Source organism: Vibrio sp. MOR3 (assembly GCF_001557775.1).
Taxonomy (GTDB): domain Bacteria; phylum Pseudomonadota; class Gammaproteobacteria; order Enterobacterales; family Vibrionaceae; genus Vibrio; species Vibrio jasicida.
Window position 1 is genome coordinate 1 of record NZ_LNRD01000024.1, and the last position, 53,488, is coordinate 53,488.

Annotated in this window: 50 protein-coding genes and 11 tRNA genes; 14 read left to right on the top strand and 47 right to left on the bottom strand. The window is 46.3% G+C overall.

All coding sequences use genetic code 11. The features are described 5' to 3' along the window. The 9 genes from ATB76_RS27810 to fkpA form a co-directional block, all read right to left on the bottom strand. Positions 1-154, bottom strand: a 154-nt coding sequence (locus ATB76_RS27810; protein ID WP_240538059.1) for a GTP-binding protein, incomplete at its 3' end; no start/stop codon positions are given. Positions 155-305: 151 nt separating this feature from the next. After that, the gene (gene fusA / locus ATB76_RS25400) at positions 306-2,405 is read right to left on the bottom strand and encodes an elongation factor G (RefSeq protein WP_038871960.1); all 2,100 of its coding nucleotides are present in this window, start codon (positions 2,403-2,405) and stop codon (positions 306-308) included. A 137-nt stretch (positions 2,406-2,542) separates the two neighbouring features. After that, the gene (gene rpsG, locus ATB76_RS25405; protein WP_005438390.1) at positions 2,543-3,013 is read right to left on the bottom strand and encodes a 30S ribosomal protein S7; all 471 of its coding nucleotides are present in this window, start codon (positions 3,011-3,013) and stop codon (positions 2,543-2,545) included. A 100-nt stretch (positions 3,014-3,113) separates the two neighbouring features. Then, entirely contained in the window at positions 3,114-3,488 is a 375-nt protein-coding gene (gene rpsL / locus ATB76_RS25410; protein ID WP_004399892.1) for a 30S ribosomal protein S12, read from the bottom strand. A 178-nt stretch (positions 3,489-3,666) separates the two neighbouring features. Continuing rightward, entirely contained in the window at positions 3,667-3,942 is a 276-nt protein-coding gene (tusB, locus tag ATB76_RS25415) for a sulfurtransferase complex subunit TusB (RefSeq protein WP_038877285.1), read from the bottom strand. Positions 3,943-3,949: 7 nt separating this feature from the next. Then, the gene (gene tusC / locus ATB76_RS25420; RefSeq protein WP_038877282.1) at positions 3,950-4,306 is read right to left on the bottom strand and encodes a sulfurtransferase complex subunit TusC; all 357 of its coding nucleotides are present in this window, start codon (positions 4,304-4,306) and stop codon (positions 3,950-3,952) included. After that, a complete protein-coding gene (gene tusD, locus ATB76_RS25425; RefSeq protein ID WP_038877279.1) occupies positions 4,303-4,698 on the bottom strand; it encodes a sulfurtransferase complex subunit TusD in 396 nt (131 codons plus the stop codon). The genes tusC and tusD overlap by 4 nt, the downstream gene beginning before the upstream one ends. Before the next feature lie 2 nt (positions 4,699-4,700). Then, on the bottom strand, positions 4,701-5,417 hold the full coding sequence (locus ATB76_RS25430; protein WP_038871970.1) for a transcriptional regulator: 717 nt from the start codon (positions 5,415-5,417) through the stop codon (positions 4,701-4,703). A 144-nt stretch (positions 5,418-5,561) separates the two neighbouring features. Beyond that, complete coding sequence (gene fkpA, locus ATB76_RS25435; protein WP_038871973.1) at positions 5,562-6,344, bottom strand: FKBP-type peptidyl-prolyl cis-trans isomerase; 783 nt, start codon at positions 6,342-6,344, stop codon at positions 5,562-5,564. Between the two features lie 128 nt (positions 6,345-6,472). Here fkpA and ATB76_RS25440 point away from each other — a divergent pair, with 128 nt between their 5' ends. Beyond that, the gene (locus ATB76_RS25440; protein ID WP_038871975.1) at positions 6,473-7,459 is read left to right on the top strand and encodes a PQQ-binding-like beta-propeller repeat protein; all 987 of its coding nucleotides are present in this window, start codon (positions 6,473-6,475) and stop codon (positions 7,457-7,459) included. Continuing rightward, positions 7,456-7,683, top strand: coding sequence for a SlyX family protein (locus ATB76_RS25445; RefSeq protein WP_005438375.1), 228 nt, complete (start codon positions 7,456-7,458; stop codon positions 7,681-7,683). Before ATB76_RS25440 ends, ATB76_RS25445 begins: the two co-directional genes overlap by 4 nt. Before the next feature lie 80 nt (positions 7,684-7,763). Here ATB76_RS25445 and ATB76_RS25450 read toward each other — a convergent pair whose 3' ends face one another. The 5 genes from ATB76_RS25450 to kefG form a co-directional block, all read right to left on the bottom strand. Further along, entirely contained in the window at positions 7,764-8,705 is a 942-nt protein-coding gene (locus tag ATB76_RS25450) for an isoaspartyl peptidase/L-asparaginase (RefSeq protein WP_038872047.1), read from the bottom strand. A 132-nt stretch (positions 8,706-8,837) separates the two neighbouring features. Further along, entirely contained in the window at positions 8,838-9,413 is a 576-nt protein-coding gene (slyD, locus tag ATB76_RS25455) for a peptidylprolyl isomerase (RefSeq protein WP_038871977.1), read from the bottom strand. An 88-nt stretch (positions 9,414-9,501) separates the two neighbouring features. Further along, positions 9,502-9,702: a YheV family putative zinc ribbon protein gene (locus tag ATB76_RS25460; RefSeq protein WP_010443959.1), complete on the bottom strand. Its 201-nt coding sequence runs from the start codon at positions 9,700-9,702 to the stop codon at positions 9,502-9,504. A gap of 35 nt (positions 9,703-9,737) precedes the next feature. Then, entirely contained in the window at positions 9,738-11,534 is a 1,797-nt protein-coding gene (gene kefB, locus ATB76_RS25465; RefSeq protein ID WP_038871979.1) for a glutathione-regulated potassium-efflux system protein KefB, read from the bottom strand. Beyond that, entirely contained in the window at positions 11,518-12,105 is a 588-nt protein-coding gene (gene kefG / locus ATB76_RS25470; RefSeq protein ID WP_038877278.1) for a glutathione-regulated potassium-efflux system ancillary protein KefG, read from the bottom strand. The genes kefB and kefG overlap by 17 nt, the downstream gene beginning before the upstream one ends. 177 nt (positions 12,106-12,282) lie before the next feature. Between kefG and ATB76_RS25475 the strand changes: the two genes are divergently transcribed. From ATB76_RS25475 to crp, 6 genes are all read left to right on the top strand, one after another. Beyond that, positions 12,283-14,202: an ABC transporter ATP-binding protein gene (locus ATB76_RS25475; RefSeq protein ID WP_038871983.1), complete on the top strand. Its 1,920-nt coding sequence runs from the start codon at positions 12,283-12,285 to the stop codon at positions 14,200-14,202. Next, the gene (locus tag ATB76_RS25480) at positions 14,199-14,678 is read left to right on the top strand and encodes a TIGR02444 family protein (protein WP_038871985.1); all 480 of its coding nucleotides are present in this window, start codon (positions 14,199-14,201) and stop codon (positions 14,676-14,678) included. The genes ATB76_RS25475 and ATB76_RS25480 overlap by 4 nt, the downstream gene beginning before the upstream one ends. Before the next feature lie 100 nt (positions 14,679-14,778). Then, positions 14,779-15,786 carry a hydrolase gene (locus tag ATB76_RS25485; RefSeq protein ID WP_038871988.1) on the top strand — a complete coding sequence of 336 codons (1,008 nt, stop codon included), beginning with the start codon at positions 14,779-14,781 and terminating at the stop codon, positions 15,784-15,786. 65 nt (positions 15,787-15,851) lie between these two features. Next, positions 15,852-16,064 carry a YheU family protein gene (locus ATB76_RS25490; protein WP_038877274.1) on the top strand — a complete coding sequence of 71 codons (213 nt, stop codon included), beginning with the start codon at positions 15,852-15,854 and terminating at the stop codon, positions 16,062-16,064. A 124-nt stretch (positions 16,065-16,188) separates the two neighbouring features. Continuing rightward, entirely contained in the window at positions 16,189-17,058 is an 870-nt protein-coding gene (locus tag ATB76_RS25495) for a phosphoribulokinase (protein WP_005432770.1), read from the top strand. 239 nt (positions 17,059-17,297) lie between these two features. After that, complete coding sequence (gene crp, locus ATB76_RS25500) at positions 17,298-17,930, top strand: cAMP-activated global transcriptional regulator CRP (RefSeq protein ID WP_005381432.1); 633 nt, start codon at positions 17,298-17,300, stop codon at positions 17,928-17,930. A 227-nt stretch (positions 17,931-18,157) separates the two neighbouring features. On the opposite strand, the gene ATB76_RS25505 is transcribed toward crp, so the two are convergent. The 6 genes from ATB76_RS25505 to ATB76_RS25530 form a co-directional block, all read right to left on the bottom strand. Continuing rightward, entirely contained in the window at positions 18,158-18,949 is a 792-nt protein-coding gene (locus ATB76_RS25505; RefSeq protein ID WP_038877272.1) for a DUF1338 domain-containing protein, read from the bottom strand. A 263-nt stretch (positions 18,950-19,212) separates the two neighbouring features. Continuing rightward, positions 19,213-20,670: a succinylglutamate-semialdehyde dehydrogenase gene (astD, locus tag ATB76_RS25510; RefSeq protein ID WP_038871996.1), complete on the bottom strand. Its 1,458-nt coding sequence runs from the start codon at positions 20,668-20,670 to the stop codon at positions 19,213-19,215. Between the two features lie 28 nt (positions 20,671-20,698). Further along, on the bottom strand, positions 20,699-21,718 hold the full coding sequence (astA, locus tag ATB76_RS25515) for an arginine N-succinyltransferase (protein ID WP_038871998.1): 1,020 nt from the start codon (positions 21,716-21,718) through the stop codon (positions 20,699-20,701). 108 nt (positions 21,719-21,826) lie between these two features. Further along, complete coding sequence (locus ATB76_RS25520; protein WP_038872001.1) at positions 21,827-23,038, bottom strand: aspartate aminotransferase family protein; 1,212 nt, start codon at positions 23,036-23,038, stop codon at positions 21,827-21,829. 361 nt (positions 23,039-23,399) lie between these two features. Further along, entirely contained in the window at positions 23,400-23,987 is a 588-nt protein-coding gene (locus ATB76_RS25525; protein WP_038872003.1) for an aminodeoxychorismate/anthranilate synthase component II, read from the bottom strand. Positions 23,988-24,175: 188 nt separating this feature from the next. Next, positions 24,176-27,124 (bottom strand): ExeM/NucH family extracellular endonuclease, encoded by a 2,949-nt coding sequence (locus tag ATB76_RS25530; RefSeq protein WP_061036319.1) that lies wholly within the window; start codon positions 27,122-27,124, stop codon positions 24,176-24,178. Between the two features lie 525 nt (positions 27,125-27,649). Between ATB76_RS25530 and ATB76_RS25535 the strand changes: the two genes are divergently transcribed. Continuing rightward, complete coding sequence (locus tag ATB76_RS25535; protein ID WP_061036320.1) at positions 27,650-28,024, top strand: hypothetical protein; 375 nt, start codon at positions 27,650-27,652, stop codon at positions 28,022-28,024. Between the two features lie 61 nt (positions 28,025-28,085). Here ATB76_RS25535 and trpS read toward each other — a convergent pair whose 3' ends face one another. From trpS to nsrR, 5 genes are all read right to left on the bottom strand, one after another. Next, the gene (gene trpS / locus ATB76_RS25540) at positions 28,086-29,123 is read right to left on the bottom strand and encodes a tryptophan--tRNA ligase (RefSeq protein WP_010648934.1); all 1,038 of its coding nucleotides are present in this window, start codon (positions 29,121-29,123) and stop codon (positions 28,086-28,088) included. A gap of 116 nt (positions 29,124-29,239) precedes the next feature. Further along, complete coding sequence (locus ATB76_RS25545) at positions 29,240-29,926, bottom strand: phosphoglycolate phosphatase (protein WP_038872010.1); 687 nt, start codon at positions 29,924-29,926, stop codon at positions 29,240-29,242. Positions 29,927-30,049: 123 nt separating this feature from the next. Continuing rightward, a complete protein-coding gene (rlmB, locus tag ATB76_RS25550; RefSeq protein WP_010443989.1) occupies positions 30,050-30,793 on the bottom strand; it encodes a 23S rRNA (guanosine(2251)-2'-O)-methyltransferase RlmB in 744 nt (247 codons plus the stop codon). 72 nt (positions 30,794-30,865) lie between these two features. Further along, on the bottom strand, positions 30,866-33,352 hold the full coding sequence (rnr, locus tag ATB76_RS25555; protein WP_038872013.1) for a ribonuclease R: 2,487 nt from the start codon (positions 33,350-33,352) through the stop codon (positions 30,866-30,868). A 116-nt stretch (positions 33,353-33,468) separates the two neighbouring features. Further along, positions 33,469-33,894, bottom strand: a complete 426-nt coding sequence (gene nsrR, locus ATB76_RS25560) for a nitric oxide-sensing transcriptional repressor NsrR (protein WP_038872016.1) — start codon at positions 33,892-33,894, stop codon at positions 33,469-33,471. A 111-nt stretch (positions 33,895-34,005) separates the two neighbouring features. Here nsrR and hmpA point away from each other — a divergent pair, with 111 nt between their 5' ends. Next, positions 34,006-35,190, top strand: a complete 1,185-nt coding sequence (hmpA, locus tag ATB76_RS25565) for an NO-inducible flavohemoprotein (protein WP_038872020.1) — start codon at positions 34,006-34,008, stop codon at positions 35,188-35,190. Positions 35,191-35,296: 106 nt separating this feature from the next. On the opposite strand, the gene ATB76_RS25570 is transcribed toward hmpA, so the two are convergent. Continuing rightward, positions 35,297-35,932, bottom strand: coding sequence for a tetratricopeptide repeat protein (locus ATB76_RS25570; RefSeq protein ID WP_038872022.1), 636 nt, complete (start codon positions 35,930-35,932; stop codon positions 35,297-35,299). Between the two features lie 229 nt (positions 35,933-36,161). Then, positions 36,162-37,478 carry an adenylosuccinate synthase gene (locus ATB76_RS25575; protein ID WP_038877261.1) on the bottom strand — a complete coding sequence of 439 codons (1,317 nt, stop codon included), beginning with the start codon at positions 37,476-37,478 and terminating at the stop codon, positions 36,162-36,164. Positions 37,479-37,651: 173 nt separating this feature from the next. Between ATB76_RS25575 and ATB76_RS25580 the strand changes: the two genes are divergently transcribed. After that, positions 37,652-37,837, top strand: a complete 186-nt coding sequence (locus ATB76_RS25580) for a DUF2065 domain-containing protein (protein WP_038872028.1) — start codon at positions 37,652-37,654, stop codon at positions 37,835-37,837. Positions 37,838-37,910: 73 nt separating this feature from the next. On the opposite strand, the gene hflC is transcribed toward ATB76_RS25580, so the two are convergent. The 8 genes from hflC to tsaE all read right to left on the bottom strand — a co-directional run bounded on the left by hflC (position 37,911) and on the right by tsaE (position 47,075). Next, positions 37,911-38,891 carry a protease modulator HflC gene (hflC, locus tag ATB76_RS25585; RefSeq protein WP_038872031.1) on the bottom strand — a complete coding sequence of 327 codons (981 nt, stop codon included), beginning with the start codon at positions 38,889-38,891 and terminating at the stop codon, positions 37,911-37,913. Between the two features lie 2 nt (positions 38,892-38,893). Next, positions 38,894-40,099 (bottom strand): FtsH protease activity modulator HflK, encoded by a 1,206-nt coding sequence (hflK, locus tag ATB76_RS25590; protein ID WP_038872033.1) that lies wholly within the window; start codon positions 40,097-40,099, stop codon positions 38,894-38,896. Between the two features lie 45 nt (positions 40,100-40,144). Continuing rightward, the gene (gene hflX / locus ATB76_RS25595; RefSeq protein WP_038872035.1) at positions 40,145-41,434 is read right to left on the bottom strand and encodes a ribosome rescue GTPase HflX; all 1,290 of its coding nucleotides are present in this window, start codon (positions 41,432-41,434) and stop codon (positions 40,145-40,147) included. Positions 41,435-41,472: 38 nt separating this feature from the next. Further along, positions 41,473-41,736 (bottom strand): RNA chaperone Hfq, encoded by a 264-nt coding sequence (gene hfq / locus ATB76_RS25600; RefSeq protein ID WP_005438329.1) that lies wholly within the window; start codon positions 41,734-41,736, stop codon positions 41,473-41,475. A gap of 193 nt (positions 41,737-41,929) precedes the next feature. Further along, positions 41,930-42,862 (bottom strand): tRNA (adenosine(37)-N6)-dimethylallyltransferase MiaA, encoded by a 933-nt coding sequence (miaA, locus tag ATB76_RS25605; protein ID WP_038872037.1) that lies wholly within the window; start codon positions 42,860-42,862, stop codon positions 41,930-41,932. Further along, a complete protein-coding gene (mutL, locus tag ATB76_RS25610) occupies positions 42,859-44,877 on the bottom strand; it encodes a DNA mismatch repair endonuclease MutL (protein ID WP_061036321.1) in 2,019 nt (672 codons plus the stop codon). The genes miaA and mutL overlap by 4 nt, the downstream gene beginning before the upstream one ends. Before the next feature lie 18 nt (positions 44,878-44,895). Continuing rightward, a complete protein-coding gene (locus ATB76_RS25615; RefSeq protein WP_038877258.1) occupies positions 44,896-46,617 on the bottom strand; it encodes a LysM peptidoglycan-binding domain-containing protein in 1,722 nt (573 codons plus the stop codon). After that, positions 46,611-47,075, bottom strand: a complete 465-nt coding sequence (gene tsaE / locus ATB76_RS25620) for a tRNA (adenosine(37)-N6)-threonylcarbamoyltransferase complex ATPase subunit type 1 TsaE (protein ID WP_038872042.1) — start codon at positions 47,073-47,075, stop codon at positions 46,611-46,613. The genes ATB76_RS25615 and tsaE overlap by 7 nt, the downstream gene beginning before the upstream one ends. Positions 47,076-47,372: 297 nt before the next feature. Here tsaE and queG point away from each other — a divergent pair, with 297 nt between their 5' ends. Then, the gene (gene queG / locus ATB76_RS25625; RefSeq protein WP_042602754.1) at positions 47,373-48,500 is read left to right on the top strand and encodes a tRNA epoxyqueuosine(34) reductase QueG; all 1,128 of its coding nucleotides are present in this window, start codon (positions 47,373-47,375) and stop codon (positions 48,498-48,500) included. Positions 48,501-49,106: 606 nt separating this feature from the next. Here queG and ATB76_RS25630 read toward each other — a convergent pair. The 12 genes from ATB76_RS25630 to orn form a co-directional block, all read right to left on the bottom strand. Beyond that, positions 49,107-49,183, bottom strand: a tRNA-Met gene (locus ATB76_RS25630). 34 nt (positions 49,184-49,217) lie between these two features. Beyond that, positions 49,218-49,293: transfer RNA gene (locus ATB76_RS25635), tRNA-Gly, on the bottom strand. Between the two features lie 51 nt (positions 49,294-49,344). Beyond that, a tRNA-Gly gene (locus ATB76_RS25640) sits at positions 49,345-49,420 on the bottom strand. Positions 49,421-49,473: 53 nt separating this feature from the next. Continuing rightward, positions 49,474-49,550: transfer RNA gene (locus ATB76_RS25645), tRNA-Met, on the bottom strand. A gap of 39 nt (positions 49,551-49,589) precedes the next feature. Further along, a tRNA-Gly gene (locus ATB76_RS25650) sits at positions 49,590-49,665 on the bottom strand. Between the two features lie 53 nt (positions 49,666-49,718). Then, positions 49,719-49,795, bottom strand: a tRNA-Met gene (locus ATB76_RS25655). Positions 49,796-49,834: 39 nt separating this feature from the next. Next, positions 49,835-49,910, bottom strand: a tRNA-Gly gene (locus ATB76_RS25660). A gap of 105 nt (positions 49,911-50,015) precedes the next feature. Next, a tRNA-Met gene (locus tag ATB76_RS25665) sits at positions 50,016-50,092 on the bottom strand. Positions 50,093-50,131: 39 nt separating this feature from the next. Beyond that, positions 50,132-50,207 (bottom strand) — tRNA-Gly (locus tag ATB76_RS25670). A 53-nt stretch (positions 50,208-50,260) separates the two neighbouring features. Continuing rightward, a tRNA-Met gene (locus tag ATB76_RS25675) sits at positions 50,261-50,337 on the bottom strand. A 39-nt stretch (positions 50,338-50,376) separates the two neighbouring features. Further along, positions 50,377-50,452: transfer RNA gene (locus tag ATB76_RS25680), tRNA-Gly, on the bottom strand. Positions 50,453-50,608: 156 nt separating this feature from the next. Then, complete coding sequence (orn, locus tag ATB76_RS25685; RefSeq protein ID WP_038874099.1) at positions 50,609-51,154, bottom strand: oligoribonuclease; 546 nt, start codon at positions 51,152-51,154, stop codon at positions 50,609-50,611. A 129-nt stretch (positions 51,155-51,283) separates the two neighbouring features. On the opposite strand from orn, the gene rsgA reads away from it, so the two are divergent. Both rsgA and asd read left to right on the top strand, forming a co-directional pair. Then, positions 51,284-52,348 carry a small ribosomal subunit biogenesis GTPase RsgA gene (gene rsgA / locus ATB76_RS25690; RefSeq protein WP_061036322.1) on the top strand — a complete coding sequence of 355 codons (1,065 nt, stop codon included), beginning with the start codon at positions 51,284-51,286 and terminating at the stop codon, positions 52,346-52,348. 116 nt (positions 52,349-52,464) lie between these two features. Beyond that, entirely contained in the window at positions 52,465-53,322 is an 858-nt protein-coding gene (gene asd, locus ATB76_RS25695; RefSeq protein ID WP_061036323.1) for an archaetidylserine decarboxylase, read from the top strand. Positions 53,323-53,488: the final 166 nt, after the last annotated feature.

A 53,488-nucleotide genomic window follows, 5' to 3' on the forward strand; every position in this document is an offset into this window, starting at 1 on the left:
TATCGATAGATGCGAAGTCTTTAGCTACACCGCCGTAAACTTTAGCAAGAGTAGTACAGATAGCTGCAGTTAGAGTTGTTTTACCGTGGTCAACGTGGCCGATAGTACCAACGTTAACGTGCGGTTTAGTACGTTCAAATTTTTCTTTAGACACAATCGTGTTCCTTCCTAGTTATGATTCGCCGTGATCATTATTGATCTCGACGCGCCAGAAATTGTTATTTTATGCGCCAACGTCTGTTAGCGCAATATTTCGACGGCTTGATCTAGCAAAAAGTCGTAAACTTTTTTAGCTCAATCGTCTATTAGTAACCACGGTCTGCAATGATTTTATCTGCGAAGTTTTTCGGTACTTCAGCGTACTCGTTAAACTCCATAGAGTAAGACGCACGGCCTTGAGTTGCAGAACGTAGGTCCGTTGCGTAACCAAACATCTCAGATAGTGGTACTTGAGCGCGGATGATCTTAATACCAGCCACACCATCGTCCATACCTTCGATCATACCGCGACGGCGGTTAAGGTCACCAACAACATCACCCATCCAATCTTCAGGAGTAGTTACTTCAACATTCATCATTGGCTCAAGAAGAACAGGCTGTGCTTCTAATGAACCCTTCTTGAATGCCATCGAGCCAGCGATTTTAAACGCCATCTCGTTAGAGTCAACATCGTGGTAAGAACCATCAAACAGAGTGGCTTTAATATCTAATACAGGATAACCCGCTAGAACACCGCTGTTCATTTGCTCTTCGATACCTTTCGCTACCGAGTTGATGTATTCCTTAGGAACAACACCACCCACAATTTCGTCAACAAAGACAAAACCTTCGCCAGGTTCAGATGGCTCCAGTTTGATCCATACGTGACCATACTGACCACGACCACCAGATTGACGTACAAATTTACCTTCAACTTCCGCGTTGCCACGGATTGTTTCACGGTACGCAACCTGAGGTTTACCAACATTACAGTCAACGCTGAATTCACGTTTCATACGATCAACGATAATATCTAGGTGAAGCTCACCCATACCAGAGATCAGTGTCTGACCTGTTTCGTCGTCCGTTTCTACGCGGAATGATGGATCTTCTGCCGCTAGTTTACCTAGTGCAATACCCATCTTCTCTTGATCGGCAACAGAGCGAGGCTCTACCGCGATCTGAATTACCGGATCAGGGAACTCCATGCGCTCTAGAATCACTTTGTGGTTCTGGTCACATAGCGTGTCACCTGTTGTAACGTCTTTCAGACCGATAGCAGCTGCGATATCACCAGCGCGAACTTCTTTAACTTCTTCACGCTTGTTCGCATGCATCTGTACGATACGACCGAAACGCTCTTTCTTGTCTTTTACTGAGTTGTAAACTGCATCACCTGAGTTCACAACACCTGAGTAAACGCGCATGAAAGTTAGCGTGCCCACGAATGGGTCAGTCGCGATCTTGAATGCTAGTGCTGAGAACGGTTCGTTGTCGTCTGCGTGACGCTCAACTTCGTTCTCTCTTTCGTCGATGCCTTTAATTGCAGGAACATCAACTGGCGACGGCAAGAATTCGATCACTGCGTCTAGTACTGCTTGAACACCTTTGTTTTTGAACGCACTACCACAAGTAGCCAGTACGATTTCGTTGTTTAGTGTACGAGTACGTAGAGCTTGTTTGATCTCAGCTTCAGACAGTTCACCCTCTTCAAGGTACTTGTCCATTAGCTCTTCAGTTGCTTCCGCTGCCGCTTCAACTAGGTTGTTGCGCCATTCTTCAGCAAGCTCTTGCATGTCTGCTGGAATTTCGTCGTATGTGAACGACATGCCTTGGTCGGCTTCATTCCAGTTGATCATTTTCATCTTGATAAGGTCGATAACACCACGGAAATCATCTTCTGCACCAACGTTCAGTTGGATTGGAACAGGATTCGCACCAAGACGGTTTTTAATTTGGTCCACAACGCGTAGGAAGTCTGCACCTGCACGGTCCATCTTGTTTACAAATACCATACGTGGAACGTGGTACTTGTCAGCTTGACGCCATACAGTTTCAGACTGAGGTTCAACACCAGATGAACCACAGAACACAACAACTGCACCATCAAGTACGCGCAGAGAACGCTCTACTTCGATAGTAAAGTCAACGTGTCCAGGGGTATCAATGATATTTACGCGGTGCTCTTGGAATTGTGCTTCCATACCACGCCAGAAAGTAGTAGTTGCAGCTGAAGTGATAGTGATACCACGTTCCTGCTCCTGCTCCATCCAGTCCATGGTTGCTGCGCCATCGTGAACTTCACCGATTTTATGAGACAGACCAGTGTAGAACAAAATACGTTCAGTAGTGGTTGTTTTACCAGCATCTACGTGAGCACAGATACCGATATTACGGTAGCGCTCAATAGGAGTTTTGCGAGCCACGATTGAATCCTCTTAACTTAGAGATAGGGACTATTGCTATAGCTAAAAATGCTATCCCCTAGATATAGCAATAGTTCCTAGCATAGGCATAGGAACTAAAGAAGTGCTGCAAGGAACCTTGCAGCACTGAAAAGGTATTACCAACGGTAATGTGCGAACGCTTTGTTTGCGTCAGCCATGCGGTGAACGTCTTCACGTTTCTTAACCGCAGTACCTTTGTTCTCAGACGCGTCTAGCATTTCAGCAGCTAGGCGTTGAGCCATAGATTTTTCACCACGCTTACGCGCAGCTTCAACCAACCAACGCATAGCAAGTGCGTTACGGCGAACCGGACGAACTTCTACAGGTACTTGGTAAGTTGAACCACCTACACGGCGAGATTTAACTTCTACCGCTGGGCGAACATTTTCAAGAGCTTCTTCAAAAATAGCTAAGTGGTCTTTACCAGACTTTTCAGCCATAGAATCTAGTGCAGTGTAAACAATTTTCTCTGCAGTAGATTTTTTACCGTCAACCATTAGGATGTTAACGAATTTTGCCAGCAGTTCAGATTTGAACTTTGGATCTGGAAGGATCTTACGCTGACCAATGACGCGACGACGTGGCATGGATTTTCTCCGTTGTCTTCTTCAGGTTTTATCCAAAACTTTTCAGTTTTTTCAAAAAATTAAAAATAATTTAGTGTTTGGCCTTACTTAACGGAATCCATTAAGACTTAGGACGCTTCACACCGTACTTAGAACGACCTTGTTTACGGTCGTTAACGCCAGCACAGTCAAGTGCACCGCGAACAGTGTGGTAACGTACACCCGGAAGGTCTTTTACACGACCGCCACGGATTAGTACAACACTGTGCTCTTGAAGGTTGTGCCCTTCACCGCCGATGTACGATGTAACTTCGAAGCCGTTTGTCAGACGTACACGACAAACTTTACGAAGTGCTGAGTTAGGTTTTTTAGGTGTAGTTGTGTAAACACGAGTACATACACCACGTTTTTGTGGGCACGCTTCTAGTGCAGGCACGTTGCTTTTAACAACTTGCTTTGCACGTGGCTTACGTACCAACTGGTTAATAGTTGCCATTAACTAGCTCCTGATTTACTTGAAAGTAAGCTTTGTGAAAAATCTATCCCTAACGACTCTTGGCAGTTAGGGACGCAAAATTCTATGCAGCAGTGAGAGGTGTGTCAAGAAATATACGGATCTTTTTTGTTCAATTAGGGTAATTCGTCCGTAAAGCTCAATCGACAGGAATAAAGGGCTAATCCCAAGTCAGAGATTTCGCCTGTTTTGTCGTGAGTTCGACAAAACCTGAATAGTTTATAACGGTAATAGACGGGCTTATACGATTGGTGATTCCGCGAGCTTCGATATCACTCTGTAAAGCAAACACAGCGGGGCCTTTTACCTTTGCAAATGCTTTATGTTGAGGGTTAGCGGCATAAACCGCCTCTTCAATCAGCAAGACATCATCTTGCTCACTGTACAGTGCCATTGCATCGTCTAATGCTGCTACGGATTTGATGATATGTAACATGGCTTCCTCAGAATGACAGCAGTTTGCTAGCTTGTTGCAGTTTAGCTTTGAGTTGCTCGGTATTTAGAGACTCGGCATCAATGACTAAATCGGCTTGAGCCAAGCCACGCTCGGCAAGCGAACCAGCACAAACAAACACTTGCTCAATATCGTACAAGTCGAACAGCTTTAGCATTGGTGCGTAGTCTTTGCTTAAGATGCCATTTGGCTCCTGTCCAAGCAGTAACTGGTAGACACCATCACCAACAAATAAGACGGTGATGTCTTCACAGTACGCCGACGCCGCTAGCAGCGCATCCACACCTTCACGCCCCGCATTACTACCATGAGGTGCGCTACGAAATAGGTAAGTTAACTGACTCAAAACTGCACCACTCTATCTTGCGTTAACATAGCTTCGGCTAAGCTGCCCAAACCAGCTTGTTCGAACCCTGTCGCTAGGTTGTTCTGCTCAAGACCATGTTGATTGGCTTCATCTTCGCTGATGATACCGCGACGTAAAGCCGCTGCCACACACGTTTCCAAACGAACATCGTGTTGCTGTGCGAGTGATTGCCATGCTTTAGCTAGGTCAAACTCATCATTGGCGGGCACGCTCAGAGCTGTACCATTGGTGACGCCGTCTTGATAAAAGAACACACTCACTAGAGTGTGTTCTTGTTCAATGACTGCTTTAGCAAATTGGTATGCACTGCGTGCCGATTGGCTGCCGTAAACCGGACCGTTCACCACTAGCGTGTAAGTTAATCCACTCACGCTTATTCGTCCTCAGTTTTACGCTGACGAATATAAAGGTAAACCGTATGCTTAGAAATGTTTAGACGATCGGCAACGCGGTTGATGGCGTCTTTAATATCGAAGATACCTTTATCGTACAATTCCATGACGATCTGACGGTTTTTCGTATTGTTCGATACCGATTTGTCTGCATTGATTTCTTCAATCGTGCGCTCAACGGTTTGATCGACAAGTTCTTCAACATCGCTGGCGAAGTTTACTGAAGACGCCGCCTCTTTTGCTTCTTGTGTCGGCATAAAAGATTGCAGCACTTGGGAGAACGGCGCATCAAGGTTGACGTTAATACAAAGCAGGCCAATCACTCGGTTTTCACCATTGCGGATAGCAACGGTGATCGACTTCATGAGTACACCACCTTTTGCACGGGTGAAGTACGAACGTGAGAAGTTACGTTCAGAGCCTTCAATGTCTTTCAACATCTTTAGCGCTAAGTCGGTAATCGGAGAACCGACCTGACGGCCAGTGTTTTCACCATTGGCGATTTTGATTGCAGAAGTATTGAGATCTTCAAGAGAGTGAAGAACGATCTCACAAAAGGGACCAATCAAACTGGCGATGCCGTCCACGACCGCTTCGTAAGATCTCAAGATGATTTTATCGTGCTCAGAAAATGGCATCACGTTGACAGATTCCATTTCGAGCAACATCTCCGCATTTATTGTTTCTGTAGTTGTCATAAGCCTTCGAGCGAAAAATCAACAAATTGGTGTAAGTTTATCAGAAAATTTGAAAGGCAACCTAGCAAACTCATCAACTAGTGACCTAGAACAAAAAAGGCCCGTAAAACGGGCCTTTTTTCATCGAGTTATCGCTGTCTGTTATTACTTAGCAGCTTGATCGTTCTCAACTTTTAGTAGTTCAACTTCGAATACAAGCGTTGAGTTAGCTGGGATGCTTGGTGTGTCTTGATCACCGTATGCTAGCTCTGGCGGGATAACAAATTTGAACTTAGAGCCTACAGGCATTAGCTGAACACCTTCAGTCCAACCAGGGATAACGCGGTTTAGTGGGAACGTTGCTGGCTCACCACGATCGTAAGAACTGTCGAACTGAGTACCGTCGATCAGAGTACCTTTGTAGTGTACTTGAACCGTATCAGTGTCTTTTGGCTTCTCACCTTCAGCAGGCGTGATTACTTGGTAAAGTAGGCCAGAATCTGTCTTAACTACGCCTTCTTGCTTTTCGAACTCAGCACGGAAGTCATCACCTGCTTTCTTCGCTTCAGCCGCTTTTTCAGCGGCTTGCTTTTGCATCTTCTCAGCAACACGCTTATCTAGAGACTCTAGAGCAGCACGAGTTTCTTCCTCGTTTAGCGCAGCTTTGTCTTTGAATACGTCTTCGATACCTTTAAGAACTAGGTCTTTGTTTAGGTCGATACCGATTTCGCTTGGCTTATCGATACTCGTGCTCAGGTAGTTAGCAAATGAAACACCGATCGCGTACGCCGCTTTGTCATCGTCGGTTTTAAAGTGAACTGCTTTACCAGTTTCTGCTTGAACTTGTTCTGCTTGAGGTGCTGCTTCTGGTTTTGTTTCTTCTTTTTGACAACCTACCGCTAGCATTACTGTTGCAGCAAGTAGCGACACTTTTAAAACTGATTTCATTAAATTCTCCCAATAATGGCTTAGCCACTGGTTGTTGTGCACAAATCTTCGATGAGACTAGTGAAGACAATCGTTATACCAATATACTAGCTATATGTCTTAAGACACAAACCGGATTATTAGATGTGATGCAAAGAATTTCTCATTTATTCCTATATTTAATTGTCATCACCACGTTAAATGGATGCTTTTTTACCGATCATGACGTTCAACGTTGGTCACTCGAACCACAAGGTTCCACCAGCTTTGCGCTCAGTCGAGATGGCCGATTTGCACTGCTGTACTCCAAAGAGCACCAGTTGGTTCTTTGGGATTTGGAGCAAAACAAACAACTCGCAAAGCTGGGTGAACTCGATCAAGCTGCGAATGTGGTCTCCCATATTCGCATTTCGGACAATGGCCGCTATGCCGTCACTGCAAGCCAAATGAACTTCGCTGTGTGGGATCTCGGATGGACTCAAGCCGAAGGACTTTGGTCTATCGATGACGCGCTGATTCGAGACGTTGATATCACCAGTAACGGAGAACAAGTGTTGCTTGGCTTGTCCAACGGTAAAGCGATTCACGTCAACTTAGTCACTGGTCGCAGGCTAGAGTTCCTTGCACACCAAGAAAAAGTCAATTCCGTGGCGATATCTCCCAATGGCCGCTTCGCCTTAACGGGCGGTAATGACTACAAAGCGTATCTGTGGGATACCGAAACCGGGCTAGTATTGCGCAGCTTTGAACACGAACAACGCGTGGTCAGAGTCGCGCTTCAACGGGATGGGAAACTGGCCATGACGTCCGATGGCGGTAATCAAGCCATCATCTGGGACTTAGAAACTGGAGAAGAAGTGACACAGCTAAGCAGTTGGTCTCGTCAGTTGATCTTCTCGACGGCTCGATTCTCAGACGATGGCAGCTTGTTAGTTACAGGAACGCCTTCAGGGCGCGTGATGGTATGGGATACTCACACGGGAAAACGAGTCGATAGATTTGAAGTCGAGCCGAAAAAAGATACTCGCCCTCCTCGTGCGGTCGTGTATGATGCAGCCTTTGATTCCAAGCAACGTATAATTACTGCCACTTCTGCGGGCATTGCCCAAGCTTGGCAGCTAGAGAACGGATCATGACAGAAAAACTTATTCAGCAATTGGAAGCTCGCATTAATGACTTAGAGTGTCAGCTTGCGTTCCAAGAACAGACGATTGAAGATCTGAACGGTGCCTTGTCACAGCAGCAACTGCAAATCACCAAGATGCTCGATCAGATGAAATACGTGGTAGGTAAAGTGAAGAATATGGATTCGTCGAATTTGGCCGATCCATCAGAAGAAACACCACCACCGCACTACTGATTCATCCGAATCCTAGTGCAGTAAATAACACAAAGCCCAGACTCTTATCTGGGCTTTGTTGTCTTTGAGAAAGCGAATCGCTACTCGTCAGAGTAAATGTTTACGCTCAACTCACCTTGAGTGTTGATCCCAGCTCGATACATACCAGAACTGTTCATCGCAAAGTGCAACTCACCTTGTGCATCGATGGCAATTAGACCGCCCTCTCCGCCCATCTCTTTAAGTTCACCTTGGATGATATGTTCACAAGCCGTGTGGACGTTTTCTTGCAAATAACGCATGCGCGCTGCGACATCTTCCGCCACTCGTTTACGGATAAAGAACTCGCCGACACCTGTAGTGGAAACCGCTACAACACCATTCTCTGCCACCGTGCCGCACCCAATCAGAGCGGAATCGCCCACGCGACCGTATTTCTTGTTGGTCACACCGCCAGTGCTGGTTGCTGCCGCTAAGTTGCCTTGTTGGTCCAATGCAACCGCACCAACCGTACCGTGTTTACGGTCATCTGGGTAACGGGACTCGGAAAGAGCAAACAAGCCTTTCTCGCGCATAGAAATCAGTTGTTCATAGCGACGATCAGTGAAGAAGTAATCTTGCTCGGTGTACTCGTGGCCTTGTTCGAAAGCAAATTTCTCAGCGCCCTCGCCAACTAACAGCACATGGTTGCTGTTTTTCATTACATCACGAGCGAGCTCAATGGGATTCTTAATATGACGAACACCGGCAACAGCACCTGCCGCTTGGTTTCTACCATCCATTACAGAGGCGTCCATTTCTACCATTTCAGTATGAGTAAGAACCGAGCCTTTGCCTGCATTGAAATTAGGGGAGTCTTCTAGCACTTTTACCGCAGCAACGACCGCATCTAAGGCTTCACCACCTTTTGTTAAGATTTGATGACCCGCTTTCACCGCAGCTTCTAAATCCGTCAAAATGGATTGTTGCAGTTCATCGCTCATCTGTGCCCGCAAAATGGTACCTGCACCACCGTGAATGGCAATCGAGAAAGGTTTCGTCATCGCTTTGTCCAACTGTTATTCCTTGTATGATTTGCACTACACCCCAGATAAACAAAAAGCGCAAGTTGAAACCTCAACTTGCGCTTTTAAAAGCTTGTTCTAGATAATGCTATCTAGAGGAAGAGCGTGCGATTAGTGAGAACCGCAACCGCCGCCGCCACAGCATTCGTGGTCGTCAGCTTTTTCTTCGCCACCGCAGCAGCCGCCTTCGTGGTCATGGTCGTGACCGCCACAACAACCGCCACCTTGGTGGATGTGACCGTGTTCGATCTCTTCAGCTGTTGCTTCACGAGTAGCCATAACTTCAACTTCGAAAGTTAGTGTTTGGCCAGCTAGCATGTGGTTGCCGTCTACAACAACTTCGTCGCCATCAACTTCAGTCACTTCTACAGGGATTGGACCTTGGTCAGTGTCTGCTAGGAAACGCATGCCAACTTCGATTTGCTCAACGCCTTGGAATACGTCAGCAGGAACGCGCTGTACTAGAGCGTCGTTGTGATCGCCGTAAGCATCTTCAGGAGCTACTGTTACTGAAAACTTGTCGCCAGCCACTTTACCTTCTAGCTCTTTCTCAAGGCCAGTGATTAGGTTGTTGTGACCGTGTAGGTAATCAAGAGGCGCGTCAGCTGTTGATTGATCAACAACAACACCGTCTTCCATCATTACTTTGTATGCAAGGCTTGCAACAACGTTCTTTTCAATTTTCATACTAACTCCAGGGAGATTAACTGACTTAACCAAAATGGGGTTAAGTACCGAGATGGTAGTATTATGGGGATCAATTAACGAAGTTCAATTACTCAGGCTTAAAAATCCCGATCATTTCTTGTTCTGAGTGTTTATTTTTTTCTACAGATTGCGGTTTACGCTGCTCGGTGTAATCACAATCTACACATTCAACTAACTCGATATTGTTCTCAATCCACCAGCGCAACGTATCTTGCTGGCTACACTGCGGGCAGCTTGCACCCGCGATAAAACGTTTCTTGGCTTTCACTTTTGTTCCTTTTCCCGCTTAATGCCGTGCGGGTACTACTTCCAATGATTTGGCGACTGTTGATCGCTTTCCATTTCGCGACCGAAGATTTCTTCTAGTTCTTTGCGTGCCTCTTTCGAGCGTTGAGCAAGTTCTTTATCCTCATTATGCTGAGGCAATAAGTCTTTGAGCATAGCATTATCTAGTTTACGAAAATGTGCTTCTGCCCGCTTTGCTTGATACGGATGCATGCCTAGTTCTACGAGCGCTTGGCGACCTAGATCTAATGCGCCCAAAAAGGTTTCACGCGAGTAGTTTTGCACACCGTGATTCATTAACTGATAAGCTTCCACACGGCTGCGTGCACGCGCAAGGATCTTCAAATTCGGGAAGTACTCACGACAAATGTCGACAATCGCCATCACTTCGTCAGGTGAATCCGTACAGATCACTAAGGCTTCAGCTTTATCCGCACCTGCGGCACGTAACAAATCAATCTGAGTCGCATCACCGTAAAACACCTTATAGCCGTATTTACGCAGCAAGTGGATTTGGCTCGCATCACTTTCTAGCACCGTGACTTTGATCTTGTTGGCATACATCAAGCGCCCGACAATCTGACCAAAACGACCAAAACCTGCGATGATCACTCGTGGTCGACGATCAACAACATTGGTCGTCACGCTCTCTTCTTCTTGATTGAGCGTGTGAGCAAACCACTTCTTTTGCCCCATGAGCAACAGCGGCGTCGTCACCATCGACAAACTCACCACAACCAATAAGAAGGAAACTTGCTCTTTGGTTAAGATCCCTTCTTGGCTTGCCGCGGTGAAAATCACAAACGCAAACTCACCACCTTGGCTCAAAATCGCCGCCATACGACTACGCGACTTTGCTCGAACTCGGGCAGTACGCGCCAGAACATAGAGCACCAAGCCTTTCACGGTGACCAAAGCAACCACAGAACCTAATATCGCCCACGGTTGCAATGCTAATAACCCTAGGTTCACCGCCATACCAACAGCGATAAAGAACAAGCCAAGTAGCAGACCTTTAAAAGGTTCTATCGCGATTTCCAGCTCATGACGATATTCACTTTCCGCCAGCAGTACGCCCGCTAAGAAAGTACCGAGTGCCATCGACAGCCCCAGCTTTTGCATAGCGACAGAAATGCCAAGTACCACTAGAAGAGCAGCAACGGTGAAAAGTTCACGTACACCACTCATCACGACAAAACGAAATAAAGGGCGCAGTAAAAAGTGACCACCTATCAATAAACCGATCACCGAGGCTAACACCCACAAGGCATCCAGCCAATCACCGCCACTGGTGCCACCAGCGAGTAATGGCAACATTGCAAGCATTGGGATTACAGCAATATCTTGGAATAACAGTACCGCAAAGCCCGATTGTCCGGTTTCCGTTCCGGCTTGTCCTTGCTCTTCTATCACTTTTAGTGCAATCGCGGTGGATGAGAGTGCTAATCCCATGCCGATCACTAAGCTCACTTGCATGCTCAAACCAAACAGGCTGACGATGCTGCCAATCACGGCAGTCGTCACAATGACTTGAGCCCCCCCAAGTCCAAGTATTGGTCCACGCATTTGCCATAGTTTTTTGGGGTTTAACTCCAAGCCAATTAAGAACAGCAGCAACACCACCCCAAGTTCAGCAAAGTGGAGAATCGCATCCACATCACTGATCAAACCCAGTCCCCAAGGACCAATTAAAACACCAGCAATCAGGTAGCCAAGCACGGAGCCCAAACCAAGTCGCTGAGCAATCGGCACTGCTACGACGGCAGCAGAAAGGAATACCACGCTGCTTTGAAGAAACTCACTGGTTATCGCCATGATGACCTCCTTGTACTCCCCACTCATTCAAAGGGTTGTTCAGCCATTGACGATATTGTTCCGCATGCTGATAACGCTCAATATCCGAGACATTACGTGACCAGTACAACACCAGAGGTTCCATCCAGTGCATTTGACAAAGAGCAGCGGTTAACTCGAAAGGTTGTAAGATCTGTTCTAATGGATATTTGTTATACCCAAGTGGGCTAAAGGCATCTTCTTTGCCTCCCGTGGTGATAACACTACGCCAATATTTACCTTCAAGTGCACAGCCATCACCAAACGCAAACCCTTTACCTAGCACGCGATCTAACCACTCTTTTAGTAGCGCAGGGCAAGAATACATATAGAGGGGATGATGAAAAACGATCACATCGTGCGTCATCAACAGGTCGTGTTCGTAATTCACATCAATAAAGAAATCAGGATACGCACCATAAAGATCATGCACAGTGACGTGATCAAGTGATTGAATTTTTTTTATCATCACTTGATTGGCAATGGAGTTTTGCGGCTCAGGGTGAGCATAAATCACCAGAACTCTTGGGGGATAAGACGCTGCAACAGCCAAATGGTCGTCCTTGTTTTAATTTCTCAGGGAAAATTATCGTTATCAGTTTGTTATACTTTTTTGTATAGCATAATGCAATTAAAGGTCAGAGATCGACTTTTCCCGCCAATAGCCCTACTATTCACCGCGAGATAAATGACGAAGAAACGCGCGCTGCGCAAAGTGAACTAAAGCCCTATGATTACCTTTTCAGATATTCAGTTACTGCGTGGCGGTAAACCTCTTTTAGACCAAGCTTCTGCAACCATTCACCCTGGCGACAAAGTGGGTCTGGTTGGTAAAAACGGTTGCGGTAAATCGACTCTATTCGCACTCCTGAAAGACGAATTGTCGATTGACGCTGGCTCATTCAGTCAACCGCAACATTGGGAATTGGCATGGGTAGCGCAGGAAACTCCCGCACTAGACCGCAGCGCAATTGAATACGTCATTGATGGTGATCGAGAGTTTCGCGGTCTTGAGCAACAACTGATGATTGCCGAAGAAAAAGACAACGGTACGTTGGTTGCAGAGATCCACGGAAAAATTGAAACCATTGGTGGTTACAGTATTCGCGCGCGTGCAGCCGAACTGCTTGACGGTCTGGGCTTTAGCCAAGAACAAATGAGCTGGAATCTGACTCAGTTCTCAGGTGGCTGGCGTATGCGCCTCAACTTGGCTCAAGCGCTATTGTGTCGTTCAGACCTACTGTTACTTGACGAACCAACCAACCACTTGGACTTAGATGCAGTAATGTGGCTGGAACGTTGGTTACAAAACTATCCAGGCACATTGGTTCTTATCTCGCACGACCGTGACTTTTTGGATCCAATTGTTGGTCGTATTATTCACATCGAAAACCAGCAGCTAAACGAATACACAGGCAACTACTCGTCGTTTGAAAATCAGCGTGCGCAAAAAATGGTGTTGCAACAAGCCATGTTCGAGAAGCAACAGAAACAGATGTCGCACATGCAAAGCTACATCGACCGCTTCCGTTACAAAGCATCTAAAGCCCGCCAAGCCCAAAGCCGCATCAAGGCTCTAGAACGTATGGAAAAAGTGCTGCCAGCACAGTTCGATAACCCGTTTAACTTTCAATTCCGCGAGCCAGCGGCTTTGCCCAACCCAATCATGATGATGGATGAGGTATCGGCAGGTTACGGTGACAACCTGATCTTAGAAAAGATCCGCTTGAATCTGGTCCCAGGCAGTCGTATTGGTCTACTTGGTCGTAACGGCGCAGGTAAATCAACCTTGATCAAACTGTTGTCTGGTGAGCTAAAAGCGCAAGGCGGCGATCTCACATACTCACAAGGCGTGAAGATCGGTTACTTCGCGCAGCACCAACTAGAAACACTGCACCCAGAAGAAACGCCACTACAACACATGATGCAGATTGCACCAGACCAAACTGAACAACAACTGCGTGATTACTTAGGTAGCTTTGGCTTCCAAGGTGATAAAGCACTGGAAAAAGTCGCACCATTCTCTGGAGGTGAAAAAGCGCGTTTAGTATTGGCATTAGTTGTGTGGCAAAAACCCAACCTATTGCTACTCGATGAACCAACAAACCACCTAGATTTGGACATGCGCCAAGCATTGACCATGGCACTGCAAACCTTTGAAGGTGCGATGGTCATTGTTTCGCACGACCGTTACTTGCTGCGCGCAACAACGGACGACTTGTATCTGGTACATGACCGCCAAGTCGCACCATTTGATGGTGACCTCAATGACTACTACAAGTGGCTAACAGAGCAACAAAGAGCCGAGCGTAAAGAAGCACAAGCGGCACAACCAGAGAAAGACAACAACAACAGCGCTGCGGCAAAAAAAGAGCAGAAGCGACGTGACGCAGAATTTCGCAAACAGACAGCGCCAATTCGCAAAACCCTGACACAGTTAGAAAATAAAATGGATAAGTTAGGCGAAGCATTGGCATCAGCAGAAGAGCAATTATCGGATAACTCTCTGTATGAAGCAGAAAACAAGGCTAAACTTAATGAAGTGTTGGCACTTCAAGCGTCGAGTAAATCTGAGCTTGAAGACGTAGAGATGGAATGGATGTCTGCTCAAGAAACGTTAGAGCAGATGGAGCTAGAGTTTAATCAATGACAAAAGAGCACGCAGAATACACTCTCACCCTAGAACACCTTTGGCAGTTCAGTCTGCAATTTTATGGTGTGCGAGAAGTGAAGGAAGCGTGCTTATCGTTGCAAAATAACTATCACGGCAATGTGAATCTACTACTGCTGCTCAGATGGCTCGATGAGCAGCAAGTCATTTTCCAAGAACAGGACTGGCATTTAGTCCAAGGTTGCCTTGGTCGAAGCGAAACCCTTCTGCACTCCTACCGTGAGTTACGTCGCCATCTAAAATCGCAAGTCAACGATGCCCTTTATCGCGAAGCACTACAGTTCGAACTGCAGTTAGAAAAACAGCAACAATCCGACCTCGTTGACTGCGTCAACTCATTAAAATTAGTCAGTAACGATGGCGATCCATTAACGCTAAGATATTGTCGGCAGCTCGGTGGTGAACACCTTCAACAAGCGTTTTCCCTTCCAGTTCCAAAAATTCAGCATCCATAAATCAGTCATAAACCAGTAAAATATCTATACTAAAGCTATAAAGGATTATATTAATAAGTTCTTCAGCGAACATTGAAGGACCATATAAGAGCAGTTAGGTATGACACAATTTTTCGCAGCCGCCGGGATTAAGAACCCGCACCTTCAGACGCTATTACCGCGCTTTATTCGCAAGAAAGCGCTGTTTACGCCTATTTGGCAAACACTCGATACACCGGATGGTGACTTCCTCGATTTGGCGTGGTCCCAGCAGCCAGATTCCGAAGCTGCACGCAACAAACCAATCTTCGTCCTCTTTCATGGCTTGGAAGGCTGCTTCTACAGCCCGTATGCGAACGGTTTGATGAACGCCTTCTCTAAATCGGGTTGGCTTTCAGTGATGATGCACTTTCGTGGTTGCAGTGGTAAGCCAAACAAGAAAGCCCGCGCCTATCATTCTGGCGAAGTAACGGATGCTCGTTTCTTTCTTGAGCAGCTCAATCAGCAGTTCCCCAACAATCCAAAAATCGCAGTAGGGATCTCCCTCGGCGGTAACATGCTGGCGAACTATTTAGCTAAGTACAAAGGTGACCCGATCTTGAGTGCCGCGACGATTGTCTCTGCACCGCTTGATTTAGCGGCATGTGCCAATCGTATTGAGCAAGGCTTCTCGAAGGTCTATCGACGTTACTTACTCTCTTCACTAAAGCGTAATGCACTGCAAAAGCATGACTTAATCCAAGGCGAACTCGCACTGTCGTATAACTCGATCAAACGTGTGACTCGCTTGTATGAGTTCGACGACTTGATCACAGCCCCTCTGCATGGCTTTAAAGACGCACAAGATTATTACGATCAATGTTCTGGCTTAAGCAAGCTGCAACAGATCACTCTACCGACGCTGATAATCCACGCAAAAGACGATCCGTTTATGACGGAAGAAGTGATCCCGAAATTTGTGTTGCCAGATAACATCGATTACCGACTTTATGAGCATGGGGGGCATGTGGGTTTTCTTACGGGAACCGCTCTCAAACCAAAGTTTTGGTTAGAAGAAGCCCTACCTGCTTATTACGAAAGTATCGCTGCGGAGTACCTTTCTGCTGTATCCGTGCCACGAACACAGTAAACTACTTAGGCGCGCCAGACTCCAACCCAAGGCGCGCTTAAACATCATAAAAGTTTGAGGTATTTATGGTCATCCCTTGGCAAGACATCGCGCCAGAAACGCTGGAAAATTTGATTCGTGAATTCGTACTACGTGAAGGCACCGACTATGGCTCGGTCGAAGTTTCACTGCAAAGTAAAATCGATCAGGTCAAATACCAATTAGAAAAAGGTGAAGCACTCATCGTCTTTTCTGAACTACATGAAACAGTAGATATTCAATTAAAAGCAAAGTTTTAGACCCTTCACATTTTACCGTATCCCACTCGATGACAAGGGTTTGTTACGTGCTATAGTGGGTTATCGACCGTGCAGCATACGCATGCTGCACTTTACAGGTAAGTAATTTTCGACAAGGTTTGTCATGTCAGCTAAACATCCAATCATTGCGGTTACTGGTTCATCCGGTGCCGGTACCACCACCACATCTGAAGCCTTCCGCAAGATGTTCAATATGATGAACGTCAAACCTGCATGGGTCGAAGGCGATAGCTTTCACCGTTTTACTCGTCCAGAAATGGACGTCGAAATCCGTAAAGCCCGCGAGCAAGGCAAACACATCAGTTACTTTGGTCCACAAGCCAATGACTTTCCGGGGTTAGAAGAGTTCTTTCGTCAGTTTGGTGAAGATGGCACTGGCAGCGTGCGCCGTTATCTGCACACCTTTGATGAAGCGGTCCCATATAACCAAATGCCGGGCACCTTTACACCTTGGCAAGATCTGCCAGAAAACAGTGATGTCTTGTTCTACGAAGGCTTGCATGGTGGCGTGGTGGATGGCGATGTCAATGTGGCACGTCACGTCGACTTTCTAATTGGCATGGTGCCAATCGTCAACTTAGAATGGATTCAAAAGTTCGTTCGTGACACGCGCGATCGTGGTCACTCAAGAGAAGCGGTCATGGATTCGATCGTGCGCTCAATGGATGACTACCTAAACTACATCACCCCGCAGTTCTCTCGAACGCACATCAACTTTCAGCGTGTCCCAACGGTCGATACATCCAACCCACTCAATGCCAAAGGCATACCAAGTTTAGATGAGAGTTTTGTTGTCATACGCCTTCGCGGCATAAAGAATGTCGACTTTCCTTATTTACTGGCAATGATTGATGGCTCATTCATGTCTCGCCACAATACTATTGTGGTACCGGGCGGTAAGATGAGCTTTGCAATGGAGCTCATAGTAAGGCCGATTCTGCAGCAACTTATCGAAACAGGGAAAATTGGCTAAAAACCTTGCCATCGTAGTGTTTACTTTTCATACCGTGATCATGTGCACAGTTTTGCTTACAAAATCTCAATGATGGCACGATTAAAATCAAGAAATCGTTTTCGAAAAAGGATACTATTTCTAACCGAAACACAAGAGAGCTTGCAGCATATAAAAAGTGCTCTTATTCTAGTAGGCCAATTCAGGCTTAGCTAAAATATGGATAGCGCAAGCGTACCCTGCAGAGGAAGTGAGATATTATGGTTCTAGGTAAACCTCAAACCGACCCAACATTAGAGTGGTTTCTTTCACACTGTCATATTCATAAGTACCCATCAAAAAGCACGCTAATTCACGCGGGCGAAAAAGCAGAGACTTTGTACTACATCGTTAAAGGTTCTGTTGCGGTTCTTATCAAAGACGAAGAAGGTAAGGAAATGATCCTTTCTTACCTAAACCAGGGCGACTTCATTGGTGAACTTGGTCTATTCGAAGAAGACCAAGAGCGTACAGCTTGGGTTCGCGCTAAATCTCCTTGTGAAGTGGCTGAGATTTCTTTCAAGAAATTCCGTCAACTTATCCAAGTTAACCCAGACATCCTAATGCGTCTTTCTGCGCAAATGGCTCGTCGTCTACAAGTTACTAGCCAAAAAGTGGGTGACCTAGCGTTCCTAGACGTAACTGGTCGTATCGCTCAGACTCTTCTGAACCTTGCTAAACAGCCAGATGCGATGACGCACCCAGACGGCATGCAAATCAAGATCACTCGTCAAGAAATCGGCCAAATCGTTGGCTGTTCTCGTGAGACAGTAGGTCGTATCTTGAAGATGCTAGAAGAGCAGAACCTAATTTCTGCGCACGGTAAAACTATCGTTGTTTACGGGACTCGTTAATCTCGATTAACGTTTAAAAAATTTAAAAGCCACCAAATGCAAGTTTGGTGGCTTTTTTGTTTTTTGGGAATCGGGAACGGAAAACAAAGAGCCGAGAATTGGGAACACTGCATTCCGAGATCGGACTTCATCCTCCGAGATATAGCCCTCTCAGATTCCGAGAGTTAAAACCTCCCGCAGCGAAGCATTCCGGCATCTAGAGGGCGTAGCCCGTTCTCGCCTCTTCTTTAACCGTTGGTGCTTTCGAAAATCTTATCTGCCGATGCAGCCACAAATCCTGGGTACAACTCACCGTTATCCATTGGATAGCGCTTAGCAAACTCGTAGAAGCCTCCAGGAATCACCTCAACGCCTTCAGTAAAGGTCACTGGCACTTTGTCTGCCATGGTCGATGACTGCTCTAGTAGCACCTCTGGCGTGCCTTTTACTTCACCGCCATTCTCGTTGATGGTGAAGCCAGCAGTGCGTAGGTAGTCGTTCACTTGCTTCACTTCTTGATGCTGGTTGAGTTGATTAACGCTCACTGTGAAGTGGTTAGCTCCGTAACCGTGCGCAGCAAGCCAAGAAGCGTATTCACTCTCTTTCGCCAAGGTTTGGAAGTCAGCATAGCTGAGGTTCCACAAACGTCCGCCGTATAAGAAGTCACTGCCTGTCAGTTTAGAAGCATCAACCTGCTCTACCAATTTATGAACAATGGCTTGTAGCTCTGGTGAGCACTCATCCACTTTCAACTCACTGATGAAGACTTTTGGTTGTTTTGGATCTGGGTGCTCAAAATGTTTTGCTACCAGCTTTTTGCTTTCAAATACGTAGTCACCACAGGCTTTGTAGCCCACCGCCAAGAATGGCTTCGCTAACGTTTCAATGCCTAGGGGATCGACATTAAACGTACGTAGAGCAATATGGTCATTAATCAGAGGCTCATCTTCTTGAAGAAGTTGATGGACTTTAGCAGCGGAAGGACAAAGACGTTTAATGTAATCTTGCCATAGCGATTCAAATAACACATCGGGCGTCATAACGACTCCTTGTTATGCAATGTAGAGTTAGGGGTAAGAGAAGTTGACCGCTCGTTCACAGCCCGGAGGCTGTCCAGAATCACGAACGAGCGGTCATCAACCTGTGACGGTATGTGTGGCATAAGTGCCAGTCAGTCAACACGCACTGGAGAGTCTTAAGCTCGCCTTTGGCGTTTGCCAGCGCGCTTACCAGAATCCTAACTTGGTAAATAGCTCCGGCAGAGAGAAGCGGCGATACTTTGTCACCGCTTCGTTTTTCTCTATTACAGGTTTACACCCGGACTCAATGTGGCAGGCAAGACCGTCTCTTGTCCTTCCATTGATGCCATTGGATACGCACAGTAGTCTGCTGCGTAGTAAGCACTTGGACGTAGGTTGCCCGACGCACCCGGACCACCAAATGGTGCGTCACCACTTGCGCCCGTTAGCTGGCGGTTGCGGTTCACGATGCCGGCACGAATGTGGTCCACGAAGTATTCCCACTCTTGGTCGTCGGTTGAAACCAGACCCGCAGAAAGGCCAAAGCGTGTATCGTTAGCCAGTTCTACCGCTTTCTCTAGCCCTTCGTAGCGCACAACTTGCAGAAGTGGACCGAAGTACTCTTCATCTGGCAGTTCAGCAATGTTCGTCACATCAATAATTCCTGGAGAAACAAATGCCGCTTCGCCTGCTTTCGCTTCAATCAAGCTTTCTCCACCAAGTGCTTGTAGGTTTGCTTGTGCATCCAGAATGAATTTAGCTGCCGCGACCGAAATCTGTGGTCCCATAAATGGCGCAGGTTCTGCAAATGGTTGGCCGACTCTAATATTGAGTGTCGCTTCCACCAGCTTAGTAATGACGGCATCACCCTTGTCGCCAAATGGAATGTAAAGACGACGTGCACAAGTACAGCGCTGACCTGCACTGATAAAAGCCGATTGGATGATGGTATAAACCGTCGCATCTAGGTCGCCGTAGTTATCCGAGATAACCATCGGGTTATTGCCACCCATTTCAAGCGCCAGCATTTTGCCCGGCTGACCAGCAAACTGACGATGCAAAACATGACCTGTGTTTGCACTACCGGTGAACAGCACTCCATCAATGCCTTTCGCATCCGCAAGCGCAATGCCAGTTTCTTTCGCACCTTGGACTAGGTTAATCACACCTTTTGGTAGACCGACCTCTTCCCACAGCTTCATAGCGAGTTCACCCGTCCATGGCGTTTGCTCAGACGGTTTAAAGACAACGGTGTTACCAGCCAGTAGTGCTGGCACGATGTGACCATTTGGCAAGTGACCTGGGAAGTTATAAGGACCGAATACCGCCATCACACCCAGTGGGCGGTGGCGCAATACAATTTGGTTGCCTGCGGCTTCACGTGCAGCTTCACCCGTACGGTCATGGTAAGCACGGATGGAAATCGCAATTTTACCTGCCATTGCTGCCGCTTCGGTGCGTGTTTCCCAAATCGGCTTACCGGTTTCTTTGGCAATCACTTCGGCGATTTTTTCGCTGTGCTCTTTTACTTTTTCAGCAAAAGCCAACACGATCGCTTCTCGCTCTGCAAATGGGCGCTTCTTCCAATCAACAAACGCTTCACGTGCCGCCGAAACCGCTTGGTTCACTTGTTCTGCCGTTGCACCGTTGCCTTGCCATATCACTTCTTGGTTGTACGGCGACAGAGACGTAAATCCTTCACCCTGACCTTGTACCCATTCACCTGCAATCCAATGTGTCATTGTTTCTATCCTTAAATTCTGTCGTCAGTTACTGCGGAAGAAGGCGAACAAAATCCCCTTCCTCAACCAAAAGCGCATCAGCAAGTTCAGGAGCCAATACAACGCTTTGCGTTTCAGCGTCGTAAGCCGCTTTTGCAGCTGCAGCACGGAAGTTCTCGAATGATGAGTTACACATCAAGAAGTCTTGAGTACTGGTATGCTCAGAGATTTTGACTTGGGCACGGAACGAGTGACGTACCGATTCGATATTGCGTAGATCACACTCCACCGTTGGGCCACCATCGAAGATGTCGACGTAACCACGGTTAGTAAAACCTTCGCGCTCAAGCAGCTTCAGAGCAGGACGCGTGTTATCGTGCACCTTACCTATTACGGCTTGTGCTTCTGGGCTTAGCAAGTTGATGTAGATTGGCAATTTCGGCATCAAATCAGCGATAAAACCTTTCTTACCGATACCGGTTAGATAATCCGCAAGCGTGAAATCGATAGAGAAGAAATGCTCTTGAAGCCATTGCCAGAATGGTGAGTTGCCCTGATCATCAGAAACACCACGCATTTCAGCAAAGATAGTTTCCGAGAAGCGTTCTGGGTGCTCTGCCATCATTAAGAAACGACACTTAGACATCAGACGCCCGTTCAAGCCACCACGGAATTTCTCGCGTAGGAACAAGGTACAGATTTCGCTGTTACCCGTGTAGTTGTTACCAAACGTCAGCAGCTTAACCACGTTGTTTACGCCAAGCTTTGGTGACGAGTGCACCACTTTACTGATGTGGTAAGAATAAAAAGGCACATCCCAGCCGATTGAAGCTTCAATACCTGTGGTACCTGCGACTTCACCAGTTTCAGATTCAAAGCCCACCATTAGGTAGCCTTCATCACCGGCTTCGTTCACGTCAGGTTTGCCAAAACTGTACTCTGAATGTTTAATTCGATTGGTTAACAGTTCTTCGTTAACCGGTAGAGATGTAAACCCATGACCAGACTCAACCGCACAGGTGTGCAGCGCGTCATAATCCGACATTGCGATAGGGCGAACTACTAGCATCAATACTCCCTCCAGATGCAAGAAGATCCTAACTATATTGTAGGAACAATACCCCCATCAGAGATCCTTGATGGGGGTTTCTAGGTTGACGATAAATGGGGACCGCGCTTAGACCAGTGTTGCGATCGCTTTATCTAGCTTCGCCAAACCTTCTTCGATTTCTTGTTGTGTGATAACGAGTGATGGTGTGAAACGTACGACATTGGCACCCGCAACCAATACCATGAGACCTTGTTTACCCGCAGCAACCAGTACGTCACGCGCACGACCTTGCCACTCTTCGTTCAGTGCAGCACCAAGCAGTAGACCTTTACCGCGCACTTCAGAGAAGATGTTGTATTTCGCGTTGATCTTATCTAGACCCTCACGGAACATCGCTTCACGCTCTAGTACACCAGCCAGTACTTCTGGTTTAGTCACTTCATTAACGACCGCTTCGGCAACGGCACATGCTAGCGGGTTACCGCCGTAAGTCGAACCGTGCGTACCGACTTTCATGTGTTCAGACAGTTTCTCTGTCGTCAGCATGGCACCGATAGGGAAACCACCGCCTAATGATTTCGCAGTGCTTAGGATGTCTGGCGTAATGCCTAGACCTTGGTATGCGTAGAAGTGACCAGTACGACCGTTACCTGTTTGAACTTCATCGAAGATCAGTAGTGCGTTGTGCTTGTCACACAGCTCGCGAACCGCTTGAGCGAATTCAGGTGTTGGTGGAATGATGCCGCCCTCACCTTGTAGAGGCTCCATCATCACCGCACAAGTGCGATCAGACATATGTGCTTGCAGCGCTTCGATATCATTGTAAGGGAGGTGCGTTACGTCGCCTGGTTTAGGACCGAAACCGTCAGAGTAAGCCGCTTGGCCGCCTACCGTTACGGTGAAGAAAGTACGACCGTGGAAACCTTGTTTGAATGCGATGATTTCAGATTTCTCAGTGCCATGAACGTCTGCTGCATAACGGCGCGCCAGCTTCAGTGCTGCTTCGTTCGCTTCTGCGCCAGAGTTAGCAAAGAACACGCGCTCGGCAAAGCTCACTTCTGTTAGCTTCTTCGCCAGTCGAAGTGCAGGCTCGTTAGTCATAACATTACTTAGATGCCAAAGCTTGTTACCTTGCTCAGTCAATGCGTTCACCATAACTGGGTGACAATGACCAAGACAGCTCACCGCAATACCACCAGCAAAGTCGATGTATTCATTTCCGTTCTGATCCCAAATACGTGAACCTTCACCTTTTACAGGAATCATTTCCATCGGGTTATAGCAAGGTACCATTACCTCATCGAATAAACCGCGCTCTACTTTGTTTTCCGTTGTCATTGCACATTCCTTCTTGATACCGCATGCCTAGCAGATAAGCGAATTTAACCAGCACTCTTTGCCAGCAAATAATGTTTTGCATTTAAGCTAATACGGCATTGTATTTACATTTGATTAACCATTTCAATAGTGATTTATTCTTTTCGTATGCGAGCGTAACACCTCATACTCACTATCTATGATTATTTATGCACCAAGAAACGCAAATAGAGAAGCGATTTTTTATAAAAACCATGCATGACAAGGTTCAGAAAGAAATGAGAAAAATGAATAGTCCCTACCTAATTGGCAGAACGCATAGTTTTGCATTCCCCTTCTCAGGCACAAAATATGAAGAATTTGTTAAGAAAAGTGATCGCGATCAGATCGTTTTACGCGCAAGAAAGTTTGCGAGTAGTTCGTGGCCTTGTTCTGTCTTAATTGACTCTGGATGAAACTGTACTGCATCAATTGGCAGGGTTTTATGCTGATAACCCATGATTTCATCCATGGTTCCGTCAGGCAACTCAGTCCATGCAGTCAATTCAAACACCTTTGGTAACGTACCGTTTTTCACCACAAGAGAGTGGTAGCGGGTTACCGTGAGCGGGTTATTGAGGTTTTTAAACACACTGCGACCATTGTGACGAATTGGGGATGTCTTACCGTGCATCACTTGTCGAGCACGTACCACTTCCCCTCCAAACACCTGTGCAATAGCCTGATGACCAAGGCAAACGCCCAAGATAGGTAACTTACCAGCAAAGTGCTCAATGGCTTGTAGAGAGATACCAGCTTCGTTAGGGGTACATGGCCCAGGAGAGATCACCAAATGAGTTGGGTTGAGCGCCTCAATGCCTTGGATATCGATTTCATCGTTACGCACCACCTTTACGTCTGCACCAAGTTCGCAGAAGTATTGGTAAAGGTTGTAGGTAAAAGAGTCGTAGTTATCGATGATCAACAACATAAAAGGTCGGTTGCTCCAATCCGTTTTGGCAATGCTTACGTGGTGATCGCCACGTTCGTGACAATCAAGGGCGGTATTTTGCTATACCAAGCAAGAAAGGCAAGTTTTTGCTGAATAAAAAGGCCAGCATAGGCTGGCCTTTGGTCTTTACAGCTATTTAGGAACTGTTTGTCAGGAAATGAATTCGCTTAGCGACGACGGCGGAATAAGCCTAGACCTAACAGCGCAATTAGCGCGCCAAAGCCAAATGAGCCACCATCATCATCGTCTGATGGGTTAGTGCTCGACGGCTCTAACGTAACATCGCGAGAATCACTGAACTTAACGGTGTTGCCCGTCGAATCTGTCACTTTCTCTTCTAGTACGTACTGGCCTTCTGTTGGAGCTTTGTCGAATTCCACACTGACACTGCGAGCATCAATGTCCGCTTGTGTCAAAGTTGCACTCGCTTCGTAGCCATCAGCATCAGAGGTTGACGACGCCGCTTGAGTTGCTTCCATTAGGCTTACCGTCACGATATCACCAACAACTGCATTTGGTGGCAGACGAACTTCCACCGCTAGGTTTTCACCTGAGCTTGGTAGATCGATGTCTGTATCCGGGAAATCAATCGCGATGACCACTGGATCGTGGTCAGATGCCGAGAACGCATCTTTGTACTTCGGCATATCACCGGTGTACTTGCTGCTGTATTCGAACAAGTTACTTTCTAGTGAGTTAATGTGCCAATCTTCAATCGCCACCACTTTTTGTGCCAAGCTGTTGCTCGCCAACGCGTGGTCTAGGTTACCTAGCTCACCAGAGTAGGTGTATGAGAAGGTGTCTGCGCCGTGAAGTACCGTGTTCAGGTTATGGTAACCGTAACCTTTTTCAATTTTGGTCTTCTCTACTTGAAGCTCACCACCACCAATGGTTGTGTAAGCAGCAGTGTAAATATCACGGCCGTATTTCTCTTTCGAGTAATCAGTCAATGTAAGCAGAGGATCTTCCATGCCATACGCGTTTAGGTCCCCCATTACTAGCACGTCACCTTCAATGCCTTTCAGAGCGTCACCCACAACGTTGGCTGCAGAAACACGGAAGTTGTTACAGTTGCCTTGCAGATCCGCCGGCTCAGAGTCTTCTACACCCGCAATCCATTCTTCAATACATTCAGAGCCTTTCGATTTGAAGTGGTTAACCACAACGGATAGATCTTTACCGGTCTCTTTCACTGTAAAGGTTTGTAGCAGGCTATGACGCTGGTATTTGTCGTAAGCCGGGTTGCCTTCTGCACCGTCATTACGCGTAATGGTGTTTTCTTCGATGTGCTGCTCTGGTGTCACAATCACTTTCGCAACTTCTTTTGGCGTCACTTCGTTTGCACGGTATAGGATCGCCACCATGATCGCATCACTACCAAAGTATTCGTCTTGGTATTTGTCTTGATCCGCGATTTCAACGTAAGTGTAATGATCTTCTGTGTCTTCGATTTCAGCATTCAATGCATCCACCAAGTTCTTCACCGCACTGCTGTCACCAAAGCCGTTGTTTTCGACTTCCATTAAGCCAATGATGTCAGCGTCCATCTTATTCATCGCCGCAACGATTTTCGCTTGTTGGATCAGGAACTCATCGAGGTTTTCTGCCCCACGGTTTTGTCCGGTTGGGTTTTCATGACCGCTGTCAGCCACAGAGTTGAAGTAGTTCAGTACGTTAAAGCTCGCGATACGCAAATCTGAATCCGCAATCGCTGGCGCATCTTTACGAGCCACGTCGAAGTCTTCACCTGAAGCCACGAAGTTGGTGTTATCGACTTCATTGGTCGCAATCAAGCGGTATTCGTTGTAACTGTAAGCCACCACGCCCTGCAGACCTTCTACTCGCGAACCAAGACGAATGTGCTGCTCAGAAGAGCCATCTTGATCTGCATCTTTAGCAAAATCTGGGTAGTAAGGGATTTGGCCGTTTGGTGCTTTGCCATCTGATTCTAGGTATACGCGATTTGCTGCGTTGTCTTTTGCTAGCTCAACAGCTGCATCACTCTCTGCTGCGTGTAATTGAGTCGGCTTAAACAATGGCGCTTCATGAGACAGCATCATATTGTTACGACGAGAGTCGTAGTCGTAAGAGAAGTTACGAGTCACAAACAACTCGCTTGCTGATTTCAGTTCAACTTGCATGCCTTCATGACGCTCTAGCGCATCACGTAGTGTCTCACCTTCTTTGATAACAAGATCGGTAACTCGAGGAATATCCGATGTGCCCGTTTTCACATAACTGTTAGCATCAGAAGCTAGCTGAGTATTGCTGTAATACTCTTGAACTTTACCTTTCACACAAACAACATCGCCTGATTTTAGATTGGTATCCGCGGCATCGGTATGAATGAATAAGCCTTCTGAAGTCTTGTCGTTGTTGTCGCTTTCTAACGCTTGCAGGTAGAAACCTTTGGTTAGGCCAGTGGTAACAGCAGTCACGACACCAGTTACGAAATGATCTTCGTCAGTAATGTATGGATAACCATCAATAAATGGTGACGAATCGCCTTCACCTTGAATATCTTGAATGGTGGTGAAGTTAGGTTGCTGACCGTCTACTTCACAAGCGAATGGTGCTGGTGGCTCCGTCGCATTTAGCTCACCAAGACCGTCAATGTTGTCTTTCTCAAATGCCGTCCACTGAGATGCATCATAAGTAGCAGAAGGGGTTAGTGCATCACTGTTACGAACCAATGTGATATCTTTACCAAAATCTACGTCACCCATCACACCGATGATGTCATGCACTTCGCCATCTTTAAGCAGTGCGATCGGGTCGTCACCGTTAAAGTTCGCAACGCTTTTATCTGTGATATCCGTGACAGCTTTGATGGCATCGCTCGCGTCACCATGAGCCAGTACATACACTTGGTTAGCTTGTAACGTCACTTGGCTAAGGTCGAGTGTGCTCCCCCAAGTACCGCCACCGTTTGATGATTTCGCTAGCTCGTAACCGGTTAGCGTTACCGCTGCATCGCCCGTGTTCGCGATTTCTACGGCTTTGTTGTATGAGCCACCTTCAACATATTGGGAAAGGATAACTTCTGCGTTAGCATTGGCACTAAGCGCGCTGGCAATCGTCAGTGCAAGTAAAGAGGGTTTGATTAACGTATCCATTGTCGTACCTGATATTTATTTAAATGCAAACTAAGCCCTGAGCAGAGCCCACCATTTGTGCCTACTATCAGGTTTATTTATGAAATAAATAAGAAACACCAGTAAAAGCCGTGAAATATATCACACGTGAATACGCAAAATTATGCCAGGGCTGCCCATTTAAACAGTTTTTGTAACAAATACAGCAACTAAGAATATAAATATCAATAATTAGACTTATTACTCGGTTTTATATCACTCAGCATGCTATGTGAATGGATGAGTATTTAATCTGAATTAATTCAATTCTAGCAATATAATTTAAATATTAAGCAATGCTAATTTAGAATGACGAACTTATTATTTCTTTCCTTTACTGCGCCATTAAAAATAACCTTTGAGGTTATTTATGCGCGTTAAGTTCAAAGTTTTATAAACCAAGCATTACTCTCACCATGCAAATCTAGCAAAATCCATAAGTACTCGTTATAACGCTCATGAGAGACAGATAACAAGATCTCCAATAACGACGATTAGGATAAGAAAATGAAACAATTTCAGCAGATTGCGCTAGCCCTTTCGGCTTCAATGTTAATGGCGGGGTGTCAATTGACCTCGAGTGAGCCCATCGAACCAAGTACCTCTGAGCATCTGGTCGAAGTGGCTAAGCGAGAACTCAGTGAGTTCAAAATGTTTGAAGTAAGTGATAATGGCTTAATCACCTATACCGCCCGCTTACCTGGCCCTGGCTACTATTGGCTACCCGCAAGTATTAAGGAATCCAGCTACGAGATATCTTGTATCGAATTAAGTTACTTTGTTGATCGTGGCTTTGTCGTCAAGTCTGCTTTCCTAGGCCCAAGAGGACGCGTGGAGTATTACGATATGGAACGTTGCATGGAAGACACGCCATTCCAGTAACATAGGCATAAAAAAAGCTCCACCAATGGTGGAGCTTTTCAATTCTGATGTTTTTGAGCAACTATGGGCGAGCGACAAAACCCACTGCTTCGTATGCTTTCTTCAACGTTTCAGCCGCACGTGCCGATGCTTTCTCCGCGCCTTGCTTCATCACTTCATTCATGTAAGTACGGTCAGCGCGGATGCGGTGGTATTCAGCCTGAATTGGCTCAAGCATAGTCACCAACGCTTCACCAACATCTTTCTTGAATGGACCGTACATTTCAACGCCTTGGTATTTGGCTTCAATCTCTTCAAAGCTCATGCCTGTTGCCGCAGAGTATAGACCCATTAGGTTAGAGATACCTGCCTTGTTATCCCAATCGTGAGCGATACGCGGTGGCGTTTCTGTGTCAGTTTGCGCTTTGTTGATCTTCTTAATGATCGACTTAGGCTCTTCCAGCAACGTGATAACGTTCTTGCGGTTGTCATCGGATTTAGACATCTTCTTCGTTGCGTCTTGAAGGCTCATTACACGCGCGTTTACCGTCGGAATGTAAGGCTCTGGCACTTGGAAGATTGGCTGCTCTGGTGAGTAGATGTTGTTAAAGCGGTTAGCAATATCACGCGCTAGCTCTAGGTGTTGCTTCTGGTCGCTACCTACAGGCACTTGATGCGCACCGTACAGCAGGATGTCTGCCGCCATCAGTACTGGGTAGTCAAACAGACCCACGTTTACATCACCAAACTGGCTTGAGCTGTCGTTTGAGTAACGTGCAGATTTGTCTTTAAACTGCGTCATACGACCCAGTTCACCCATTTGGGTGTAACAGTTAAGAAGCCAACCAAGTTGAGCATGCTCTGGTACGTGTGACTGAACAAATAGCGTGCTCTTCTTCGGGTCAACACCAACTGCCAGACAGATCGCCAGTGCGTCTAGCGTCGCTTCATGCAGTGCTTTAGGGTCCTGACGAACCGTAATCGCGTGAAGGTCTACCACACAGTATTGGCAATCATAATCGTCTTGCATCTGCTGCCATTGACGTAGAGCACCCAAGTAGTTACCGATACTTAGTTCACCTGAAGGTTGAACACCACTCAATACAATGGGCTTGCTCATTAGAATGATTCCTTTGACTTCTTAATCTAAATAAATGAAAAAAACCGTGCAACGATAGGTGCACGGTTTACTCAGTGTACTCATTAACGAGTATTTTGGAAGCTCTTTTGTAGCCGTTATGCAGAAACCGCTACTACATCCAATAATTCAGCCAAACTGTCAGCGACGAAATCTGGATTTGATGCAGAGATAGGCTCACCGTGGTTGTAGCCATAAGTCAGACCAAATGAGGCACAGCCTGCATTCTTTGCTGCGAGAATGTCGTTCTTCGAGTCGCCGACCATCAGCATTTCACTCGGTTGGATTTGGTGCTTTTCCATCAACCAGTTCAGTGCAATTGGGTTTGGTTTTTTCTCTGGAAACGCGTCGCCACCTAGCACATCAACAAAGTATTTTGCGATGTCGTGTTTTTCTAAAACATCAGGCACAAACTTCGAAGGCTTGTTGGTCACCAACGCCATAACAAAACCGGCTTTGTGCAACTCTTCCAGCGTCTCTTTTACCGTTGGGTAAAGGTGGCTTAACTTGTGACCACTTTGCTCGTAGTAGTCATCAAACAGCACACGCGCTTTTGCACGAAGCTCTTCGCTCAACTCTGGATTGATGGTCAGGCTTTGACTTAATGAGCGTCCAATCAGTACGTCTGCGCCGTTACCAACATAGTCACGAACTTGTTCTTCTGAAACAGAAGGAAAACCGAGTTCTTGAACAGCTTGATCGGCTGCAACCGCAAGATCGGGCACGCTATCAAGCAAAGTACCGTCTAGGTCAAAGGCAATGAATTTAATGTCTTGTTGAGTCATAACTTCCCTGAAAATTCTATTTATAAATCGGTGAAAACGACAAAGGATGGCACCCCATCCTTTGTTTTTATCATTATGTCTGACTTTGCAGTAACTATTTGTTTATTAAAACTTGTTTAGCAATTACTTTGCAGCAATACGCTGACGAACAGCTTCAAACAAACAAATGCCAGATGCGACAGATACGTTCAAACTTGAAACGCTACCTGCCATTGGGATCTTAATCAAATCGTCACAGGTTTCGCGAGTTAGACGACGCATACCGTCACCTTCTGCACCCATTACGATAGCAAGAGGGCCAGTCAGTTTCGCTTGGTAGATATCGTGCGTTGCTTCGCCTGCTGTACCAACAAACCAGATGCCTTGCTCTTGCAGTGTACGCATAGTACGAGCCAAGTTGGTCACTCGGATCAATGGCACGACTTCTGCTGCGCCACAAGCAACCTTGCTTACGGTGGCATTCATCGGTGCAGAGCGATCTTTCGGTACGATGATCGCCGCCGCGCCGGCTGCATCAGCATTACGAAGACATGCGCCTAGGTTGTGTGGATCCGTCACGCCATCCAATACCAACAGCAGCGGTGATTCATGCTGCGCTAGGATGCCATCAATGTCGTTTTCATTAAGCTGTTTCGCAGCTTTAACACGCGCAATGATGCCTTGGTGGTTAGCACCGTGTGCTTTGTCGTCTAGCGTTTTACGAGTCATTTGTTGAATCGAAACACCACAAACCTGAAGGTCATTCAGGATTGGCATTAGACGATCGTCTTGGCGGCCTTTTAGGACGTATGCTTCGATAAAACGCTCTGGTTCGCGTTCTAATACCGCTTTCACTGCGTGAATGCCGTAAATAAATTCGTTACTCATTGTTTAACCTGTTGTTCTGGTCGTCTTGCCCTCGCCAATCTACTCCTTTTCGGACTAGATTGGCGTTTCAGCCTACTCAGCGTCGCTCTTAGTACGCTTAGTCTTTCTCGGCTTACTGTGTGGCTTTTTCTTGCGTGCTTTCTTCGGCTTTTTCGTACCTTCAGCGTCACCGCGTTTCGCGCTACCTTTGCGAGCACTGCCTGCTTCCGCAGGTTCTGGGTGCTTGGTCGGTTCAATCATCGGCTTCGCGCGAGTACCGCCTTTGGTTGCCGCACGCTTTTTCTCTTTTGCTTTGCGTTTGGCATCTGCTGCGCGTTTCTTCGCAGTCTTACCTTTGCCGCGTAGCTTACGGCTTGTTTCGATTAATTCAAAGTCAATTTGCTTGTCATTTAAGTTGACCGCAAGCACTTTCACTTTCACCGCATCGCCTAGGCGATAGATGTTACCGAAGCTTTCACCGATAAGTCTTTGACCAATCGGATCAAATTGGTAGTAGTCGTTTGCTAGCGTTGAAATGTGCACCAAACCATCGATGTGCAGCTCAGTCAGACGAACAAAGAAACCAAAGCTGGTCACGTTGGCAATAACACCATCCAGCTCGTCGCCAACATGGTCTTGCATGTATTCACACTTCAACCAATCAGCCACTTCACGAGTTGCATCGTCTGCACGGCGCTCTGTCATCGAACATTGCTCACCGTAGAAGTCCATGTCGTCAAACGAGTAGTGGTAACCACCCGTTGGGGTCCAACGATCTTGATTGCGACCTTCTTCTTTGGCAATCAGATATTTGATTGCGCGGTGCAGCAGCAGGTCTGGGTAACGACGAATTGGCGACGTGAAGTGCGCGTAACGCTTCAGCGCCAAACCAAAGTGGCCGGCATTGTCCGCGTTGTATACTGCTTGCTTCATTGAGCGCAACAGCATGGTTTGAATCAGCTCTTTGTCCTGACGCTCCGCAATCTGTTTTACCAAGTCTGCATAGTCGGTTGGTGATGGTTCAAGACCGCCCTTCAAATCCAAGCCAAGCTCACTTAGGAAATCACGGAAACCCTGCAAGCGCAGTTCACCCGGAGATTCGTGAACACGGTACAATGCTGGCTCTTTTGCCTTCTCGACATAAGACGCTGAGGCGATGTTCGCTAGGATCATACATTCTTCGATGATCTTATGTGCATCGTTACGAATCACAGGCTCGATGGTTTCAATCTTGCGTTCGGCATTGAAAATGAACTTAGCTTCAACGGTCTCAAATTCAATCGCACCACGGTTGTCACGAGCGTCTTTTAGCACTTTGTACATGCTGTGCAGTTCTTCTAGATGAGGCACTAGGTTGTGGTAGCGCATACGCAGCTCTTCATCACCTTCTAGAATCGCACCCACTTTACTGTACGTCAGACGTGCATGTGAGTTCATCACCGCTTCGTAGTGCTTGTACCCTGACAGCTTACCGGTGTCAGAGATGGTCATTTCACACACCATACACAGACGATCAACTTGTGGGTTAAGTGAACACAAACCGTTTGATAGCACCTCAGGTAGCATTGGCACAACTTGCGATGGGAAGTACACCGAGTTACCACGGTTGATGGCTTCTTTGTCCAGCGCAGAGTCTGTACGTACGTAGTAACTTACGTCAGCAATCGCTACCCATAAACGCCAACCACCGCTCTTTTTCTTCTCACAGTACACCGCATCATCAAAGTCACGAGCGTCTTCACCATCGATGGTCACCAACGGTAACTCACGTAAGTCAACTCGACCTACTTTTGCTTCTTCTGGGACTTCTTCGCCTAGATTTTCAATTTGTTTATCGACAGCCGCTGGCCAATCGTGAGGAATTTGGTGAGTACGAATCGCGATTTGCGTTTCCATACCCGGAGCCATGTTTTCACCCAGCACTTCAACCACTTTACCCATCATGCCACGCGAACGAGAACCACGGTCAGTGATCTCAATCACCACCACGTTACCCATGCGGGCACCTGCTTTGTGCTCATTTGGGATTAGAATATCTTGGCTGATACGCGAGTCATCAGGCACAACGTAAGAGTAACCGTACTCTAGGAAGAAACGACCAACGATCTGCGTGTTACGCTCTTCTAAAACACGGACTAAACGCCCTTCACGGCGGCCGCGCTTGCTGTTATCCGTCGGTTGAACCAAAACGAAATCACCATGAATGATGTGTTTCATTTGGTGATGAGGCAGCACAATGTCATTATCCTTGCCGACACTGCCTTCAGGACGCACCCAACCATGACCATCTTTATGGCCAATTACGTAACCTTTCACCATCTCGAGTTTTTCTGGTAGCGCGTAGCACTGACGACGCGTAAACACGAGCTGGCCATCACGCTCCATCGCGCGCAGTCGACGGCGTAAACCTTCGTATTGATCTTCACCTTTTAGCTTAAGCGCTTCAAACAAATCGTTGCGATTCATTGGGACGCCAGCTTGCTGCAGAAATTCAGTGATGAACTCTCGACTTGGAATTGGGTTTTCGTAATTTTTGGATTCACGATCTGCGAATGGATCGTTTGGAATATTGTCTGACATAGGCGTGCCTATCTAGCAAGGAAGGTATAGAGCTAGTATATCCGAGTCTCTTGATAAGCTACAGAATTGCTTTGAAAAAAGAATGATCTTGAAAGGATGAGAGAGACACACGTAAACTAAGGACGTGTAAGCAGGATCAGCAGCTCTGAGTTGTCGCGAAGCAGTTCATCAATAGTGCAACCGTCTAATTCAGCTAAGAAAGCCAATTTCGCTTTTGCTAGCTTCTCTTTTAGACGACATGCCGGCGTAATGTGACAAAACTCGACATCACAATTTACCAAATCTAATGGCTCTAGATCGCGCACCACACCACCGACAGTAATTTCTTTTGCCGGCTTCATCAAACGAATGCCGCCGTTTTTACCACGCACCGTATGTACATAACCTAACTGACCAAGACGGTTGATCACCTTCACCATATGGTTACGTGATACACCAAATAAATCAGTTACTTCGGTAATATTTGTAAGCTCATCTTTGGGCAAAGAAGCCAAGTAAATCAGGGTTCTTAACGCGTAATCAGTAAAGCTAGTTAACTGCATGTTGCTATCCTCTCTAGAAGCAAAAGTGTAATTCTTTTCTTGATCGAAAGATACATTTGAGATACAACTTTAAACATGCATTACAAATACAACTTTAAATAGGAAGCCATTATGCTCAGCAACCAAACCATTGATATCGTGAAAGCAACCGCACCACTTCTTGCAGAAACTGGCCCGAAGTTGACTGCGCACTTTTATGACCGCATGTTCACCCATAATCCTGAGTTGAAAGACATTTTCAACATGAGTAACCAGCGTAATGGTGACCAACGTGAAGCTCTATTTAATGCTATCTGTGCTTATGCAAGCAATATCGACAACCTACCAGCCCTACTTGGTGCAGTAGAGAAAATCGCCCACAAACACACCAGTTTTATGATCACCAAAGATCAGTACCAAATCGTTGGTACGCACTTACTGGCTACCATTGATGAGCTGTTTTCTCCTGGTCAAGAAGTGATTGACGCATGGGCAGAAGCCTACGGCGTGCTAGCAAACGTGTTCATTCAACGTGAAGAACAAATCTACCAAGAAAATGCAGCACTTCAAGGTGGCTGGCGTGGTCTGCGTGAGTTTGAACTGGTTGGTAAACAACTTGAAAGCGAGAACATTTGTAGCTTCGTCTTCAAACCGGTCGATGGTGAAAAGGTTTCTGAGTACAAACCGGGCCAATATCTTGGTATCTACATCAACAGTGATAAGTTCGACAACCAAGAGATTCGCCAGTACAGCCTATCTTCTGCGGTACAAGAAAACACTTACCGTATCTCGGTAAAACGTGAAGACGGCGGCAAGGTATCGAACTTCCTGCATGACGATCTCAACATCGGCGATAAAGTGCAGCTAGCCGCACCTGCGGGTGACTTCTTTATGGACGTAGAAGCAAGTACACCCGTTGTTTTGGTTTCCGCTGGTGTCGGTCTAACGCCAACACTTTCAATGCTTGAGAGCCTTGCTGAACACAAAGCACCTGTAACTTGGGTACACGCAGCAGAAAACGGCCAACAACACGCATTCAAACATCATGTGAATCAGATTGTTGGCGCAAAAGAGAATATGAACTCGCTGGTTTGGTACAACCAACCAACGGCAGAAGATAAGTTGGGTGAAGACTTCCATTTCACCGGCTTTGTAAACCTACACGAAATTGAAGCAGCAGTGAAACAAGACAACGTTCAAGTTTACTTCTGCGGCCCTGTTGGTTTTATGCAGCACGTAGCGAAACAACTGCTTGAACTTGGTGTTCCGCAAGAACAATTCCACTATGAATGCTTCGGTCCACACAAAGTCGTTTAATCGCTAACGATTACGCTTCGGGAAAAGCAACAAAGCCCACATGATGTGGGCTTTGTTGTATTTATTGGCAGAGTGTTATGAAGCTACTGGTGTTTTAAGAGTACATCTACCAGAAAGTGTCGCGACGCTTGGCTCGCGCAATGATGTTTTGCGGCATACGTTGCTCTAAACCATTTCTTAGCACCGCAATACGCTTATGTTTTCTCTGATCTGCCGTGACTGAGTTGTATAACCAACGGTAAGCATCTTCGTAATCCAGTGGGCTACCGTAATCACGTAACAATAACTCAGCAAGATGAATACGCGCATTAAGGTTCCCCATTGCCGCCGCTTCTCGCAGGTATGGGATTGCACGCTCTTTATCTTGTTGAACTAAGGTGCCACGAGAGTAGTAGCGCCCAAGCTGCTCTAATGCAGCAGGTAAGCCTTGGTGTGCAGCGTTTTCCATATAGTAGAGACCAAGTTCAACATCTTGCTCTACACAAACGCCCCACGCCAGCATGTCGCCGTAGAGAAACTCATACGACGGTAAATTAATTCGTGTGGCACGCGCAACAATATCTTCCACTAACTGGCAGTTATCCGCACGCACGCGTTCTAAATGCTTATTTTGTTCAATAAGCTTAATTAACTCTGCTTCGGTATAGATGGGAACTGGTGCCCCCACATCGGCAACATCTGCCTTGACCGACGTTGCACTCAGCATCAATAACAGTGAAGCAGCCACTGTTCGTAACTTCATAAATGTACTCTTTAAGGATTCTGAGAAACCAAAGATCGGTGAAGGATCTCCTCTGCTTGATAACCTTATCGGCAAACGTCAGTTAAGCTTTAGACAATTTTTGCCTCTTGTTTAAGCTTAACGGCAACAATTTGCCATATCGAGTTTATTTTTCCGTCAGTGCAGCCAAGTTACAGATACAAAAAAGCCGACTCGAAAGTCGGCTTTTATAATCTCTAACGAGTATCGATTAAGATTCGAATGGGTGAACCTTGATGATAGTTTCGTTACGATCTGGACCTGTTGAAACGATGTCTACAGGCACGCCAGTTAGCTCTTCAATACGCTTGATGTAGTCTAGAGCTGCTTGTGGTAGCGCATCGATTGACTTAGCACCAAATGTGTTCTCAGACCAACCAGGCATTGTTTCGTAGATTGGTGTCGCTTGCTCAAATGACTCAGCTGCCATTGGAGAAACTTCTAGGATAGAGCCATCTTTCATCTTGTAACCAGTACAGATTTTTAGCTCTTCTAGGCCATCTAGAACGTCTAGTTTAGTTAGACAGAAGCCAGAGATAGAGTTGATTTGGATTGCGCGACGCATCGCAACAGCATCGAACCAACCAGTACGGCGTAGACGACCAGTTGTTGCACCGAACTCATGACCAACTTCACCTAGATGCTTACCAACAGGATCTTGCTTGTCTAGACCGTCGTATAGCTCAGTCGGGAATGGACCAGAGCCAACACGAGTACAGTAAGCTTTAGTGATACCAAGGATGTAACCGATATGACGAGGACCGAAACCAGAACCTGCAGCAACACCACCAGCAGTCGTGTTAGAAGAAGTTACGTAAGGGTAAGTACCGTGGTCGATATCTAGCAGTGTACCTTGCGCACCTTCGAACATGATCTTGTCGCCGCGCTTACGTGCTGCGTCTAGTTCGTCAGTTACGTCGATAACCATTGAAGTTAGTAGCTCAGCGTAGCCTTTAGCTTGCTCAAGTACTTCTTCATAGCTTACTGGTTCAGCTTTGTAGAAATGCTCTAGTTGGAAGTTATGGAATTCCATTACTTCTTTTAGTTTCTCAGCGAACGCTTCCATATCGAATAGGTCGCCAACGCGTAGACCGCGACGAGCAACTTTATCTTCGTATGCTGGACCGATACCACGACCTGTTGTACCAATAGCTTTTTTACCGCGAGCGATTTCGCGAGCTTGGTCCATTGCAACGTGGTAAGGAAGAATTAGAGGACATGCTTCAGAAATGAAAAGACGCTCGCGTACTGGAATGCCGCGCTCTTCAAGAGGTTTCATTTCTTTAATTAGAGCTTCAGGCGATAGCACTACACCGTTACCGATAACGCATTTTACGTTATCGCGAAGGATACCTGATGGAATTAAGTGAAGAACGGTTTTTTCACCGTCAATTACAAGTGTATGACCTGCATTGTGACCGCCTTGGTAGCGTACCACGTATTTTGCATCTTCAGTTAAAAGGTCTACAATTTTACCTTTACCTTCGTCACCCCATTGGGTGCCTAGAACGACTACGTTATTTCCCATCTTTCCAAGTCTGATTGCTAGTTAAAAATGGATTCTAGCACCGAATCCCCCTTCTTGCAGTCATTTTTGTTCACAGAGTTGATACTAGAATGCAAACATCACCGATGTTGTTCATTTCGAAATCACTACATCACTGATAATATTTACCTTTCTTAAATCCACAAGGAATCGCAATGTCTGAGTCTATTTGGCTGGCTATCGGGCTGGTTTTGATTGTAGAAGGAATTGGACCACTGATTGCCCCAAACGGTTGGCGTAACATGGTGGCTCAGTTGAGTGACCAACCAGATAACCAGTTGCGTCGGATTGGTGGCTGTCTGGTCGTCGCCGGAGCGGTCATCGCGATAATGATGAGTTAAGCCGCCAGCGCTTATTTTCCAGCAGATATAAAAAAGGCTCCATATAGGAGCCTTTTGTCGTTTAGCAATTCGCTTATTCAGCTTTTGCGCCTTTCGCGTTATTCATGTACTGGAAGAACTCACTCTTCGGATCAAGTACAAGAATGTCATTCTTAGAGCTGAACGATTTCTCGTAAGCTTTTAGAGAACGAAGGAAGCTGAAGAACTCAGGATCTTTGTTGTAAGCATTCGCATAGATCTTCGCAGCTTCTGCATCCGCCTCACCTCGTGTTACACGAGCTGTTTTGTCTGCTTCTGCAAGAATTGTTGCCACTTCAAGCTCAGCTTGTGCACGGATAACTTCGGCTTTCTCACGACCTTGAGAACGGTGCTTACGAGCTACCGACTCACGTTCTGCACGCATACGACGGTAGATTGATTCACTGATCTCATCTGGTAGGTTGATCTTCTTCATACGGAAGTCAACGATGCGAACACCCAAATCTTTCATTGCGCTGTCGCGTGTGTCTTTCAACACTTCAGACATAATTAGGTCACGTTCACCATCGATTTCCAATGCTTCACGAGCTGCTTCAGTACTTACTTCCTCGCTGGTTGCGTCTTCTGGAAGTACGTCGTTGTTACGTGGACCAGATACGATTTGCTTGATTTCACGAGCACCGATTTCTGCACGTAGTACGTCCGTTACCTTACGCTCAAGAAGCGCCTCGGCAGTCAGCGTATTGCCGCCACCTGTTGCTAGGTAGTAACGACCGAAATCTTCGATACGCCACTTCACGTAGGTATCAATGATTACGTCTTTTTTCTCAGACGTTACGAAACGGTCAGCACGGCCATCCATTGTTTGGATACGCGCATCTAGTGTTTTCACGCGGTCAAACAAAGGCATTTTGAAGTGCAGGCCCGGCTCGTAAATACGAGTGATGTCGTTGTTGTCTTTCAAGACACGACCAAATCGAACCACAATACCGCGGTCACCTTCAGGAATCACGAACAGTGACATCAGCATTAATGCCAGAGCGATTACCAGTACAGGGATCATTAACTTACGCATTCTTAGTATCTCCCTTGACGTGTACCCGTTGAACGAGACTGCGTGTTCGAAGTGTCTTCTTGAGTACGCTCAGATTCAAGTTGAATGTGGTCGTATGTTGAAGTCGATTTCGATTTACGTTTAGAGTCTGATTGACCATCTTGGCCTGCCAATTTATCAATTGGAAGGTAAAGAAGGTTGCCGCTGGATTCAGAGTCGATCAGCACTTTCGATGTGCTTGAGTAAACTTCTTCCATTGCGTCAATGTACAGACGATCTCGAGTTACGCCAGGAGCCGCTAGGTATTCAGGCAGTAGTTTTTCAAACTGAGCCACTTGACCAAGCGCTTCGTTCGTCACACGCTCGTTGTAACCTTGTGCTTCTTTCTTCAAACGCTCTGCTCGACCTGTTGCCTTCGGCAAGATTTCGTTTTTGTAAGCTTCTGCTTCACGGATGAAACGCTCTTCATCCTCACGTGCCGCAATTGCATCATCGAACGCATCTTTCACTTGCTCTGGTGGACGTGCAGACTGGAAGTTCACATCTACAATCACGATGCCCATATCGTAGCTATCGATGATTTGATTCAGTGTTTCTTGCGTTGTTTGACGGATTTGCTGACGACCACTGGTTAGGATGCTATCCATCAGTGAGTCACCAATTACTGCACGCAGAGCTGAGTCGGTTGCTTGACGCAAACTGTCATCAGCATTCGTTACGCGGTATAGATATTTGTATGGGTCAGCAACACGGTATTGAACGTCCATCGCTACTGTTACTACGTTTTCATCTTTAGTCAGCATTAGACCTGATGCACGTAGTGAACGAATCGCTTGTACGTTAACCGCTTCGTATTCATCAATGAAACGAGGACGCCAGTTCAGACCTGGGTCTACGATACGGTCGTATTTACCTAAACGCAGTACGACACCGCGCTCTGCTTCACCGATGGTGTAAAAGCCAGCGAAGAACCATACTGCAATCGCGATAACTGCAATGACACCAAAGCCAATCGCACTACCACCACCGCCGATAGGTGAACCACCGCCGCCGCCTTTTTTACCAAATTTGCCACCCAGCTTTTGACTCAGTTTGCTGAACACTTCATCTAAATCTGGCGGACCTTGATCTCGGCCACCAGGACGCTGGCCACCACGATTATTATTACCCCAAGGGTCATTATCGCGGCCATTGTTGCCGTTGTTATTTCCAGGCTCATTCCACGCCATTAGAAAGCTCCATCATTTGATATGACGTTATACTGTAGCAGTCCTTTAAGTGACTATAAAGTCGACTAAAACTGCCCCTTCTCTTTTTTCAAGTCTAGACCAATCTACCTGTTGCATTCGAATATCGATCAACAAGTTACCTTCCTGGTCATATTCCTCACGTTGAATACACTTCATTTGGAAGAATGTACTACGGAATCGTCCTTGATACTGTGGAGGAATTCGCAACTGATGCTCAACCATTTGCGACGCCAAACGTTCTGTCAGCGCATCAAATAGGAGATCAATGCCCAATCCATCCATCGCAGAAACCCAGACCGCTCGAGGCACGCCTTCCTCATCACGTTCAATACGAGGATTTTGCTCTTCTAGATTGTCAATCTTGTTCATTACTACGAGCGTCGGCACTTCATGTGCGTCGATCTCTTCTAATACTTCATGAACAGCTTGAATATTCTCACGAAAACGCTCGTCACTGGCATCAACAACATGTAACAAAATGTCAGCTTCTTGCGTTTCCTGCAAGGTTGCTTTGAAGGCAGCAACCAAATCATGTGGTAAATGTCGGATAAATCCAACGGTATCTGCAAGAATTGCAGGCCCCACATCGTCTAACTCTATCTTACGTAAAGTTGGGTCAAGAGTAGCAAATAATTGATCTGCCGCGTAAACGCCAGCTTCTGTAATGCGGTTGAAGAGTGTCGACTTACCCGCGTTGGTGTAACCCACAAGAGAAATCGTTGGGATTTCTGCTCGATTTCGGGCGCGGCGCCCTTGTTCACGCTGCTTCGCAACTTTTTCGAGACGGCGAAGGATAGCTTTAATTCTGTCACGCAATAATCGACGGTCAGTCTCTAACTGAGTTTCCCCCGGCCCACGTAGACCGATGCCGCCTTTCTGCCTTTCAAGGTGCGTCCAACCACGAATCAAACGAGTAGAAATATGACGAAGTTGGGCTAGCTCTACTTGCAGCTTACCTTCGTGTGTTCGTGCTCGTTGAGCAAAGATATCGAGGATGAGACCAGTGCGGTCGAGGACTCGACATTTGCACAGTGCTTCGAGGTTACGTTCTTGGGCAGGAGAGAGGGAGTGATTAAAAATCACAATTTCAGCACCAGTTAATTGTACCGCAGTAGCAATTTCTTGTGCCTTACCCTCTCCGACATAGTATTTCGGGTGTGGGGATTGACGACTGCCAGTTACAACTTGCAGTGCCTCTACCCCAGCGGAAGAAACCAGCATTTCAAACTCAGCCAGATCTTCCCATTCACCTTCTTGCGTGAAGTTGATATGAACAAGTACGGCTCGCTCACCGGATTCATAACGGTCAAACAAGCAATCAACTCCTTATTTTAGCAATACTAAATGAAGAATTAATCTTCAGATTTCTCTTGTGGACGATCACCTTGAGGACGATCACCACTGTGGTGGCTCACTGGACGAGCCGGAACAACGGTAGAGATTGCGTGCTTGTACACCATTTGATTTACAGTGTTTTTCAGCAGGATCACGAATTGATCGAAAGATTCGATCTGACCTTGTAGTTTAATACCGTTCACAAGGTAGATAGATACCGGGATACGCTCACGACGTAGCGCATTTAGGAATGGGTCTTGTAGAGATTGCCCCTTAGCCATTTTATTTTCCTTATTTAATTTGTAGTTGTAATTATTTAGCTAGTGGTGCAATGCAAAAGGTACTGCTTTTTGCATCTGAGCTAAACGAATCAAAATGCACCCTAAGTAATTAGCAGCATAGTATAAAAACCGCCAATAACAGATCCTTTGAGAGTGCGATCACGCAAAAACGATCACATTATACACAGCTATCTCAATCAGATGCTATTGCTTCTGACATGGTTTCGAGTGCTTGTTCAATGTTGTCGCTATCCAACCAAGTTAAATCATTCCAGCTGCGTAACCAGGTGATTTGACGCTTGGCCAATTGACGAGTTGCACATACGCCACGAAAAACAGCTTCATCACGAGTGCACTCCCCGTCTAAATACTCCCACATCTGTCTGTAACCAACACAACGTATTGATGGAAGATCAGGGTGAAGATCGTCACGCGCATACAACGCTTTCATTTCTTCTTCAAAACCTGCTTCCATCATCTTCTCGAAGCGCAGCTCAATTCGACGGTGAAGTTCTGCCCTGTCCATGGGAGCTATTGCAAACTGTTTGACTCGATAAGGTAAGCTATCACCTTTAGTTTGAGTCAACTCAGTTAGAGTTTTACCTGAAATACGGAAAACTTCCAACGCCCTCGATAAACGCTGAGGATCGTTTGGATGGATTCTCGCAGCTGATACAGGATCAATCTCTTTCAGCTCATCGTGCAACACTGACCAACCTTTAGTCAATGCTTCTTGCTCAATTTGCTGACGAATTTCAGGATTTGCAGCAGGAAGAGGTGATAGGCCTTCAAGTAATGCTTTGTAATACAGCATGGTACCGCCGACTAAGAGCGGAATTTTCCCTTCTGCAACAATGTCATCCATTGCTTGTAGGGCATCACGACGAAAGTCTGCCGCTGAGTAAGATTCACTAGGATCTAAGATATCAATAAGACGATGCGGCGCTAGGCTCAGTTCGCGTTCATCAGGTTTAGCCGTACCAATATTCATGTCCTTGTAGATCAATGCGGAATCGACGCTAATGATCTCAACCGGATATTTTTGGCGTAGGCGAATGGCGAGCTCTGTTTTACCTGATGCAGTTGGTCCCATCAAAAAGAGGGCCAAAGGTAGTTTGTCTGTCATGGCTTTAATTTGGCAATCGAGGCAGAGAAATCAACAGCAGACACAAAATGGGTGTCTTCCAATGGCAATTGACCATGTCTTAGCTGTTCAAGTTCCGCAATAATTTGAATGGCTTCAGAGAGAGTATAGTGGCTCTTAACCGTTGTGACTTGCAACGCAAGCCAATCAATCAGCTCAGATAACAGCGACGCCGTTGCCATCTCTCCCGTCAAGCGAGTTTGCGCGTAAGATAACAGATCTGGTATCAGATTTTGTAAGTTTTGTTGGCGCAACGGGGCCGGTACTCCCATGACCATCAACGCTTTATCATTTCGTGATTTTAGCTGGATACCAAGCTGAGCAAAATCTTGCTGATAATCTTGTGCTAATTGAACCAAGCTCGATTCCAACTTGATCGATAATGGTACCAGTAACGGTTGAGCTTTTAACGCTCCGTCACTTGGTGTGAGCTGACCTTTGGTCCGATAAAACTCCGCTCTTGGCAACGCGACCAAAGCTGCGCCACTGTTGCTGCTCATCAACACATACTGTTCGTCCACCACGGCTAAAGCTTTGCTAAGTGCCGTAACGGGAGAGAGTTCTGTCTCTGTTGATACGCTTACCGCCTCTCCGATCGTTTCAGTTTGAGGCTCAAAGTCTGGCGTTTGAAGCAATTCATGATAAGCACGCACTTCTTGTTTACTTGGCGCAGGCTCTGCATGACGTTGCTCTCTGTTAGAACTTGGTTTAGGCGCAGGTTTTGATTCAACCCAATCTGTTCGTCTGAAAGAATCCACCGGACGTGCTTCTCGCACAGAAGAATCACTTGGTGCCCTATCGCGAGGTTTCGTTTCATAGTCTGAACGCCCCGGATAAGCTGGAGTGTTATCAATCGCTTGATAGACATGCTCTGGCACAGGAGAATTCACAGGCTCTGGTGCACTGACTGGTTTTTGATTTTCCGTGCTTGCCTCAAAAGATTCAACAGGGTCGGCATGGTGGAACGCGGATTCGTTGACGTGAGGTTTATCAATCACCGAGCTTTGCGCAAGCGCATCTGCCAAAGCTTGATAGATAAAGTCATGCACTAAGCGGGCTTGATGGAAACGCACTTCATGCTTGGCTGGATGCACGTTAACATCCACTTGATGCGGGTCCAGTTCAATAAACAACACATACGCAGCAAACTGATCTGGCTTAAGGCTGGTTTCATAGCTTTGGCGAATCGCATGATTGATCAACTTGTCACGCATCATTCGTCCATTCACATAACAGTACTGCAAATCGCTTTGCTGTCTTGCTCCCTCCGGCGTCGTGATCCAGCCGTGAAGCTTCAACCCTTGATGCTCCAGTTCAATACGCAGCATATTACGCACAAAGGCGTTACCACATACCGCCGCAATACGCTTTTCAGTTTGCAGTTGGTTCTTTGCCGCGCGGTATTGACGGATCATTTTGCCGTTGTGGCGCACGTTGATGGTAACGTCAAAGCGGCTCAGTGCGATACGCTTCAAAAGCTCATCAATGTGTGCGAATTCCGTCTTTTCAGTTCTAAGGAACTTGCGACGTGCCGGCGTATTGAAAAATAGGTCTAATACTTCAACCGAGGTGCCTATCGGATGTGCAGTCGGTTGGAGCTTGACTTGCATGTCTCGACCTTCAGAGTAAGCACTCCACGCTTGTTCTTGTGCTGCTGGGCGAGAAGTCATGGTAAGGCGCGAGACCGAGCTGATACTCGCTAACGCCTCACCACGGAAACCCAGACTCATGATGGCTTCAAGATCGTCCAATGTGTGGATCTTAGAGGTGGCATGACGACTGAGCGCCAGACCTAACTCATCTTTAACAATCCCTTTGCCGTTATCGCGCACGCGAATTAGCTTGGCGCCACCTTTTTCGATATCGATATCGATTCGAGTCGCGCCAGAATCGAGACTGTTTTCTACCAGTTCTTTCACGACAGAAGCGGGTCTTTCAACCACTTCTCCTGCCGCGATTTGGTTTGCCAACCGAGCTGGCAAAATCTTAATGGTCATGATGAGTTATAAGCTCACTTATTTGTTTGGAATGATCAGTACCTGTCCTACAGCAAGCTCGTCAGAACGCAGGTTGTTTGCTTTACGAATGCTTGAGACACTAACGCCATACTTCGATGCAATCTTACCTAGGTATTCACCACGAGCAACTTTGTGCTTGCGGATTGGCTTGTCTTTCACTGCGACAGTGATCTTCAGCTTCTGACCGACCCAAACCGTGTCTGATTTCAGATTATTTTCACGACGAATATCGGCAATCTTCACTTTGTAATGACTGGCGATCTTACCGAGGAACTCACCTGATTTAACCGTGTGTGTGATTGTCTCAGTTTCCACCGTATTAGGTTTATTTGGAATCGAGATAGAAACCGCACCAGAGCCCGGAATCTTCAACTTCTGACCGACCGCCAAACCACTAGATTTAAGTTTATTCGCACTCATGATGGCTTTGGTCGACGTTCCGTATTTTTGCGCAATCACAGACAAAGACTCACCTCGTTTTACCGTGTGAACAGCAGACTTCGATGAAGAAGAGAACACCGTACCTTCTGGTGGATTATCTTTTAAGTACTGAACAACGGCTTTAGTGATCGCACGCGCTAACTTGTCTTGGTGAGCACGTTGGAACAATAACTTCTCTTCCGTTGGGTTCGAGATAAAGCCGGTTTCAACCAGTACTGAAGGGATCTGTGGAGAGCGTAAAACCGCAAGACTGGTATTGATTGGTTTTGAGTTATGCAAACGAGCGACTTTGCCCATTTCCCCCAAAATACTCGTCGCCAACTTGTAACCTTCTTTCTGAGAATGGCTGAACTGAAGGTCTAACAATGTCTGGTTAACATTGCGGTCATTGGTGTTACTGACAAACGCAGTACCAGAGCCACCTAGGATCTCAGACTGTTTCTCGTGGTTTTCAACCCAACGAGAAATTTCTGTGTTTGCTCGGCGTGTATTCAAAACGAAGACAGAGCCACCGCGTGGTTTTGGTGAAGTAAAGGCATCCGCGTGAATTGAGATCAACAGATGAGCATCATTTTCACGTGCAATCGCAACACGACGGTTCAAGTTAACGAAGTAATCTCCGGTACGCGTCATGCGAGTTTTGATACCCGGAACGGCATTGAGTTGCGCCGACAGTTTACGAGAAATACTCAGTACCGCGTCTTTTTCGTATTTACGACGAGATGGGCCAATAGAGCCAGGATCTTCACCGCCATGACCAGGGTCGATCACAATCAAAATTTCTTGAGCGCGCTGTACCGTGCTCATGTCTTTGTTGGTCGTTGTTGGCTTATTTGGCTTAGCCGCTGGTGTCGCTGTCTTTTTGCCATGTGGCAAGTCAATGACGAGACGATGACCATATTGACCACCCGGTGTCGGGCTGAGCGTAAACAACTCGGCTTTAACACCTTTTTTCAACTCAAACACCAAACGGTAAGTGTTTTTATTCGGCGGAGAGCTTTTGCGCACTCGCTTCAACACTGGACTATCCGTCACAGTGACAGGCAACTTCGCTTGCATTGATGTATTTTTGAGATCCACAACAAGGCGATCCGGCCCAGATAGAGAGAAATAGGAATAGTCAGCTTCCGCGCTTAAATCGATGACGACACGAGTCTCATCAGGTGAAGGCCATACTCGGAAACTTTTAACAACGTTAGCAAACGCTAAATTGGGGATGATAAGGAGAAGAGTGGCAACTAACGCTGCCACCGCTCTAAATTTTGAAAGACTCAACATAGCTCCAATTGACTGAGTAACTGCACACCATATTCATTATTCGCCGTTAATTCGGCTACACGCTGCTCGCCTTGGTAACGAATGTCCACATCAAGATCTGGCTGTGGCAGCAATCCTTGCCCTTTTTCTGGCCATTCAACTAAGCAAATCGCATCATCAGTGAAATAATCGCGAATCCCCATGAACTCAAGTTCTTCAGGATCCGCAAGACGATAAAGGTCAAAGTGATAAACTTGCCACTTATCCAACTGATAAGGTTCAACCAAAGTATAGGTTGGACTTTTTACATTGCCTTGATGACCAAGAGCACGGACAAAACCACGACTAAATGTTGTTTTACCCGCACCCAGATCCCCGTGTAGATAAATAGTGGTTTGTTGAGAACAAAGCTGAGCCAATGCGGTACCAAGTGCTACCGTTTCATGCTCATCTTTAAGATTAAATTGTTTCGTGCTCATTGATGTATCTCTAACTAATGATCGTTGACTATATAAAAATCAAAAGAACAGGAATAGTAAACTGTGTTGGTTTTGAGAGACAAGCTCTCAAATGTCATATATGCGAAAAAAGTAGTCAAAAAGACAAATCCTAATTCCCTGATTCTATTGAATGCATAAACAGATTTGGTCACATCAAAGTCAACAGTCGATGACTTTGTTTCAAAATCTATTTCTCGACTTTATGTCTAGACTTTCTGGTAGCACCAATGAGTAAGATCCGGTAAGATCCGCCCCCCTTTATCTCGGTGATAAAACATGAACTTCGAACAACTCGCTCAACAAATCAAAATTTGGGGTAAAGAGCTCGGCTTTCAGAAAGTCGGTATCTGCGATGTTGATCTTAGTGAACATGAGGCGGCTCTGCAAAAATGGCTTGATGCTGGCTATCACGGTTCAATGGATTGGATGGCTCGTCATGGCATGATGCGCGCAAGACCAGATGAACTTTTGCCGGGAACCGTACGCGTAATAAGCGTACGCATGAACTACCTACCTCCGGAAGCCCACTTCGCCTCCAACTTAGCTAACAAGAATCACGCATACATTAGTCGTTATGCGCTTGGACGCGATTATCACAAGCTAGTAAGAAAGCAACTGAATAAGCTTGGCAAGCTTATCGAACAAGAAGTAGGACAGTATGGCTACCGTCCATTTGTCGATTCTGCTCCTATCTTAGAAAGACCTCTTGCTCAGAAAGCGGGGCTAGGCTGGACAGGCAAACATTCACTTATCTTAGATAAAGACTGTGGATCTTGGTTCTTTCTTGGCGAATTGCTGATTGACCTGCCATTGCCAGTAGATGAACCAAGCGTCGATCAATGTGACAAATGTAAAGCATGCATTACTTCCTGCCCGACTCAAGCAATCGTTGAGGATAAGGTGGTGGATGCGCGTCGCTGTATCTCTTATCTCACGATCGAATTTGATGGTGTGATTCCTGAAGAGTTCCGTAAGCCAATAGGCAACCGCATTTATGGTTGCGATGACTGCCAATTAGTCTGCCCTTGGAATCGATACGCAGAACTAACGGAACAAGAAGACTTTCATCGCCGAGATAGCTTTGAAGAGCCTGATTTACTGACAATGTTTCATTGGGATGAAGCGACCTTCCTTAAACAAATGGAGGGATCGGCGATTCGTCGAATTGGTCATGTTCAATGGCTGCGTAATATTTCTGTTGCACTTGGCAATGCAGAATATAGTCAACAAATCATTGAAGCACTGGAAAACAAACGTGGCGAAAGTGAATTGCTTGATGAACATATCGAATGGGCATTAACGCAACAAATTAATCAGCTTCCGACCAATGAGTCCGACTCGGTAGAAACGAAGAAAAAGCGGTTAATCCGGATTGTCGAAAAAGGCCTACCAAGAGACGCATAAATGCGTAGCTCATATGCAAGAGATTGAAAACATTTTTTGCCCGATCAATTCATGACCTTGTTCTCAATTCTGTAATGTGGAAAAAAATAAGAGTATTGAGAGAAAATAGGTTATAGAAAAAAGTTAAACACAACCTAAAGAAATGATTAGGATCAAAAAAACACAAAGTAATGATCCAAATTTAACGCACCCGATCCGCAATAAAAGCACCTTTTCCCATACATAACAACAACTTAAGCGTTTAATAAAAAGTTTAGCCGCTGTTAGATTTGGAAAAGATCTTTCTTTACAACCTTTAAACCCCAAGCAGAAAACACTTTATCAACCAACTTATCCACAGAACGATATATGTGGATAACTCTGTTAATTAAAGATGTGAAAACGCCCCGAACACCAGAATATTCATTGGTCAGCCGTCTCGTCTCATGTTTAAAACACAAACGAAATCGTCCGACATCATTCGATGCGGATTAGAGTTTTATTTTTCAGGGATTGATGCTTCTCAGCATTATGAAAAGAGCGATGTGGCTGGCTGTAACCTCTATTGCAAATAGAGTTACATTTATCGATGGTTTGAGTTAGTGACTAAAACTATCGCTTGAAAATTGGTTGCGGGAGCCGGATTTGAACCGACGACCTTCGGGTTATGAGCCCGACGAGCTACCAAGCTGCTCCATCCCGCGTCCGTATATTATCGATTAATACGATAATAGAAACTGGAGCGACACACGAGGTTCGAACTCGTGACCTCAACCTTGGCAAGGTTGCGCTCTACCAACTGAGCTAGTGTCGCAATGTCATTGTTAAGCACAATGAGGGCTTATTCCACATTTCAGAAAGAAAGTGGAGCGACACACGAGGTTCGAACTCGTGACCTCAACCTTGGCAAGGTTGCGCTCTACCAACTGAGCTAGTGTCGCATCTCTTAACGGCCTGAATATCATTAAAAATGACCTTCAAACTGCTTTAGATTTGGTTGCGGGAGCCGGATTTGAACCGACGACCTTCGGGTTATGAGCCCGACGAGCTACCAGGCTGCTCCATCCCGCGTCCGTATTTCATCGTTAGGTACGATGAAGACCTTAAAATTGGAGCGACACACGAGGTTCGAACTCGTGACCTCAACCTTGGCAAGGTTGCGCTCTACCAACTGAGCTAGTGTCGCATCTCTTAACGGCCTGAATATCATTAAAAATGACCTTCAAACTGCTTTAGATTTGGTTGCGGGAGCCGGATTTGAACCGACGACCTTCGGGTTATGAGCCCGACGAGCTACCAGGCTGCTCCATCCCGCGTCCGTATTTCATCGTTAGGTACGATGAAGACCTTCAAACTGGAGCGACACACGAGGTTCGAACTCGTGACCTCAACCTTGGCAAGGTTGCGCTCTACCAACTGAGCTAGTGTCGCATATTCTCAAGAGAGAATTGGCTGCGGAGCCGGGATTTGATCCGAGCGGCGCATCCGTCGACGGCCTGAAGGTTATGATAAATAACGATCAAACTGTCTTGAATTTGGTTGCGGGAGCCGGATTTGAACCGACGACCTTCGGGTTATGAGCCCGACGAGCTACCAGGCTGCTCCATCCCGCGTCCGTATTTCATCGTTAGGTACGATGAAGACCTTCAAATTGGAGCGACACACGAGGTTCGAACTCGTGACCTCAACCTTGGCAAGGTTGCGCTCTACCAACTGAGCTAGTGTCGCATCTCTTAACGGCCTGAATGTCATTAAAAATGACCTTCAAACTGCTTTAGATTTGGTTGCGGGAGCCGGATTTGAACCGACGACCTTCGGGTTATGAGCCCGACGAGCTACCAAGCTGCTCCATCCCGCGTCCGTATTTCACCGTTAGGTACGATGAAGACCTTCAAACTGGAGCGACACACGAGGTTCGAACTCGTGACCTCAACCTTGGCAAGGTTGCGCTCTACCAACTGAGCTAGTGTCGCATCAACAACGTTTCCGTCGTTCAGGGCTGCGAATTATAAGAGCATTTTTTTGTGATGCAAGTCCTTCGTTCAAAAAAACTTTATTTTTTTACTGACCGACGAAAAAGCAAGCAAAACGTTCACGAAATACAACAATTTGGATCGCAGCCTTAACAGTTAGATCTTAAAGATCGTTTCGCGGTAGTACTTTAGCTCAGCAATCGACTCACGGATGTCGTCTAACGCTAAGTGTGTACCTTGCTTAGAGAAGCCATTTAACACTTCAGGTTGCCAGCGACGAGTTAACTCTTTAAGCGTACTCACGTCTAGGTAACGATAATGGAAATATTCTTCGAGCTCTGGCATGTGTTTGTACAAGAAACGGCGATCTTGACCAATACTGTTACCACAAATTGGTGAGACACCCTTTGGAACCCATTTTTCTAGGAATTCGATGGTTTGTACAACAGCATCTTGTTCTGAAATATCACTATTACGGACGCGCTCAACCAAGCCGCTTGATGTGTGCGTATTGGTACACCAGTCATCCATCTTAGCCAGCTCTTCTTCTGGTTGATGAACAGCGAGTACCGGCCCTTCAGCCAAAATGTTCAGCTCGCTATCGGTAACGATAGAAGCAATTTCAATGATTTTATGCGTTTCAGGATCAAGGCCCGTCATCTCTAAATCAACCCAAATTAGGTTTTGATCGCTAAAGGACATGGTTACGCCGCCTATTTGTTTATCGATAAAAGAGGTACTATACCTGAAAATACTTGAAACACGATACTCACTCGCTTGAACCCTTTGTTGGTTCAATCACTTGAGCGAACTCACACTAAGTACAGAATTGTGGCAAAAAAGAAAAAGTTAACCAAAGGTCAGGTGCGACGCGTACGCAGCAACCAACAAAAGCGCCTAAAAAAGCAAGAAGACTCAATCCAATGGGATGAGCACATGCTTGGCGCAAGTAAGCAAGGCTTGGTCATTACTCGCTTCGGCCAACATGCTGACATCGAAGATCTTGAGACGGGTGAAGTTCAACGTTGCAACCTTCGTCGCGGCATTGAATCCCTAGTATCGGGTGACCGCGTGTTGTGGCGTGAAGGTTTAGAATCCATGGCTGGTATCTCAGGTGTTGTAGAAGCAGTAGAACCTCGTACATCGGTACTTACTCGTCCAGATTACTACGATGGCTTAAAACCTGTGGCCGCAAATATTGACCAAATGATCATTGTGTCTTCGGTTCTACCGGAACTGTCATTGAACATTATTGACCGCTACTTGGTTGCTTCAGAGACACTTAACATTGCGCCATTGCTGGTTCTGAACAAAATCGATCTGTTGTCAGACGAAGAGCGTGCAACTTATGAAAGTTGGTTGGAAAAATACCAACGCATTGGTTACAAAGTTCTATTTGTGAGCAAGAAATCGGGTGAAGGCATTAATGAACTTGAAACCTTGCTAGGCGACCGAATCAATATCTTCGTTGGCCAATCAGGTGTTGGTAAATCCAGCCTTGTGAATGCTCTAATGCCAGAGCTTGAGCAAGAAGTGGAAGAAGGCGAAGTCTCTGAGAACTCTGGGCTCGGTCAACATACAACGACCGCGGCACGTCTATACCATATTCCCACGGGCGGTGAACTCATTGACTCTCCTGGGGTTCGTGAATTTGGCCTTTGGCACTTAGAAGCGGAAGAGGTCACCAAAGCATTTGTTGAATTCCGCCCTTATCTTGGTGGCTGTAAGTTCCGTGACTGTAAGCACAACGACGATCCAGGCTGCATACTGCGTGAAGCTGTAGAGAAAGGTGATGTGAGCAAAGTTCGCTTTGAAAACTACCATCGCATCCTAGAAAGCATGGGCGAAAACAAAGCCAACCGTCAGTACTCACGCAGCAAGAAAGCGGATCTGTAACTGAGTTAGGACTGCAACTGTGTAAGAAAACATCACCTAATACTGACAAGCAGATGAAATTTCAGTAACATCACGCGCCCTAAAGCGAGAATCTAACAGAAGTATCGGAATTAAAGATGGACAAGATTAAAGTTGGACTGCAGTACTGGATCCCACAACACGGCCTAACGCGTCTAGTGGGTAAACTGGCTTCAGCTAAAGCTGGCGGTCTAACAACAGCAATCATTCGTTGGTTTATCAAACAATACAATGTGAACATGGATGAGGCGAAACACTCCGATCCAAAACACTTCAAAACGTTCAACGAGTTCTTTGTACGTGAGCTAAAAGAAGGCGCACGTCCAATCGCAGAAGGTGAAGCGGTGATCACTCACCCAGCGGATGCTTGTGTTAGCCAGTTTGGCCCAATTGAAGACGGCCAACTGATTCAAGCAAAAGGTCATAACTTCTCAGCTCAAGAACTGCTTGGCGGTGATGAGACACTAGCGGAAGAGTTCCAAGATGGTACTTTTGCAACGCTATACCTCTCACCTCGTGATTACCACCGTGTACACATGCCATGTGACGGCACGCTGCGTCAGATGATTTATGTACCTGGCGACCTGTTCTCGGTAAACCCACTAACGGCAGAAAACGTACCAAACCTATTCGCACGTAACGAGCGCGTAGTGTGTATCTTCGATACTACGTTTGGTCCAATGGCACAAGTACTGGTTGGTGCAACCATCGTAGGCAGCATTGAGCAAGTATGGGCTGGCACTGTTACGCCACCACGCGGTAATACTGTTTACAAATGGGATTACCCTGCAGAAGGTAACAAAGCCGTTATCTTGAAAAAAGGTGAAGAAATGGGCCGCTTCAAGCTTGGCTCAACGGTTATCAACCTATTCGCTAAAGATGCCATCACATTCGATGAGAGCATGGAAAACGGTAAACCAACAGTAATGGGTACACCTTACGCGCACCAGCAGTAAGGCTTCCGTACAAAATGATTTTAAAGGCCTCCGCTCGCGGCTGTCTCTTATACACAAATCCCCAAGCTTGTAGCTTGGGGATTTTTTTTGAACTCTTTCAAGTGTGTGTGATCTGATCACTTAGTAATCCTTACTGAAACACTAAGATGACACACTCAGACGCTAA

What these genes read in the sequence shown, in the direction of transcription:
- astD (WP_038871996.1), bottom strand. Translation starts at nt 20,670, where the DNA reads ATGACACATTGGATTGCAGGTGAATGGGTACAAGGTCAGGGTGAAGGA.
- nsrR (WP_038872016.1), bottom strand. Translation starts at nt 33,894, where the DNA reads ATGCAGTTAACTAGCTTTACTGATTACGCGTTAAGAACCCTGATTTAC.
- trpS (WP_010648934.1), bottom strand. Translation starts at nt 29,123, where the DNA reads ATGAGCAAGCCCATTGTATTGAGTGGTGTTCAACCTTCAGGTGAACTA.
- ATB76_RS25530 (WP_061036319.1), bottom strand. Translation starts at nt 27,124, where the DNA reads ATGGATACGTTAATCAAACCCTCTTTACTTGCACTGACGATTGCCAGC.
- rpsL (WP_004399892.1), bottom strand. Translation starts at nt 3,488, where the DNA reads ATGGCAACTATTAACCAGTTGGTACGTAAGCCACGTGCAAAGCAAGTT.
- tsaE (WP_038872042.1), bottom strand. Translation starts at nt 47,075, where the DNA reads ATGAGCACGAAACAATTTAATCTTAAAGATGAGCATGAAACGGTAGCA.
- rlmB (WP_010443989.1), bottom strand. Translation starts at nt 30,793, where the DNA reads ATGAGTAACGAATTTATTTACGGCATTCACGCAGTGAAAGCGGTATTA.
- crp (WP_005381432.1), top strand. Translation starts at nt 17,298, where the DNA reads ATGGTTCTAGGTAAACCTCAAACCGACCCAACATTAGAGTGGTTTCTT.
- ATB76_RS25535 (WP_061036320.1), top strand. Translation starts at nt 27,650, where the DNA reads ATGAAACAATTTCAGCAGATTGCGCTAGCCCTTTCGGCTTCAATGTTA.
- astA (WP_038871998.1), bottom strand. Translation starts at nt 21,718, where the DNA reads ATGCTAGTAGTTCGCCCTATCGCAATGTCGGATTATGACGCGCTGCAC.
- ATB76_RS25480 (WP_038871985.1), top strand. Translation starts at nt 14,199, where the DNA reads ATGACAAAAGAGCACGCAGAATACACTCTCACCCTAGAACACCTTTGG.
- ATB76_RS25575 (WP_038877261.1), bottom strand. Translation starts at nt 37,478, where the DNA reads ATGGGAAATAACGTAGTCGTTCTAGGCACCCAATGGGGTGACGAAGGT.
- hflC (WP_038872031.1), bottom strand. Translation starts at nt 38,891, where the DNA reads ATGCGTAAGTTAATGATCCCTGTACTGGTAATCGCTCTGGCATTAATG.
- ATB76_RS25440 (WP_038871975.1), top strand. Translation starts at nt 6,473, where the DNA reads ATGCAAAGAATTTCTCATTTATTCCTATATTTAATTGTCATCACCACG.
- asd (WP_061036323.1), top strand. Translation starts at nt 52,465, where the DNA reads ATGGACAAGATTAAAGTTGGACTGCAGTACTGGATCCCACAACACGGC.
- ATB76_RS25445 (WP_005438375.1), top strand. Translation starts at nt 7,456, where the DNA reads ATGACAGAAAAACTTATTCAGCAATTGGAAGCTCGCATTAATGACTTA.
- queG (WP_042602754.1), top strand. Translation starts at nt 47,373, where the DNA reads ATGAACTTCGAACAACTCGCTCAACAAATCAAAATTTGGGGTAAAGAG.
- tusB (WP_038877285.1), bottom strand. Translation starts at nt 3,942, where the DNA reads ATGTTACATATCATCAAATCCGTAGCAGCATTAGACGATGCAATGGCA.
- ATB76_RS25475 (WP_038871983.1), top strand. Translation starts at nt 12,283, where the DNA reads ATGATTACCTTTTCAGATATTCAGTTACTGCGTGGCGGTAAACCTCTT.
- ATB76_RS25520 (WP_038872001.1), bottom strand. Translation starts at nt 23,038, where the DNA reads ATGACAACGGAAAACAAAGTAGAGCGCGGTTTATTCGATGAGGTAATG.
- ATB76_RS25450 (WP_038872047.1), bottom strand. Translation starts at nt 8,705, where the DNA reads ATGACGAAACCTTTCTCGATTGCCATTCACGGTGGTGCAGGTACCATT.
- ATB76_RS25485 (WP_038871988.1), top strand. Translation starts at nt 14,779, where the DNA reads ATGACACAATTTTTCGCAGCCGCCGGGATTAAGAACCCGCACCTTCAG.
- miaA (WP_038872037.1), bottom strand. Translation starts at nt 42,862, where the DNA reads ATGACAGACAAACTACCTTTGGCCCTCTTTTTGATGGGACCAACTGCA.
- slyD (WP_038871977.1), bottom strand. Translation starts at nt 9,413, where the DNA reads ATGAAAATTGAAAAGAACGTTGTTGCAAGCCTTGCATACAAAGTAATG.
- mutL (WP_061036321.1), bottom strand. Translation starts at nt 44,877, where the DNA reads ATGACCATTAAGATTTTGCCAGCTCGGTTGGCAAACCAAATCGCGGCA.
- ATB76_RS25545 (WP_038872010.1), bottom strand. Translation starts at nt 29,926, where the DNA reads ATGACTCAACAAGACATTAAATTCATTGCCTTTGACCTAGACGGTACT.
- ATB76_RS25525 (WP_038872003.1), bottom strand. Translation starts at nt 23,987, where the DNA reads ATGTTGTTGATCATCGATAACTACGACTCTTTTACCTACAACCTTTAC.
- ATB76_RS25570 (WP_038872022.1), bottom strand. Translation starts at nt 35,932, where the DNA reads ATGAAGTTACGAACAGTGGCTGCTTCACTGTTATTGATGCTGAGTGCA.
- ATB76_RS25490 (WP_038877274.1), top strand. Translation starts at nt 15,852, where the DNA reads ATGGTCATCCCTTGGCAAGACATCGCGCCAGAAACGCTGGAAAATTTG.
- ATB76_RS25430 (WP_038871970.1), bottom strand. Translation starts at nt 5,417, where the DNA reads ATGACAACTACAGAAACAATAAATGCGGAGATGTTGCTCGAAATGGAA.
- rpsG (WP_005438390.1), bottom strand. Translation starts at nt 3,013, where the DNA reads ATGCCACGTCGTCGCGTCATTGGTCAGCGTAAGATCCTTCCAGATCCA.
- ATB76_RS25615 (WP_038877258.1), bottom strand. Translation starts at nt 46,617, where the DNA reads ATGTTGAGTCTTTCAAAATTTAGAGCGGTGGCAGCGTTAGTTGCCACT.
- ATB76_RS25505 (WP_038877272.1), bottom strand. Translation starts at nt 18,949, where the DNA reads ATGACGCCCGATGTGTTATTTGAATCGCTATGGCAAGATTACATTAAA.
- hfq (WP_005438329.1), bottom strand. Translation starts at nt 41,736, where the DNA reads ATGGCTAAGGGGCAATCTCTACAAGACCCATTCCTAAATGCGCTACGT.
- ATB76_RS25495 (WP_005432770.1), top strand. Translation starts at nt 16,189, where the DNA reads ATGTCAGCTAAACATCCAATCATTGCGGTTACTGGTTCATCCGGTGCC.
- fkpA (WP_038871973.1), bottom strand. Translation starts at nt 6,344, where the DNA reads ATGAAATCAGTTTTAAAAGTGTCGCTACTTGCTGCAACAGTAATGCTA.
- kefB (WP_038871979.1), bottom strand. Translation starts at nt 11,534, where the DNA reads ATGGCGATAACCAGTGAGTTTCTTCAAAGCAGCGTGGTATTCCTTTCT.
- hflK (WP_038872033.1), bottom strand. Translation starts at nt 40,099, where the DNA reads ATGGCGTGGAATGAGCCTGGAAATAACAACGGCAACAATGGCCGCGAT.
- orn (WP_038874099.1), bottom strand. Translation starts at nt 51,154, where the DNA reads ATGTCCTTTAGCGATCAAAACCTAATTTGGGTTGATTTAGAGATGACG.
- ATB76_RS25580 (WP_038872028.1), top strand. Translation starts at nt 37,652, where the DNA reads ATGTCTGAGTCTATTTGGCTGGCTATCGGGCTGGTTTTGATTGTAGAA.
- rnr (WP_038872013.1), bottom strand. Translation starts at nt 33,352, where the DNA reads ATGTCAGACAATATTCCAAACGATCCATTCGCAGATCGTGAATCCAAA.
- hmpA (WP_038872020.1), top strand. Translation starts at nt 34,006, where the DNA reads ATGCTCAGCAACCAAACCATTGATATCGTGAAAGCAACCGCACCACTT.